A 55507-nucleotide genomic window follows, 5' to 3' on the forward strand; every position below is an offset into this window, starting at 1 on the left:
ATCATCCCGGAAGCCATCACCAAGAAGGCCAAGAAGGACGAAGCTGCCGAGGCTCCCGCCGACGCCGCCGAAGCAGAGACCACCGAGGCTGAGTAAATTGCTGGCAGAAGCGCTCGAACACCTGGTCCGCGGGATTGTTGACAGCCCCGAGGACGTCAAGGTCAGTGCGAAGAACAACCGCCGCGGGGAAACCCTCGAGGTGCGCGTTCATCAGGACGACCTCGGACGGGTGATCGGCCGGCAGGGCCGGACCGCACGCGCATTGCGCACTGTGGTTGCGGCGCTGGCGGACGGCGAGCCGGTCAGGGTCGACGTCGTCGATACCGACCGCCGCCGGTAACGCGTTCAGCACTACTTGTCTTGAGTCCGGCCCCTTCACCAGATAATGGTGGAGGGGCCGGACTGTTTTCCCGTAATTCCGCACCAGAGAATACAGAATCACCAACCCCGAACAGAGGAACAGATGCAGCTCCAGGTGGCACGAATCGGCAAGCCCCACGGCATCCGCGGCGAAGTGACCGTCCAGGTGCTCACGGACGCGCCCGGCGACCGTTTTGTCCCCGGCACGCAGTTCATCGTTGAACCCGCCTCGGCCGGGCCGCTGACGGTGTTCAGCGCCCGCTGGAACAAGGACATCCTGTTGCTGGCCTTCGATGAGATCGAGACCCGCAACGAGGCCGAGGGCCTGCGCGGCGCCAAGCTGTTCATCGAAACCGAAGACATCGGCGCCGAGGACGACGACGAGGGCTGGTACGAGCACGAGCTCGTGGGCCTGGAGGTCCGGGTGGGCAGCAACGTGGTCGGCAAAGTCTCAGGACTGCACACCCTGCCGGTCCAGGACCTGCTGGTGGTCACCACGGATGAGGGCAAGGAAGTCCTGATCCCGTTCGTCGAACAAATTGTGCCCGAGGTCAACGTGGGTGAAAAGTACGTCCTCGTCACCCCGCCGCCCGGACTGTTCGAGGTCAACACCGACGAGAATCCTGAAGCCCAGGGCACCGCCGCCGAGAACTCCGAAGAGCAGGGCATCGCGTAGATGAGAATCGACGTCGTCAGCATCTTTCCGGAGTACCTGGCCCCGCTGGAGCTGTCGCTGATCGGCAGGGCCCGCCAGGACGGCCTGCTGGACCTCAAGGTCCATGACCTGCGGGACTTCACCACCGACCGGCACCGCACGGTCGATGACACCCCCTACGGCGGCGGCGCCGGCATGGTCATGAAGCCCGAACCCTGGGCTCAGGCCCTCACCGCCGTGGCCGCCGGGCGGTCCGGGGACGCAGGGGACGCCGGCGCACCTGACGACGCCGGCACCCCCGGCACTCCAGAGTCTGCCGGCCCGGAAGATGCCGCCAAGCCTGTCCTGATCGTCCCGTCGCCGGCGGGGGAGCGCTTCACCCAGGCCACCGCCCACGAACTGGCCGAGGAGGACCAGCTGGTCTTCGCCTGCGGGCGCTATGAGGGCATCGATGAACGGGTCCTGGAATGGGCCGCGGAGCACTTCACGGTGCGCCCGATGAGCCTGGGGGACTACGTCCTCAACGGCGGCGAGGTCGCCGTGCTGGCCATGGTTGAGGCCATCGGCCGGCTGCTGCCCGGCGTCGTCGGCAACCCCGAGTCCCTCGTGGAGGAATCCCACTCCGACGGGCTGCTCGAGTACCCCGTCTATACCAAGCCCTCCAGCTGGCGGGACCGCGACGTCCCGGCTGTGCTGCTGAGCGGCAACCACGGAAAGATCGCCCAGTGGCGCCGGCACGAGCAGTACCGGCGTACCGCCGGACGCCGCCCCGACCTCCTCGCGGAGTTCGACGCCGGCAAGCTGCCGCGCGCGGACCGTACGGCCTTCTCCGACCTGGGGTACGACGTCGTCGACGGCCGCCTGCTGCGCCGCCCCGACGCCTAACCGCCGGGATTGGGCTAACCCGCACAAAATGTGGCAAAATTAGTCCTTGTGCCTGCTGGGTTGCGAACCTGCCACAGGGGGAGCGCTACCAACAGCCCGGCACCCCGGCCCCGTCTACTCCTGACAGGGCCGGATTGACAAACTTTCGGCGGAAATTTCCGGGCGGCGCATGCCACCGGCCCTGACCGCCGTAACCCAACGTGAGTGACCTGTGGCGTTCACCAGGAGTGGATCAATGCATATCCTCGATTCCGTAGATGCAGCCTCGCTGCGCACCGATGTTCCCGAGTTCCGCGCGGGTGACACCATCAAGGTTCACGTGAACATCATCGAAGGCAAGAACTCCCGCGTCCAGGTCTTCCAGGGCTTCGTCCTTGGCCGCCAGGGCGATGGCGTCCGCGAAACCTTCACCGTCCGCAAGGTCTCCTTCGGTGTCGGCGTAGAGCGTACCTTCCCGGTGCACTCCCCGATCATCGACAAGGTCGAGCTCGTCTCCAAGGGTGACGTGCGCCGCGCCAAGCTTTACTACATGCGCAACCTGCGTGGTAAGGCCGCGAAGATCAAGGAAAAGCGCGACTTCCAGACCGCCAAGTAAGCCTTTTTCGTCTTCCACGACAGGCTTCCACCGCGGATCCACGGACCGTATCCGGTGCGTCAGCTAGTGCGGCGCCGGAGCTATCCGCAACAGCGCACATTAGTTCACGACAGCGCCAGGGGATACGGAACATGGAACAGCCAAAACGCCAGCCCAGGAAACCGGGCTGGCGTTTTGCGTTGCTGGCCCTGGTGCTCGCCGTGGCCATCAGCGCCGTGGTCCGCTCCCTGTGGGTGGACATCTTCTTCATCCCGTCAGCCTCCATGGAGCCGCTCCTGCACACGGGGGACCGGATCGTGGTGGCGCGGACCGGCGTCCAAGCTGAGCCCTTGGGCCGGGGCGACGTCGTCGTCTTTGACGGCCGCGGTTCCTTTGCCCCGCTCAACAGTGGCAACGGCCCCGTGGTGGATGCCCTCGCCGAAGCCGGACGCTGGCTTGGCCTTGCGGGCAGCGACACCACGTATGTCAAGCGCGTCATCGGACTGCCCGGCGACCGTGTGGTCTGCTGCGACGCCGGCGGCCGGCTCACAGTCAACGGCCAGCAAGTTGCGGAACCGTATGTGTATCCGGGGGACACCCCGAGCGATGTGAAGTTCGCCGTCCAGGTTCCTGCCGGGCGGCTCTGGCTCATGGGGGACCACCGCTCGATGTCCGCCGACTCCCGGAGCCTCCTGGGCGCCCCTGGCGGGGGCATGGTGCCGCTGGAACGCGTCATTGGCAGGCCGGTACAGATCATCTGGCCGCTTGATAGATTTGCAGCAGTAGCGCGGCCCGAACCGGCTGCGACAACGACGACGACGAACGGACAGTAGATGCCCGAGACCGAACCGCGCACTCCTGATCCGCAGGGCCAGGACCGACCCCGGGTTACCGCCTCGGCGATTCCCGCGGATGAGCCGGCGGATCCACCGGCTGGTGCGCCGGCTCCTGCTCCGGCTCCTGCGTCGCAGGACGACAGCGCCGGTGCGCAGCGCGCTGATCGTATCCAGGCTGCCCGTATCGAGACTGCCCCGACCGCGGCTGGGCCGACCGCGGCTGGGCCGACCGCGGCTGGGCCGACCGGGCCTGAGCCGACCGGGAAGGAGCGGGCCGACGGCCCCGCCCACGCCGATCCGACCTCCCGCCGGGCCAGGAAGGCCAAGGCCCGCGAAGGGCGCAGCCCGCTCTTCCTGTGGCTCAAGGAGGTTGCCACGGTGGTCGTCGTGGCGATCGTGCTGTCCTTCCTGATCAAGACCTTCCTGTTCCGGGCCTTTTACATCCCGTCCGAATCCATGGTCAACACCCTCGATGTGAACGACCGCATCTTCGTGAACCTGCTCGTGCCCGAGCCCATGGCGCTCCAGCGCGGGGACGTGGTGGTGTTCCGGGACAGCCAGGGCTGGCTCGCCCCCGCAGCCGCGAAGACGAAGGGCCCGTTCACCTGGGTGCAGGACGGGCTGACGTTCGTCGGTCTGCTGCCGGACAACTCCGAACAGCACCTGGTCAAGCGCGTCATCGGGCTCCCCGGCGACCACGTGGTCTGCTGCGACGCCGGCGGACAGCTCACCGTCAATGGCGCGCCGCTGGACGAGAAATACATCAATGCCGCAGAGATTCCCCAGGTCCGCGACTTCGACGTCGTCGTGCCCGCGGGCAAGGTCTGGGTCATGGGCGACAACCGCAACCACTCCGCGGATTCCCGCGCCCATATGGACACCAACGGCGGCTTCGTCAACGAATCCGACATTGAAGGCAAGGCCGCCGTCATCGCTTGGCCGCTGAACAGGATGTCGGCCCTGGACAACTACCCGGACGTCTTCCGCAGCGTCCCCGCCCCGTCCGGAAAGTAAGCCGCCCGTCATGTCAGCAGCCCCCACCCTCGACTACGAACGCCGCTTCCGCAGCTCCGGCGCACGGCTCCTCGCGGGCATCGACGAGGTCGGCCGCGGCGCCCTGGCCGGTCCCGTCAGCGTGGGGATCGCCGTCGTGGACCTGCAGCAACAAAAGCTCCTGGCCGATGTCCGGGACAGCAAGCTGCTCAAGGTCGCGGACCGGGAGCGGCTGGTGCCGCTGGTCCGGGACTGGAGCGTCGCCTCCGCCGTCGGGCATGCGTCCGCGAACGAGATCGACGAACTCGGGATCATCGCGGCGCTCCGTCTTGCCGGGAACCGGGCCTGGTTTGCCGTGCTCGCCGCCGGCGTCAGGCCCGAGGTTGTCCTGCTGGACGGCAGCCACAACTGGCTCTCGCCGGATCTGCAGCCGTCCTTGTTTGACGATGCCCCCGCCGAACCCGGTTGCGATGCCCCGGTGCACACACTGGTCAAAGCCGACATGCAGTGCCTCAGCGTCGCCGCGGCCAGCATCATCGCCAAGGTCGAGCGCGATGCGATGATGTGCGGGCTGCACACCCAGTACCCGGCCTACGGCTGGGACGTGAACAAGGGCTACGGCACCGCAGCGCACAAGGAGGCGCTGCGGACCTCCGGTCCCACGCCGTACCACCGGGTCAGCTGGCAGCTGCTCTAGCTGTTCTGGCTTTTCTGGCTGTTCTGGCCGCTCGGGCGCGACGGCCGGTGGCGCGCGGCCGGCGCCGGATGGTGCAAGATGGAACCATGAGTGCCGAGGACCTTGAAAACTATGAGACCGACATGGAGCTACAGCTCTACCGCGAATACCGCGACGTCGTCGGGCTGTTCAGCTATGTGGTCGAGACCGAGCGGCGTTTCTATCTTGCCAACCACGTTGACCTGCAGGCCCGCAGCGCCGACGGCGAGGTCTACTTCGACCTGACCCTGCAGGACGCCTGGGTGTGGGATGTCTACCGCTCCGCCCGGTTCGTCAAGAGCGTCCGCGTCATCACGTTCAAGGACGTCAACGTCGAGGAACTGCCCCGCAGCGAGGAACTCGCCCTGCCCAAGGTCGAGGACCTGGGCAACTGACCTTCGATTCCTAGCCCCCGGGTGGCGCAGGGTTTCCGTTGCGGTCCAGGGCAATGCCCTGCTGCCGCAGCAGGTCCAGCACACTCTCCGGATACGAACCGCAGCCATCCGGGTTCGCGGATCCCCGCTCGGCCGCGTGGTCGGACGCCGTGTCGCCGATGCCGATGGTTGCGACGGCCGCCTTCCATCCGCCGAGCCCCTCGATCTGCTTGGGGACCCACACGTTGGCCGCACCGTTGACGTAGTCCCACACTTTGGGGTGGACCCCCGGGCCCAGATAGATGCCGCCTTCCGCCGCCCGGGTGACGAGTGTGGGCAGTGGCAGGACCCCCATCAATTGCGCGGCCTGATACTCGGACATGTTCCACGGGGGTTCGTCGAAGTAGTACCAGCTCGCCGCGCAGATGCCGTACAGCCTCGGGCCGAACTGCGCGTAGTTCAGATACAGCTCCATGATCCGTTGCGGGGTCAGGGTGAGGCTGAACTCGGTCGCAAGCCCGGCCTCCAGCCCCTTCCTCAGGGCATTCGCATCAGGCCACAGGAAGATGTTCTTGACCAGCTGCTGCGGGACCGTGGAACCGCTCGGGTCATCCTTGCCCTGCAGGTAGGCGACTGCCCTGTCCCGGAACTCATCGACGGAGAACGCGCCAACACGCGTTCCCAGCTGTTGGTCCTCGTGGGCGACGGCCGCGGCGATGACATAGCGGCTGATGTGGTTCAGGGATACGTACTGGTAGGCGATCGGGCCGCCGGTCTGCAGCATGTAGGCAGTGCGCGGGGGAGCGAACCAGATGAAGGAGACGGCGGCCAGCTCCGTGATGACCACCATGGCGAGGGCGAACTTGAAGATCCTGGCGAGCAGCCGCCGGATCCGGTGCGTGCGTCTTCCCGCCGGAGCCGCCGGCTCAGGCTCTGGCGCGGGGCCGGGCTCTGACCGCACTGGTGGCGGCCAGGTCTCGGGCTCAGGCCGCGCTGGTGCGGGCCCGGATCCTGGCGCAAGCCTCGGTGCGGTCTCGGTCTCAGGCCGCGCTGGTGGGGGCCAGCTGGGGCCCGCCTGCCCGCCGGGCGGACCTGGTTCCGTAAGCTGCTGCGTTCCCAGCGGCTGGGCCGCTCGATATTCCATACGCCGATCCTTCGGCCGATCCTCAGGAGAGACTACGGACGCCCCGCGGAATTCGAGGGGGTTGGGAAAAGCCTAGGTGGGCCGTGCGGGCATTGGCTACGTTTCGTTGCCTGACAATCGCATCAACACGTCCTGTCAATGCCGCCACGGATTTGATCGCCGGAAGTGGCCGCCCGGGATCCGCCCAGATCCGGGGCCGTCGGCAGGCGTTGCGGCGAAGTGTCCCAACGTTGGTAGACGTGCACTCATGGGTTATCTCCACTGTTGAGAAATTCGGTTACCTGCTGCGCGACCTCGTCGGAGATTCCCGTTTGCCAGCTCGTTTTGAACAAGGGCTGATCGGCATAGAAGTCAGTGTCATCGTCGACAATTGCATACCGCGCAACTTCCGGATGCCCTTCCAGCCACATCTTCACTTCCTCGCCACGAAAACCTGTGTCCGCTGTCGGAGTAACGTCAAAGGTCTTGCAAACGTGTCTGTCGACTTCTTCACGGCCGCCGGGGATATGCCGCCATGTGGACGTTAGAACAACGGCTGCGTCCGTGTCGAAGATGATCTTGCAGACCTTGGACGCCAGGAAAGGATCGATGCCCATGCAGCCGCGAAAGCTCTGTCTCGTACCAACGCGGTTGACGACACCGTCAATGTCGAGGAAAAGTACCTTCATTCCTTGTTCCTCCTGCAGTTCTTTCGTTCTGCCTTGATTATGCGATCAACAGTGCTGAGCGGGCTGCGGATACTCTTCTCATCAGGCTTGTGCTCTTGTAGCCCGGCGACGTTTTCCACATAGCCGAGGTGGGTCCTGTCGTCGTAAGTGGCGGCGCTGCACGCTGGAGGCATGAGAGCTAAGGATGTGCTGGGCCGGCGCGGGGAGGACCTCGCTGCGGATTTCCTGCGGGCCCACGGCATGAGGATCGTGGAGCGGAACTGGCGCTGCCCGGAGGGTGAGATCGACATTGTCGCGCTCGACGGCGACGCGCTGGTCATCGCTGAGGTGAAAACCCGGAAATCCCTGGCCTTCGGGCATCCGTTTGAGGCTGTCGGCGCGGACAAGGTGGCCAGGCTCCACCGGCTGGCAGCGGCGTGGTGCCGTGCCCAGGGGCTGTGGATGCCGCTGTGCCGCGTGGACGTGATCGCGGTGGTCGACGACGGCATCGGTGAGCCCGCCCTCGAGCACCTCAAAGGGGTGGGGTAGATGGCCCTGGGCCGGACCTATTCTGTCGCCCTCGTGGGCCTCAACGGCTACATCGTGGAGGTCGAAGCTGACATTGGCCAGACCCTGCCGGCGTTCGTGATCCTGGGCCTGCCGGACGCCTCACTGAACGAGGCCAAGGAACGGATCCGCTCGGCGGCGCAGAATTCGGGGATCCCGCTGAGCCGCCGGAAGATCACGGCCAACCTCATTCCGGCATCCCTGCCCAAACGCGGTTCGGGGTTCGACCTCGCCATCGCGATGGCCGTGCTGCTGGCGGCGAATGACATCAGGCCCACGGGCCGCACGGTCTTCATCGCCGAGCTCGGCCTGGACGGCCGGTTGCGGCCAGTGCGCGGTATCCTTCCGGCCGTGATGGCCGCGGTCCGGGCCGGCTACCCGGAGGTCGTCGTGGCCCGGGCCAACGTGGCGGAGGCCGAACTCGTCCCCGGCGCGCAGGTCCGGGGCTACGCCACACTGGCCCGGCTCGCGTTCGACTGCGGCGCGGACCCGCAGGACCTCGCTCTCGACTTCGAACCCGACACCGAGGACTCCGGCCACCCCCAACCCGGCACCGGTCCCGCCCTGGCGCCTGACATGTGCGATGTCTCCGGCCAGGCGGCGGCGCGGCGTGCATTGGAAGTGGCCGCTGCCGGTGCCCACCACCTGCTGCTGACGGGACCGCCGGGTGCCGGGAAGACCATGCTCGCCGAGCGGCTGCCCGGGCTGCTGCCGGATCTGGGCGACACCGAGGCCATGGAGGTAACCGCCATCCACTCGCTGTGTTCGCTGCCGTCGGGCTCCGTGCAGCTGCTGCGCCGCCCGCCCTACGAGAACCCGCACCACACTGCGACGGCGGTGGCCATCATCGGTGGCGGGTCCGGGCTGCCGCGGCCCGGGGCGGCGTCCCGGGCCCACCGCGGGGTGCTCTTCCTGGACGAGGCCCCGGAGTACGACCGCGGCGTCCTGGACGCCCTGCGGCAGCCGCTGGAAAGCGGAGAGCTGGTCATCCACCGCTCGGCCGGGTCCGCGGCCTATCCCGCGCGGTTCCAGCTGGTCCTTGCAGCCAACCCCTGTCCCTGCGGCAAGGCAACGGGCAAAGGAGTGGACTGCATCTGCACGCCCATCATGCGCCGCCGGTACCAGGCCCGGATGTCAGGGCCGCTGCTGGACAGGGTCGACATCCAGCTCGAAGTCGAGCGGGTCTCGCTCGCCGGCTTCGGCCAACCTGCGGCCGAGGAAGGAACGGCCAGCATCGCGGAAAGGGTCCGGGCGGCCCGGACCCGCCAGCTGGACCGGTTGCTGCCATTCGGGATGGAAACCAACGCGCAGGTGCCGGGGCGGCTGCTGCGCGGGTCCCTGCGGCTCGATGCCCCCACCACCCGCATCCTGGACTACGCACTGGAGCGCGGAGTGCTGACCGCCCGCGGCTACGACCGCGTACTGCGCCTCGCATGGACCCTTGCGGACCTGTCCCGGCACGACGTCCCGGACGCAGACGACGTCGGGCAGGCGCTGGGCCTCCGGCAGGCCGCCGCGGTCTCACCCTGAGCCTGCCGGCACGAAGCCCACCCCAGCCGTGCGAAAGGAACCACCATGATTGATGACGAACGAACAGCCCGCGCCGCCCTGGCCCGCCTGTTCGAGCCGCAGGACGCGGCGGCCCTGGCCCTGGTCCAGGCAGTGGGGGCGCAGGACGCCCTGCGGATTGCCAGCGGCGCGCTGGCCGCCGGTCCCGGGCTCGAACAGGAGATCACTGGAATCCTGGCGGACAACGGGTGCGGCAGCGGCTGGTCCGGGCTCAGCGAGGCGCTGAAGCGTTGGGCCCCGCGCGTGCCCGACCTCGCGCCGGAGCGGGACCTGGCCACCATGCACCGGCTCGGCGGACGCCTCATCATTCCCACGGATGACTTGTGGCCGCGGCAGCTGGCGGACCTCGGACTGCAGGAGCCCCTGTGCCTGTGGTGGCGCGGCGTGGAACAGGAGCTGCCCACGGCGGCCCGGTCCGTAGCCCTCGTGGGCTCCCGGGACAGCACCAGCTACGGGGCATCGGTAACGGGCGACCTCGCCTACTCGCTGGCCCAGCGCGGCTTCACGATCGTCTCCGGCGGGGCCTACGGGATTGATGCCCACGCCCACAGGGCGGCCCTGGCCGGAAGCGCGGGCGGCGTGCCCACCATTGCCGTCATGGCCGGGGGAGTGGACCGCTTTTACCCCGCCGGCAATGAGGACCTTCTGCGGACCGTGGCGAACCGCGGCGCGGTCCTGGCCGAGGTTCCGCCCGGGTCCGCTCCCACCCGCTACCGGTTCCTGCAGCGGAACCGGCTCATTGCGGCGTTGGCCTCCGTCACGGTCGTGGTCGAGGCCCGGTGGCGCTCCGGCGCCCTCAACACGGCCCACCATGCCGAAAGCCTGGGCAGGGCCGTAGGCGCCGTGCCCGGATCCATCCACAGCGCCAACTCCGCCGGCTGCCACCGGCTTCTCCGTGAAGGCGGCGCGGTATGCGTCACGGATGCCGGGGAGATCGCCGAGCTCGCCTCCCCGAGCGGCGAGGCGATGCCCCCGGACAAGGCAGGCCCGTCCGAGGCCCACGATGGCCTGACCCTGGAGGACCTGATCCTGCTCGATGCCCTGCCGCTGCGGACCACCACCTCGGTTGAGAAGCTGGCCGCGGTGGCCGGGCTCAGCCCGGACTCGGTCCGCGCGGGTCTTGGCCGGCTCGGGCTGCTGGGGCTGGCCGAATCCCGGCACGGCGGCTGGAAACGCTCAGGGAAGGCGGACTGAGATGGGTTGCTTCACCGGGAAGAAGCGGCTCGCCGAGCGGCTCCTTGAATGCCGGGGGAATACTGCCAGAGTAAGAGGGTGTCTACACAGGATCCCCCCGCTGCCTCGCCCGCCGCGCTCGACGGCGATATCCGGCTCGTCGCCGCACGCTTCGGCCGCTACCTGGAAGCGGAGCGGGGCCGGTCCGCCCATACCGTGCGGGCCTATCTCTCCGATGTCGAAAGCCTGCTCGCGCACGCCGCAACCGAGGGCGTCCACGACCTTGCCGGGCTGGAGCTCGGGACCCTGCGGCGCTGGCTTGGTGCCCAGAGCGAGTCCGGGAAGTCCCGCGCCACCCTGGCCCGCCGCGCCGCCACCGCCAGGGCCTTCACCGCCTGGGCTGTCCGTGAGGAGCTGATCGAAGCCGACCCCGCCCTGCGGCTCAAGGCGCCAAAGCGGGAGAAGTCCCTGCCCGGCGTCTTGCACCAGCAACAGGTTCGGCGGCTCGTGGACGACGCCGAATCCGCCTCGGCCGAGGGGGAACCGCTGGCCTTGCGCAACCGTGCCATGGTGGAGCTGCTCTACGCCACCGGTGTCCGGGTTGGCGAGCTCGCCGGCATGGACGTCGACGACCTCGACCCGGACCGCAGGACCCTCCGGGTGCTTGGCAAGGGCAACAAGGAACGCACGGTGCCCTACGGACTCCCGGCGGCGCTCGCCGTCGACGACTGGCTCCGCCGCGGCCGGCCTGCCCTCGCTACCGGGACCAGCGGCCCGGCGCTCTTCCTGGGCGCGCGGGGCGGAAGAGTGGACCAGCGCCAGATCCGCAGCGTGGTCAAGGAGATGCTGGAACGGCTGGGAGACACCGCCGCCACCGGGCCGCACGCCCTGCGGCACTCCGCAGCGACCCACCTGCTCGACGGCGGCGCGGATCTGCGCGCCGTGCAGGAAATCCTGGGGCACAGCAGCCTTGCCACCACCCAGATCTACACCCACGTGTCCGTTGAGAGGCTCCGGCAGAGCTACCAGCAGGCACACCCCCGGGCCTGAGGATTACCGGTCCGGCGCGTCCGGCCGGCCGGAAAAGGCACACAATTCGGCCCGGATTCCTGCCCCGGATTCGGCCCGCATACCTGCCCGGCGCCAAGCGGACCAGGGTCCACCTGCGGGACTGCCGAAGCATGTACGGCGCGCCGGAAAAGACGCGCCGAATCGCACTGGCGTAATTAGGAGGGGTAGGGCAGAATAAAACTCACGCCCGGGAAGTTTCAAGTTGAACTTGAAGCTGGAATGCACCACGTCCCAGCTTTGAACCCGGCTGTATATTAGTAGTCTGGCAGGGACCGCCGGCATAAATTCGGATCCGCGCAACAGACAGACATCCAGGCACAGGTCGTTGGGGAAGACGTACCTACAGCTATGGAGGATGGAATGTCTGTTGCACTGACCCGAGGTGTGTTGTTCGTTCACTCGGCCCCGACTGCCTTGTGCCCCCACGTCGAGTGGGCCATAGGGTCTGTCGTGGACAAGCGGACGGACCTGGAGTGGACCGCTCAGCCTGCCGCGCCCGGAATGTTCCGGGCCGAGCTGTCGTGGACCGGAACGCCGGGCACGGGGGCTCAATTGGCGTCCGCTCTGCGAGGCTGGGCGCACCTGCGCTATGAAGTCACTGAGGAGCCGAGCCAGGGAGTCGACGGCGGCCGCTGGTCGCACACCCCGGAGCTCGGGATCTTCCACGCCACCACTGACGTCCACGGCAACATCATGGTGTCCGAGGACCGCATCCGTTACGCCTACGAATCCGGCGCCGGCGACCCGTCGGCCGTCTACCACGAGCTCTCGCTCGCCCTGGGCGAGGCCTGGGACGAGGAACTCGAGCCGTTCCGGCACGCCGCCGAAGGCGCCCCCGTGCGCTGGCTCCACCAGGTCGGCTAGGGCCTCACCGGGCGCACCACCGCAGCAATTCCATAGCTAGGCGCCAAAAGGCAGATGGCGGCAATGTTCACGAAGAACATTGCCGCCATCTGCCGTCCCGGCGTGCTGCGGGCGTGCTGCTGGTCGTGCAGCTAGACGCTGCGTACCGCGATCACGGCGTTGTGGCCGCCGAAGCCGAACGAGTTGCTCAGCGCGGCGATGCTGCCGGCCGGCAGGTCGCGGGCGGTCGTGACGACGTCGAGCGGGATTTCCGGATCCTGGTTCTCGAGGTTGATGGTCACCGGCGCCTTGCGGTCGTAGATGGCCATGACGGTCAGCACGGCCTCCACGGCACCGGAGGCGCCGAGCAGGTGCCCCATCTGGGACTTGGTGGCCGAGACCGCTACCGAGTCCACGTGCTTGCCCAGGGCGGCCTTGAGGGCCGCGTACTCGGGCTTGTCGCCGACCGGGGTGGAGGTGGCGTGCGCGTTGACGTGGACGATGTCTTCGGGCTGGATGCGGCCATCGAACATCGCAGCCTTCAGCGCGCGGGTGGCGCCCAGGCCCTGGGGGTCCGGGGCGGTGATGTGGTAGGCGTCGGCGGTGACCGAGGTGCCCGCCAGTTCGGCGTAGATCCGGGCGCCGCGGGCCAGGGCGTGTTCCTCGGCCTCGAGCACCAGGGCGCCGGCACCCTCGCCCATGACGAAGCCGTCGCGGTCACGGTCGTAGGGGCGTGAGGCGTGCTCGGGATCGTCGTTGCGGCGTGAGAGGGCCTGCATGGAGGCAAAGGCGGCGATCGGCATCGGGTGGATGGCGGCTTCGGCGCCGCCGCACACGACGACGTCGGCCTTGCCGGCACGGATGAGGTCCAGGCCCACGTGGACGGCCTCGGTGCCGGACGCGCAGGCGGAAACGGGGGTGTGGGCGCCGGCGCGGGCACCCAGGTCCAGGCTTACCGCGGCGGCCGGGCCGTTGGGCATCAGCATGGGCACGGTCATGGGCAGGACGCGGCGGGGACCCTTTTCGCGCAGGGTGTCCCAGGCATCCAGGAGGGTCCATACGCCGCCGATGCCGGTCGCGAAGGCGACCGCCAGACGGTCGTGGTCGATTTCGGTGATGCCGGAGTCGGCCCACGCCTCACGGGATGCGACCACGGCGAACTGGGTGGACGGGTCCATGCGCTTGGCCTCGACCCGGGTCAGGACGTCCAGGGCAGGGGTGGAGGCGCGTGCAGCGAAGTGGACGGGCAGCTCATACTTGGCCACCCAGTCGTCCTCAAGCGTGTGCGCGCCGGAGACGCCCTTGAGCGCGTTCTTCCACATCGTGGGGACATCGCCGCCGATGGGTGTGGTGGCACCCAGACCGGTAATGACTACTTTGCGTGCCATGGGATCACTCTCTGTCGGTGCGCCTGCCGTATCCGGAACCGCGAACGGGATGGCCGGGGCCTGCGAGGGGAAAACTTTGGTGGGTGCATTTCGTGGTGGTGCTGGTGGTCCGGTCCGGGCGCTGCTGCAGCGCCCGGACCGGACACCGGGGTCCGCCGATACTGGCGGAAGCCAGACTAGGCCTGGGCGTTGGCGATGAAGCTGACGGCGTCGCCGACGGTCTTGAGGTTCTTGACCTCTTCGTCCGGGATGCGGACGCCGAACTTCTCTTCGGCGTTGACCACGATCGTCATCATCGAGATGGAGTCGATGTCCAGATCCTCGGTGAAGGACTTGTCCATTTCGACAGCCTCCGTGGCCAGGCCGGTCTCTTCGTTGACGATTTCAGCCAGGCCGGCCAGGATTTCTTCGTTGCTAGCCATTGATGGCTCCTTTTCTGGTTGTTGCCCTCGGCTGCCGGTGGAATGCCGGCAGCCTAAGGGCGGAAATGATTCAAACCGAGGGTTCGGCTTGGTGCGGGAATGCTTGCGAGCACAGCATGCGGGGCGGGCCCTGAAATTGAAGGACATGCGGTGCAAGGGTGAAACGGGTGGAACGTATTTAGTTCGGAAAAGCGGTGGCTGCCTAAGGAAGCACGACCACCTGGGCGCCGAAGACCAGACCGGCTCCGAAGCCGATCTGCAGCGCCAGCCCGCCGCTGAGCTCGGGGTTTTCCTCAAGCAGGCGGTGGGTGGCCAGGGGGATGGACGCCGCCGACGTATTTCCGGCGTCGGCGATGTCGCGGGCGATCTTGACGGTCTCGGGCAGCTGCAGCTTCTTGGCCATCTCGTCGATGATGCGCATGTTGGCCTGGTGCGGGATGAACGCTGCGAGGTCCTCGGACCGGATGCCGGCTGCGTCCAGGGCCTGCTGGGCCACCTTGGCCATCTCCCACACGGCCCAGCGGAAGACAGTCTGGCCGTCCTGGCGCAGGGTCGGCCACAGGGAAGCGTCGGTCACGGCCGCTTCCTCATCGCTGACGGCGGCGCCGTGCTTGCCGGTCAGGGCGAGCTCGCGGATGTCCAGCATGGAGTGGGTCATGCCGATGGCATCCCACTTGCTGCCGTCCGAACCCCACACCGAGGGGCCGATGCCGGGCGTGTCAGAGGGGCCGATCACGACTGCGCCCGCGCCGTCGCCAAGCAGGAAGGAGATGGTCCGTTCCGTGTTGTCGATGACGTCGGAGAGCTTCTCGGCACCGACCACCAGGACGTAGGATGCCGCGCCGGAACGCACCAGGGCGTCGCCCTGGGCGATGCCGTAGCAGTAGCCGGCGCATGCCGCGGAGATGTCGAAGGCCGGGGCCGGCGTCGCGCCGAGGCGGTCGGCGAGGCTCGCTGCGGCGGACGGGGTCGCATACGGGTGGGTGACCGTGGAAACAATCACGGCGCCGAGCTGGGAGGCCTCGATGCCGGCCTTCTGCAGTGCTTCACGTGCGGCGCCCTCGGCCATGTCAATCACGCTGACATCGGCGGGCGCGCGGTGCCGGGTGATGATGCCCGTGCGCTGGCGGATCCACTCATCCGAGGAGTCGATCCACTGGCACACGTCCTCGTTGGTCACGATCACGCTGGGCCGGTAAGCCCCGATACCCATGATGCGGGTGTTGGCCTGCACCGGTGCCTGCTTCAGAGTGGGAACGCTCATGCCCCTCCCTCCAGTTCTGCAAATAGGGCCAGGGCCGCGGAAAGATCGTCCGGGGTCTTGACGGTGACTGTCTTGACGCCGGGCATGCCGCGCTTGGCCAGGCCCGCCAGTGTTCCGGCGGGAGCCAGTTCGATCACGCCGGTCACCCCGCGCTGCACCATCGTCTCCATGCACTGGTCCCAGCGGACCGGCCGGGAGACCTGGGCGATCAGGCTGTCGACGGCGGCGGCGCCGTCGGTGACTTCCGCGCCGTCGAAGTTGGACAGCAACGGCACCTGCGGGTCCTTCGGGTGCAGCGACGGACGCAGGGCCTGCAGGGCCGCGCCCGCGGGGGCCATGTGCGAGGTGTGGAACGCGCCCGCGACCTTCAGCGGAATAACCCGGGCCTTGGCCGGCGGGTTCTCCGCCAGGGCCTTCAGCTGCTCCAGGGTGCCTGCGGCGACGGTCTGGCCGGCCCCGTTGACGTTGGCGGCCGTGGCCCCGGCGGCAGCAATGGCTGCCAGGACCTCCGCGGGGTCGCCGCCCACGACGGCACTCATGCCGGTCGGGGTGGCGGCGGCAGCGGCTGCCATGCTGTTGGCGCGTTCGCGGACAAACGTCATGGCTTCGGATTCCGACAGGACACCGGCGAGGGAAGCCGCGGTGATTTCGCCGACGGAGTGGCCGGCAAGGATGACGGGAAGCGTGCCGAGTTCGACGTCGAACAGCGACTTCGCCGTCACCAGGCCCGCAGCAACGATCAGCGGCTGCGCGACTGCGGTGTCCTTGATGGTCTCCTCATCGGAGGTGGTGCCGTGGGCGGTGAGGTCGATGCCTGCTATTTCGCTGAGGGAGGCCAGGAGGCCTGCGACGGGTGGCAGTTCCAGCCAAGGGGCCAGAAAACCAGGGGTCTGGGAGCCCTGTCCAGGGCAAACGATTGCAAGCACGTAACCAGCTTTCCAAATTACCGCGTGAACATTCGTGTTTTCATGCACCAAGCTCACTGGGTCAGTTTGTAGGAAGTCTACAACGGTTCAGGAGCCGTTGCGGGGAGGTTGCCGCTCCGTGGGGGCCTTCGGCGGGGCAGAAAGCCGGCCCACGACGAGGGCGGTCTGGAGCACGAACGCCTCCCGCGGCAGCAGCGGATCCCAGCCGGTGACGTCGCAGACGCGCTTGAGCCGGTAGCGCACTGTGTTGGCATGGACGAAGAGTTCCCGGGCCGTGGCCTCGAGTGAATGGCCCAGTTCGAGGTACGTGCCGAGGGTCTCCACCAGCCCGTTGGAGGCGGCCAGAAGCGGGCGGTAGATGTTTTTGACCAGCGAGCGGCGGGCGGCGTCGTCGCCGGAGATCACCCGCTCCGGGAGCAGGTCATCGGCCGCCACCGGGCGCGGCGCGGAAGGCCACGCGCGGGCCGCGGTGAGGCCGGCAAAGGCGGACTGGGCGGAGCCGCTGGCCTCGAGGAGGGACCCGGCCTCCGGGCCGTAGACCACCGGGCCGGGGGCAAAGAGTTCGCTGAGTTTCAGGTATGCGGTCTCCCGGTCGTGGACCCCGCCCAGGATCAGGATGAGGCGGTCGCCCTGGATCCCCACAAGGGCGTCCTCGGCGAAGCGCCCCGCCGTGCGCCGCAGCTCGCTGACGTAGCTGGCGCTTGGCTCGGACGGGGAATTTCCGACCATGACCGTGAAGCGCTCCTGTGCTTTCCAGCCCAGGGCCGCGATCCTGGACCGCAGCGCGTCGGTATTTTCGCCACGGAGGATGGCATCGACAATCAGGGCTTCCAGCCGGGTATCCCAGGAGCCGCGGGATTCCGCGGCGCGGGCATAGACGTCGGCGGCCGCGAACGCGACCTCCCGCGAGTAGCGCAGCACGGCCTCCCGGAGGGCCCCCTGGTCCGCTTCCGGGGCGATCACCGGGACCTGGTCCTCGACGACTTCCACCACGATCCGGATCAGCTGGAGCGCCTTCTGCAGGCTGATGGAGCGGGTCAGTTCGGTGGGCGCGGTGCCGAAGACGTCGGAGAGGATCCACGACGGCGAACTTGGCCGTTCGTACCAGGTGACGAAAGCCGCGATGCCGTTCTGGGCCACCATGCCCAGGGCGGAACGTTCATCCGAGTTCAGCCGGCCGTACCACGGCAGGGACTTCTCCAACTGGCGCAGCGTCGTCGTCGACAGCTGGCCCACGCTGGCCCGGAGCTTCTTGAGGGTTTCGGCTTTCTCCGGAGTCATCGCCCTCGAGCTCGGCTTGCGTTTTTCGGGAGTGGTGATCGGCTCTGCCATGCATTGAGCATACGGGGCGGGCCGCCCAAGCTCCATTTGTGCGAAGGCTACAACTGTCCTTGTCCTGCATCACAGCGGCCCGCGGGAGTCCAGAGCGCCCCCGGAGGGAGGCCGGAGGGAGGCCGGAGGGAGGCGGGAGGGAGGCGGGGCGGTTAAACGCCCGACGGCGGCCCCCACCTTTCGGTGGGAGCCGCCGTCGAACGTTCGCTCTTGCGCTGAGGCGCGGTTAGGAGTCGCCGCCCGCGTTGCCGGTGGTGCCGGCGTTCACGTTGTGCAGGCGGTACTTCTCGATGGCCTGGGCAGGTGCCTGGGCATCCACTTCGCCCCGGCGGGCCAGCATCTGAAGGGAACGGACCACAATCGAGTGGATGTCGTTCTTGAAGAAGCGGCGTGCCGCGGCGCGGGTGTCCGAGAAGCCGAAGCCGTCCGCGCCGAGCGAGGCAAACTCGTTCGGCAGGAACTGGCGGATCTGGTCCGGCACGGCCTTCATGTAGTCAGTGACCGCCACGATCGGACCGGTGGCGCCGGCGAGCTGCTGGGTCACGAACGGGACGCGGGCGGGCTGGCCGGGGTTGAGGAAGGAGTCTTCCTCGGCGGCCATGGCGTCGCGGCGCAGTTCGGTCCAGGAGGTCACGGACCAGACATCCGCCGAGACGCCCCAGTCCTCGGCGAGGACCCGCTGGGCTTCGAGGGCCCAGGGAACCGACACACCCGAGGCAAGGATCTGCGTGCGCGGGCCGTCAATCTTGGCCGGCGCCAGCAGGTAGATGCCCTTGATGATGCCCTCGACATCGAGTTCCGCCGGTGCGGGCGGCTGCACGATCGGCTCGTTGTAGACAGTGATGTAGTACATCACGTTCCGCGACGGATCGTTGTCGGCAATTTCTTTCCCGGCTTCGCCGGGGCCGTACATCCGGTTGAGGCCGTCACGCATGATGACGCCCATCTCGTAGCCGTATGCCGGGTCGTAGGTGATGACGGCCGGGTTGGTTGCCGCCAGCATGGGGGAGTGCCCGTCGGCGTGCTGCAGGCCTTCGCCGGTCAGCGTGGTCCGGCCTGCCGTGGCGCCGATGATGAACCCGCGGGTCATCTGGTCGGCGGCCGCCCAGAAGGAATCGCCTGTGCGCTGGAAGCCGAACATCGAGTAGAAGACGTAGACCGGGATGAGCGGTTCGCCGTGGGTGGCGTAGGACGTTCCGGCGGCGGTGAAGGCTGCCACGGACCCGGCCTCGTTGATGCCGGCGTGCACGATCTGGCCGGAGATGGACTCCTTGTACGCCAGGACGAGCTCGCGGTCCACGGAGAGGTAGTTCTGGCCGTTCGGGTTGTAGATCTTCGCCGTCGGGAAGAACGCGTCCATGCCGAAGGTGCGTGCCTCATCGGGGATGATCGGCACAATCCGCTTGCCGAACTCCTTGTCCCGCATGAGGTCCTTGAGCAGGCGGACGAACGCCATGGTGGTGGCGGCGTGCTGCTTGCCGGAGCCGCGGTTGGCGACTTCGTAGACCTTCTCGTCCGGGAGGGTGACGTCGGCGTGCTTGGAGCGCCGCTCGGGGACGAAGCCGCCGAGTTGCTTGCGGCGGTCCATCAGGTACTGGATCTCCGGGGAGTCCATGCCGGGGTGGTAGTACGGCGGCCGGTAGAGGTCCGCTTCGAGCTGGTCGTCCGTGATCGGGATGCGCAGGTGGTCGCGGAAGGCCTTGAGGTCCGCGAGGGTGAGCTTCTTCATCTGGTGGGTCGCGTTGCGGCCCTCGAAGTGGGTACCCAGGCCGTAGCCCTTGACCGTGTGCGCCAGGATGACCGTGGGCTTGCCCTTGAACTCGGTGGCGGCCTTGTAGGCGGCGTAGACCTTGTTGTAGTCGTGGCCGCCGCGCTTGAGGTTCCAGATCTGGTCGTCGGTCAGGTCCTGGACCATTTCCTTGGTCTGCGGGGTCTTGCCGAAGAAGTGCTCGCGGACGAACGCGCCGGATTCGGCCTTGTACGTCTGGTAGTCGCCGTCGACGGTCTCGTTCATGATCTTCACGAGCGAGCCGTCCTCGTCCTTGGCCAGCAGGTCATCCCACTCCCGGCCCCAGACGACCTTGATGACGTTCCAGCCGGCACCGCGGAAGAACGCTTCGAGTTCCTGCATGATCTTGCCGTTGCCGCGGACGGGACCGTCGAGGCGCTGGAGGTTGCAGTTGATCACGAAGTTGAGGTTGTCGAGCTTGTCGTTGGCCGCCAGCTGCAGCAGGCCGCGGGACTCGGGCTCGTCCATTTCGCCGTCGCCCAGGAACGCCCAGACCTGCTGGTCCGAGGTGTCCTTGATGCCCCGGTTGTGCAGGTACCGGTTGGACTGGGCCTGGTAGATGGCGTTCATCGGGCCGATGCCCATCGAGACGGTGGGGAACTCCCAGAACTCCGGCATCAGGCGCGGGTGCGGATAGGAGGACAGGGCGTGCCCTTCCTTGGACTTCTCCTGGCGGAACCCGTCCAGGTCCTCCTCGGAGAGCCGGCCTTCCATGAAGGCGCGGGCGTACATGCCGGGAGAGGCGTGGCCCTGGAAGAAAACCTGGTCGCCGCCGCCGGGGTGGTCCTTGCCGCGGAAGAAGTGGTTGAAGCCGACCTCGTACAGGGTCGCGGCGCCGGCGTAAGTGGAGATGTGGCCGCCGACGCCGATGTCCGCCCGCTGTGCCCGGTGCACCATCACGGCGGCATTCCAGCGCAGCCAGGCACGGTATTTGCGTTCGATCTCTTCATCGCCAGGGAATGCCGCTTCCTGGTCAACCGGGATGGTGTTGACGTAGTCCGTGGTGGTGACCATCGGAACACCCACGCTCTGCGCGCCGGCCCGCTGGAGCAGGCTTCGCATAATGTACTGGGCACGTTCGGTGCCTTGTTCCTGAATCAGGGTATCCAGGGACTCCAGCCATTCGGCGGTCTCTTCCGGATCACGATCAGGCAGCTGGTTTGTCAACCCGCTGAGGATATGGGAGGTATCTTCTCCTGCAGCCACGTCCAACCTCTCTTTGAGCGCATCTATCGGCACCCTCAGCTCCGGGCAGGGTGACTGCCTGGCGTGAACGCGACGTGTGCGACATATCGGTTACATCAGCCCGGTCGTATGCGCCGGGCAAGGTCCAATCACGGTACGCCTGCCTGTATTAGCCGGGCGGTTGCCCGCGCAGGCGTAGTCGTCATCAGCCACTCTAGCCGTGCGGGCTGATGGATGCGTAGCCGCCCTATGGACCCGTCCCCGTATTTCACGGGCATACTGGTTGTGTGACGAAGCGCTGCCCCGCAGCCTCCGGATCGGCCTGTGTGACGCAGAATATGGCGGATCGCGGTACCAACAGCTTGAAGCGAGAGCCCAAAGGGTGTTGGCTTGGAGTAATGGAAATCACTAGTGCCATTGAAAACATGAAGCAATTCAAAAAGCATAGGAGCAACACGTGAGCGAGGCCGACGCCGCCACTTCGGTAAATGTGGCGGAGAAACTGGGTTTCAAAGACGGGGACCTGATTCAGGAATTCGGTTATGACGACGATGTCGACTTCGACTTGCGGGACGATATCGAAGATCTCACGGGCTCTGAGCTTCTCGATGAGGACGATCACGAGGTGGTCGATGCCGCCATTCTCTGGTGGCGGGCAGGTGACGGAGACCTTGTGGACACGCTGGTCGATTCGCTGACCACTCTCACCGAGGGCGGCGTTGTCTGGGTCCTGACTCCCAAGTCCGGCCGGGACGGCTACGTCTCGCCCGCGGACATCCAGGATGCCGCGCCCACCGCAGGGCTCCACTACACCACCTCCGCCGGCGTCTCGAAGGACTGGAGCGCCACCCGGTTGGTCACGCGGAAGAACAAGTGACCCAAGCGGTCCAGCACGAGGCCTCCGGGCCGGGCTCCGCCGTGAGCCCCGTTCCCGGTGCCGTTCCCGGCGTCGGCGATGCCGCGCCGGATTTCGAGCTCGCCAATCAATTCGGCGAACCGGTGCGCCTCTCAGACTTCCGCGGCCGCAACGTCGCCATAGTCTTCTACCCGTTTGCCTTCTCCGGGATCTGCACCGGGGAACTGTGCGAAATCCGGGACAACCTGGCACTGTTCGAGGATGCCGACGCCGCCGTGCTGGCAGTCTCGGTGGACAGCAAATTCGCCCAGCGTGCCTATGCCGAAAAGGAAGGCTACGGCTTCGATCTGCTGGCCGACTTCTGGCCGCACGGGGCCGTGGCCTCGGCTTACGGCGTGTTCGACCCTGACAGCGGCATGGCGCTGCGCGGCACCTTCATCATCGACGCGGCGGGAATCGTCCGCTACGTCGTGGTGAATCCGCGCGGCCAGGCCCGGGACTTCGCCGAATACCGGGCGGCCCTCGCGGGACTCGGCGGGAGCTGATCCGGTGAGGCAGCGGCGGCCAGGAATCGGCATGACCGGGTTTGCCAGCCTCCCGCCGGTCACGGCCGCCGGGAGCGCCGCGGAACTCCAGCGCACCGAGTTGGAGGCCCTGCAGGACATCCATGGCCTCCTGTCCGGGGAGCAGTTCGCCGTGCTGACGGGTGCCGGCCTGAGTACGGATTCAGGCATCCCGGACTACCGCGGGCCCGGCGCCGCACCGCGGACCCCCATGACCTACCAGGAATTCATCGGCGAGCCGGGAAACCGGCAGCGCTACTGGGCACGCAACCACATCGGCTGGTCACATCTGCGCAGGGCGGATCCGAACGATGGCCATGCCGCCGTAGCCCGGCTGGAGCAGCGGGGGCTTCTCACCGGCCTCATCACCCAAAACGTGGACCGGCTCCACGAGGACGCCGGCAGCGTCAACGTCGTGGACCTGCACGGCCGGTTCGACCAGGTGGTGTGCCTGGACTGCCACCGGCGGTTCAGCCGCCGGATGCTGGCCGGTGTCCTGGAAGAACTCAACCCCGGGTTCCTGGAACGGGCGCAGGCGGCCGGGGTGGTTGAAATGGCACCGGACGCCGATGCCGCCGTCGAGGACGCCGAACTAATTGGATCGTTCATCGTCGCCCGCTGTCCGGCCTGCGGCGGCACCCTGAAACCGGACTTCGTATACTTCGGGGAAAACGTGCCCAAGGACCGCGTGGAGCGCTCCTACGCCATGGTCGACGCCGCCCGGGCGCTCCTGGTGGCCGGCTCGTCGCTGACCGTGATGAGCGGCCTGCGTTTTGTCCGCCACGCGGCGAAGCAGGGCAAAGCCGTGGTCATCATCAACAGGGGACCGACCCGTGGGGACGGCCTCGCCACCATCAAGCTGGAGGCAGGCGTCAGCGGGGCCTTGACCTGGCTCGCCGCCGAGCTGCCGCCCCTGTAGCGACCGCCGGGCCGATTGGCGCTTGGCCGGTGACATCCGGTACAGTAGCTGTTCGTTGGTTGAAGCGCTGAGGCGCGGAAACCGCGGTTTGGGTCTTTAGCTCAGCTGGTAGAGCGCCACGTTTACACCGTGGATGTCATCGGTTCGATCCCGGTAGGACCCACCACAGAAAACCCCGTCTTTCCGGACCACACGGTCCGGAAAGACGGGGTTTTCTGCGTCCCGGCGGGGGATGCTGCACGCCCCGAAAATGTCAGGGCTCCGCCCTACTGTGACGGGCGTGGAACACGTGATGGTGAAAACAGGCCCGGACGGGCGGCCCCTGGCGGTAGTGCGCGGGGGCAGGGAATGGTTGATCGGCGCCGAGCCTGTGCGTTGGTTCGAGCGGGTCAGCTGGTGGGAGGCCGAGCGCCGGATGCCCAAGGGCCTGAGCCGCGTGGATGTCGAGGTCTGGCAGGTCCAGGCGAGGCTCGGCCGCAACCGCGGATCTGCCCTGACCACCATGGAACTGATCCGGGATGGCCTCGGTGGGGGCTGGCGGCTGCGGGGGGCCGTTGCGGACGCCGCGTAGGATGCCTGCGCGGGCAACAATCGCCCGGCCCGGCCCGCTCAAAAGGGGACCCCGGACCCTGGAATCACCCGGGCATTGGAAAAGCCTTCCACCGCGACTATTGGGGGATGCCGCGGTGGAAGGCTTGTAATGAATATACCGTGAACGCTTGGAAATGTGAAACACCGGCGGTGTTTCTGCGCGCCAGAATTACGCCAGTCGATGGCCTAATCGCGGCCCCCGGGAGTCCGCCGCCTAGGATGTTTTCATGACCGCCACGAGTGCCCGCCGAATCGCCAGAGTCCGCCCGCTTTCCCCGGCTGCCGGGGACGAAAACTTCTTCGTCGCCAACGACGCAGCGGACTTTGGCAGTGCGGCCGGCAACGTGTGGACGGTGACCACCTCCCCCTTCCCCGGTTCTGCCGCCAATGCCGGCAGCCTGCCCCGCAGCGGTTGGGAGGTCGGCGCGGCGGTGGAGGAATCGTCCTTCACGTTCCTCGCGCCCTGTGTCCCGGCCAACGTCCTGGGCATGGCGCACAATACGGGTGCCGCGGGCCGCGGACTTCCGCCGCAGGCCTTCCACAAGGCGGCCACCAGTGTGGTTGGCCCGGGGGACGCGGTTGAACTCCGGCCGGGTGTGGGCCGCGTCGAGCCGGAGGCCGAACTGACAATCGTCATCGGCAGCAGGGCCCGCGCACTGACGCCCGGCAACGCCATGGGCGCAGTCCTGGGCTACACGATCGGAAACGACGTCTCCGCCAGGAACCTGCAGGAATCCGACGAGCTGTGGATCAGCGCCAAGAGCCAGGACACGTTCACGCCCGTGGGGCCCTGGATCGTCACGGACCTGAACGGTGACGACCTGGCGATCGGCATCAAACACAACGGTCAGGAACTCCGGGCAGCCAGCTCCGCCGACCTTGGCTGGAAGGTCGAGGAAATCCTCACCTATCTCACATCCTTCATGACCCTTCACCCGGGTGACCTGGTGCTGACGGGATTCCCCGCCGAGTGTGCGCCGATCGTCCCCGGCGACACCGTCACGTGCCACATTGCCGGCATCGGCGAGCTGACGAACCACGTGGTGTCTGCCGCCTAAGGGGCCGGCGGTCCCCGACGAGGCCCGCCGACGAGGAGCGATGGATGCACGGGCCCTGCCGGTCCCGGTTCAGGGCGCCAGACATTATGATGGTTAGTGTTCAGCTGACTGGACGGCATTCGAACGAGTGGCGCGGCGACTTGCGCGCGATACCTGAAGGAGAATCATGGCCGATTCCCGAGTTTCCCGACCCTCCGACGGATTGGGGAGCGCGTCACCCGCGCCGGCTGTCACCCGTGCCGCCGCCGTGCTGGAAGCCCTGGCGGCATCCGCGACCGGACGCCTCACGCTCAGTGATCTGTCCCGGGAACTGGGAATCCCGAAGTCCTCCACCTCCAACCTCCTGCTCGCGCTCGAGGAGGCGAGGCTGATCAGCCGCCAGGGCGCGGAGTTCACCCTCGGCCGGAAGTTGGTTGAGCTCGGTGCTGCCTACCTCAGCCGCCTCGACGAGGTCCAGGAGTTCTACCGCTTCTGTGAACAGGCCCCGACGCTCTCGGGAGAGACGGTCCGGATCGCCATGCTGGACGGAACAAATGTCATCTACCTGGCCCGCTACGAAGGGCACCCGGCGGTGCGCCTGACGTCCAATATTGGCGACAAGATGCCCGTGTCCCTCTGTGCCGTGGGCAAGGCCCTGATCGCGCGGCTGCATGACCACGACGTCGACGAGATGTTTCCCGACGACGCCACTCTTCCGGTCCTGACGCCGAAGTCGCTGCGCACGGGTGCCGACCTGAAGGCGCAGCTCACGCTCATCCGGGAGCAGGGGTATGCGTTCGAGGACGAGGAATCCACCACGGGGGTCGTGTGCCTGGCCGTCGCCGTCCCGACCCGGGGCGCACACGGGCCCAGCCTCGGCCTGTCGGTCACCGCGCTGAAGGCCACTTACTCGCAGGAGCAGGGCGCCCTGATGGTGAAGGAACTCCAGGACCTCGCCCGGTCCCTCGGCAATCCCATGGGCTAGGGGCCCGCGCCGCTGGGCGTTTCGGGACGCCCCGGAATAAATCGGATTATTCATTGGCTAGTCGATCACTATGCTGTACTCTGTTCAGCATAGTGATCGACTCCTTGGGGTTGCTCACACCCACCAGACCAACGGGGGTCTGGAGTGTTCTTGAGGGAGTGCTTGTGACAACTAGTACTAATACACCGCTCGCTGAAGCGGACGGCGCCGTCGTCGATCCGGAACAGCTGCGACGGGCAACGCTTGCCAGCTCTGTGGGCTCCGCGCTGGAGTACTACGACTTCTACATCTACGGGCTGGCCTCCGCCCTGATCTTCGGCCCGCTGTTCTTCAAGCCGCTCGGCGAGGACGGGGCCCTGATTGCATCCTTCGCCACGTACGGTGTGGGCTTCGCGGCCCGGCCCTTCGGCGGGATGGTCTTCGGCTACATCGGCGACCGGTTCGGCCGCAAGATGGTCCTGATCCTCACCATCGGCCTGATGGGGACCGCCAGCTTCGCCATCGGCCTGCTGCCGACGTACGAACAGGCCGGCATGCTCGGCGCCGTTCTTCTGGTGACGCTGCGCATCCTGCAGGGACTGGGTGCCGGCGCTGAACAGGCGGGCGCCACCACGCTCATTTCCGAAGTCGCGCCGCGCCGCCGTCGTGGCTTCTTCGCGTCGCTCCCGTTCGTCGGCATCCAGCTGGGGACCCTGCTCGGCGCCGGAACGTTCGCGCTCATTGCCATGGCAGACAAGGCCGTCCTGGAGGGCTGGCTGTGGCGGGTGCCCTTCCTGGCCAGCGTGCTCCTGGTTGTGGTGGCCATCTTCATTCGGCTCCGGCTGAAGGAAACGCCCGTCTTCCAGGAACTGGAAAAGCACAAGAGCGTGGTCAAGAACCCCATCGGCCAGCTGTGGAAGCACTCGAAGAAGAACGTGCTGATCGGCATCGGCCTGCGGATGGGCGAAAACGGCAATTCCTCGATCTACTCCGCGCTGCTCATCGCGTTCCTGGCGGCCAAGGACGGCGTTTTTCCCGGCGACAAGTTCATCGGTCCGGTCGGCCTGCTCATCGCCGCGGGCTTCGCGGCCGTCATGGTGATCACCTTCGGTGCGCTGTCCGACAGGTTCGGCCGGGTGCCCGTCTACCGCTACGGCGCGCTGTTCCAGGCGCTCATCGCGCTGCCGGCGTTCTACCTGGTGACGCTGGGCAATGTCACGCTGGTCTGGATTGTCATGGTGGTGGGCATCGCCCTCGGCGTTCAGTCCATGCTCGGCCCGCAGTGCCCGCTGCTGCCTGAACTCTTCGGCTCGCAGTACCGCTTCACCGGCGTGGCCATGAGCCGGGAGCTCTCCGCCGTCCTGGCCGGCGGCCTGGTCCCGCTGGTCGGCGCCGCGCTGCTGGCCGCCACGGACCATTCCTGGCTGGTGCTCGCCATCTACTCGCTGGTCCTGGCGCTGATCTCGTTTGTCACCACCTTCTTCACGCCCGAGACGGTGGGACGCGACCTTCTCCTGACGGAGGATGCGCGCTAGGCGGTATCCGGGCTGCAGACCCTCCGTCCGCGCCGCACAGGCCGTGGCCCCTTCCACCCAGGAAGGGGCCACGGCCGTTTCTGCGCCACGGAATACCCGCGTCGACGGGCAAAATACCCGGCGCGCCCGAATGCCGGCCTCGCAGGCACGGTCCCGCGTTGCTGGGCGGAACCTTCCTCGCCCAACGCTAAGGGCGGCCCAACCGTTTCCGGTGGGCCGCCCTGTGTGCGCTGCGGCGCTGGTGCAGTGCGAAAGGGTGGACTCAGTAGAAGTGCACCGTGTCCACCAGGTGGGGGAGTTCGCCACCGTCGAGGTAGGTCCGCAGGTTGCTGCAGAAGCGTTCGGTGATCAGCCGGTTTTCGGCGGCGCTGAGCGCCGAGGTGTGCGGGGACACCATCACCCTGGGGTGGTTCCACAGCGGGCTGTCCTGCGGCAGTGGCTCCACGGCGAAGACATCGAGGCAGGCATAGGAGACCTGGCCGTTGCCCAGAGCCTCCAGAAGCGCCTCTTCATCCACCACGGTGCCGCGGCCCACGTTGACGAAGACTGTTCCGGGCTTCATGGCGGCGAAGACGTCGCGGCTGAAAAGCTTCTCGGTGTACGGCGTGCCGGGCAGGGTATTGACGACGGCGTCTGCGGTGCCCAGCAGGCCGGCGAGTCCGTCGTTGTCCGTGACCGTCTCGATCCCGTCGATGGCCTCCACGGTCCGCTTGGTCCCGCTGACGCTCATGCCCAGGGCGCGGGCGATCCGTGCGGTCTCGAGCCCGATCTCGCCGAGCCCGGTGACCACCAGGCGGGAGCCGTTGACCAGGCGGGTGGGGGTGCGGAGCTCGGGCCAGAGCTTGGCCGCCTGGTCCTGGGCCAGCTCGGCGCTGCGCTTGAAGCCGTTGAGGATGCCCAGGGCGGCGAACTCGGCGAGCGGCAGGGCGTGCACCCCGGCCGAGGTGGTGACCCTGAACTTCTGCAGCGTCGCGGGGTCCAGCCCCGATGCCTTCACGGCACCGCCGGCGCCGGCCGCCATGGCATGGATCCACTCAAGCCGGGGATTGCTGCCGGCGATCCGGGCGAGGCCTGCCGGGCTTTCGTTGGGAAGCCCGTACAGGACCTGGGCCTTGTTGAGCATGTCCCAGTAGCGCTCTTCCTGCTCCGGCGTCCGGCGGAAGTCCGGGTCACCCGCATGGTCGGCGGGAAAGCGTTCCGGCGGCAAGAGCTCGGGGTCGTAAAGGACGGTCACGGACGGATCTACGGCGCGGATGCGGTCCACCAGCTCTGCTTCGAGCGGGACGGCGATCGCGACGGTGGTTTTGGTCGTCATAGTGTTCATCATACTGAATGGAGGCTAGGATGCTGAACGGAATTCCAAGATTAACCACGACGAAGTGAGGCAACGCATGGAGATGGACCGCAGGGAGGCCGGGTTTGTCGGCCTCGGCCTGATGGGCGCGCCGATGGCCGCCAACCTCCTCGCGGCGGGATGGACCGTCACCGCCTGGAACCGTTCGCCGGCGGCGCTGGACGCCTTCGAGACCCTGGGCGGCTCGCGTGTGGCCAGGGTCGAGGCGCTTCGAGACCAGCCAGTCATTGTCTTCATGCTGCCGGATCTGTCCGACATTGAGGAGGCGAGTGCCGCGCTCCTGGCCGGCTGGACCGCCAGCCCGCCCGCGCCCGGAACCGCCGTCGTGGTGATGAGCAGCGTGTCGCCGTCCGGCGTGCGGGACTTCGGGGCACGGGTCGCGGAGGCGAGCGGGGGCACCGCCGTCGTCGTCGATGCGCCGGTCAGCGGCGGCACCAAGGGCGCGGCGGACGGCACCCTCGCCATCATGGCGGGCGCCAGCGACAGCGACTTCCGCCGGCTCCTGCCGCTCTTTGGCGCGATGGGCAGCACCGTGCGGCGGCTGGGACCGCTGGGATCGGGGTCGCTCGCCAAGGCGTGCAACCAGCTGATCGTGGGAACCACGACGGCGGCGCTCGCCGAGGCCGCGGAACTCGCCGAACGCTCCGGCATGGAGGTGCCCGCCCTTTACGAGGTGCTCGCTGGCGGACTGGCGGGCAGCCGGGTCCTGGACATCGTGGGGCCACGGCTCGCCGCCAGGGACTACGAGCCCACCGGGCCCGCCAAGTTCATGCACAAGGACCTCTCCTTCGTGCTCGAGAGCGCCGCGGCCGCGGGTGCCGCAGTGCCGATGGCGGCCGCCGGCGCCGAGCTCTACGCTGCCCTGCTGCGCCAGGGGCTGGGGGACCGGGACCTCGCCGTCGTGCGGCAAACCATCGCCAATCTCAGCGGCAACGCACGTGACAACGCCAGCGATAAGCCAACAGCCAACACAGCAGCAAAGACCAATGAGGATCAGTGAACCATGAGTGGACTTTTTGACCTGACCGGGCGTATGGCCCTGGTGACCGGGTCGAGCCGGGGGATCGGCAACGCCCTGGCCCGGGCCTTGGCCGACGCCGGCGCCACCGTGGTGCTCAACGGCATCAACCCCGAGCGGCTCAAGGCCGCCGAGGCCGCGATGGCCGCGGACTACGCGCCGGGCCGGGTGCACAGCTGCGCCTTCGACGTCACCAGCGACACCGGGGCCGCCCGGGGCATCGCCTGGGTGGAGGAGAACGTCGGCCCGCTGGACATCCTGGTCAACAACGCCGGCATCCAGCACCGGGTCCCGATGCTCGAGCTCGACGTGGCCGACTGGGAACGGGTGATCTCCACGGACCTGACCAGCGCGTTCCTGGTGGGGCGGGAAGCGGCCCGGCACATGATCCCTCGGGGCCGGGGCAAGATCATCAACATCTGCTCGGTCCAGACCGACCTCGCCCGGCCCACCATCGCGCCCTACATCGCGGCGAAGGGCGGCCTGCGGAACCTGACCCGGGCCATGACCGCGGAATGGGCCGCCTCGGGCCTGCAGATCAACGGGATCGCGCCGGGCTACATCCACACCGAGATGACCCAAAACCTCGTCGACGATGAGCAGTTCAACGCCTGGATCCTGGGCCGGACCCCCGCGCACCGCTGGGGGACCGTGCAGGACCTGGCCGGACCCGCAGTGTGGCTGGCCTCCGACGGGTCCGACTTCGTCAACGGCCAGACCATCTTCATCGACGGCGGAATGACGGTGGTGGTCTGATGGGCGGCGTGGCAGCACTTCCGGCCACGGCCGCGGCGGTGGTGGCCCACGCCGCGGGCGACCTGCGGATCGAGGACATCCCCGTGTCCGCGCCGGCCCCCGGTGAAGCCGTCATCGACGTGGCCTTCGGCGGCATCTGCGGCTCCGACCTGCACTACTGGCTGCACGGCGCCGCGGGCGAATCCGTCCTCAAGGCTCCCATGGTCCTGGGCCACGAGATCGTAGGGACCGTGATCCGCGCCGCCGCTGACGGCTCCGGGCCGGGGCCCGGCACGGCCGTCGCGGTGCATCCCGCAACGCCGGGCCCGGGCGGCGCCCGGTACCCGGCGGAGCGTCCGAATCTGTCGCCGGGCTGCACGTATCTGGGCAGCGCCGCACGGTTTCCGCACGCGGACGGAGCGTTCAGCCGGTATGTGAACCTGCCGGCCCGGATGCTCCGGCCGCTGCCGGCGGGGCTGGACCTGCGGACCGCGGCACTGGCGGAACCGGCCAGCGTCGCCTGGCACGCCGTGTCGCGCGCCGGCGACGTGGCGGGAAAGACGGCGCTGGTGATCGGCAGCGGTCCCATCGGGGCCCTGGCCGTGGCCGTGCTCAAACGTGCCGGCGCCGGCCGGATCGTGGCCGTGGACATGCACAAGCTGCCGCTGGAGATAGCCCGTGCCGTGGGGGCCGACGCGGTCCTCAAGGGGGACGACGCCGGGGCGATCGCCGCGGTTGAGGCGGACGTCGTCATCGAGTCCTCGGGCAGCCACCAGGGCCTGGCCTCGGCGATCACCGGCGCGGTCCGTGGCGGCAGGGTGGTGATGGTGGGGCTGCTGCCTTCGGGCCCGCAGCCGGTCCTGATCTCCCTGGCCATTACGCGCGAGCTGGAGCTGGTGGGCTCCTTCCGCTTCAATGACGAAATCGATGAGGTCATAGCGGCGCTCGCCGACGGCTCTCTGCGGGTGGACCCCGTGGTGACCCACACCTTTGGCCTGGACCGCGGACTGGAAGCGTTCGAGGTCGCCAGGAACGCGGCTGTTTCGGGGAAGGTGCTGCTGGACTTCAGGCGGGCCCCTGCGTGAGGAGCTCCGCCGTCGGGCCCGGGACGCCCAGTGGCGGGTTAGTGGCGCTCGACCGGGACAAACACCCGCGGCTGGTTCTTCCAGCTCGGCTCCATCTCCGAGATGGTCTCGCGCATGATCCGGTTCGAGGCCTCGCGGGCGGCGGCGGCATCCCCGGCGGCGATGGCCTCGGCGACCTCCACGTGCCAGCGCAGCGCCGTCTCGCGCGGGTGGTCCGGCATCAGGCCGTGGATGGTGCGGCCGGTCAGCGTCTCGGTCACCTGGCCCACCATGTTGGCGAACATCTCGTTGCCCGAGCCGGTCAGCAGCAGGGAATGAAACAGGATGTCCAGCTCGAGGAACCGGGGCACGTCCCCGGCCTGCCCGGCGTCGCGCATGGCGTGCGAGATCTCCACGAGTTCGCGGCGGAGCTCCTCGGGGGCGTTGGCCGCGGCCAGCTCGGCGGCCACGGGCTCGACGGCGGTGCGGAGTTCGGCCAGGGAGCGCAGCTGGGCGCCGCGGCCTTCGCCGGCCAGCCGCCAGCGGATCACGAGCGGGTCGAAGGGGTTCCACCGGTTCGAGGGCAGCACCCGGATGCCGACGCGTTTGATGGTCTCCACCAGGCCCAGGGACTGGAGGACCCGGACCGCCTCCCGGACCACCGAGCGGGAGACCTTGAGTTCGTCCTCGAGGTGCTCGGCAAGCATGACGTGCCCGGCCGGAAGCTCGCCGGCCACGATCCGGGTCCCGAGGTGCTCAATGGCACGGTGGTGGAGGCTGGTTGACATAGTCGTAAGCATAATGCGGTGGGCCCGGTCCGGGCCGACCGGAGTGGCGGACGCCGGTGATCATAGACTGTTTATGACGCGCAGCATTCCGCTCCGTGGGCGCGGCTTTCCCGCGGCCCGCGGAAATACATATGGTTTAAGGACAGCCACAATCCTCAAGAGTGGGTTCCGCCCTCCGCGGCGCAACCTGCCGAGTCCTAGATGAACGTCTGAGACGAATCGCCGTACACGTGGTCTACAGAAATCATCGTGTACAAAAATGAATTGGAGTTTTTGATGTCAGCACACATCGGTGTTACCGGCCTCGCGGTGATGGGGGCCAACCTCGCACGCAACCTGGCCCGGAACGGCTTCACCGTTGCCCTGCACAACCGGTCCGTGGAAAAGACAGACACCCTGCTAGCCAAGTATGGCGATGAGGGCGACTTCGTCCGCACCGAGACCCTCCAGGAACTCGTTGATTCGCTGGAGAAGCCGCGCCGCGTGCTGATCATGGTCAAGGCCGGCAAGCCGGTCGACTCCGTGATCGAGCAGCTCGAGCCGCTGCTGGAAGCGGGCGACATCATCATCGACGCCGGCAACTCGCACTACGAGGACACCCGCCGCCGCGAGGCTGCGCTCGCCAAGAAGGACCTGCACTTCGTCGGCATCGGTGTCTCCGGTGGCGAGGAGGGTGCCCTCAACGGCCCCTCAATCATGCCGGGCGGTTCCAAGGAGTCCTACGACGCCCTCGGCCCGCTGCTGGAAAAGATCGCCGCGCACGTGGACGGCCAGCCCTGCTGCGCCTGGATCGGCACCGACGGCGCCGGCCACTTCGTCAAGATGGTCCACAACGGCATCGAATACGCCGACATGCAGGTCATCGGCGAGGCCTTCGACCTCCTGCGCTCCGGCGCCGGGATCGAACCGGCCGAGCAGGCCAAGATCTTCGAAGAGTGGAACAAGGGCGACCTCGCCTCGTTCCTGATCGAAATCTCCGCCGAGGTCCTCGGCCACGTCGATGCGAAGACCGGCAAGCCGTTCGTCGACGTCGTGGTGGATGCCGCCGGCCAGAAGGGCACCGGCCGCTGGACGGTCATCTCCGCCCTTGAGCTCGGCTCCCCGACGTCGGGCATCGCCGAGTCTGTCTTCGCCCGGGCACTGTCCTCCCAGGCCGAGCAGCGCGTGCTGGCACAGGAGCTGCTGGCCGGCGGCGAGGCCGCCGTCGAGGTCCCCGAGAGCTTCGTCGAGGACGTCCGCCAGGCGCTCTACGCCTCCAAGCTGGTCTCCTACGCCCAGGGACTGGACATGCTCACCTCCGCGGCCAAGGAATACGGCTGGGACCTGAAGCTGGATGAAATCGCCTCGCTGTGGCGCGGCGGCTGCATCATCCGCGCGGAACTGCTCAAGGAGATCACCAAGGCCTACGCCGCCGCGGAGAAGCCGGCCAACCTGCTCTTCGCCCCGGCGTTCACCAAGGCGATCGCCGAAGTCCTCCCGGCCTGGCGCCGGGTGGTGTCCACCGCGGTGCAGCTCGGCATCCCGGTGCCGGTGTTCTCCTCCTCGCTGGCCTACTACGACGGCCTGCGCCGCAAGCGCCTGCCGGCCGCCGTCATCCAGGGCCAGCGCGACCTCTTCGGGGCGCACACCTACGGCCGCGTCGACGCCGAGGGCACGTTCCACACCCTCTGGGGCGAGGACAAGTCCGAGATCGAGGCAGTCGACACCCACTGACCCACCCCGTTCCGACGCGACGGCCGGCACTTTCCAGATACGCTGGGAGGCGCCGGCCGTCCGTGTTTCCGCACCGCTCCGACCCCAGGAGTTCAGCGCCCAAGGAGTTCAACTCATGCCCCAGCCCGTCGCGTTTGTCACCGGTGCCTCCACCGGCATCGGCTTCGAAACCGCGAAAAAGCTTGCCTCGGCCGGCTTCACCGTCTATGCCGGGGCCCGCCGGGTGGAGCTGATGGAGCCGCTGAAGGCATCCGGGGTCAAGGTGGTTGCACTGGACGTGACCGATGAGGCCTCGATGAGCGCCGCCGTCGGGGACGTGCTGGCCGCGCACGGCCGGATCGACGTCCTGGTCAACAACGCCGGCTACGGGACGTACGGTTCGCTCGAGGAGGTCGAACTGGCTGAGGGCCGGCGGCAGTTCGACGTGAACGTCTTCGGCCTGGCGCGCATGACGCAGCTCGTGATCCCCGCCATGCGGGCCGCCCGTGCGGGCAGGATCATCAACATCTCATCGATCGGCGGCAAGATGTACGAGCCGTTGGGCGCCTGGTACCACGCGACCAAGTTCGCCGTGGAGGGCCTGAGCGATTCGCTGCGGCTCGAGCTCAAGCCGCACGGTATTGATGTGGCCGTCATCGAGCCGGCCGGGACGCAGTCCGAGTGGGGCGCCATTGCGGCGCAGGGGCTGCTGGCCAGCTCCGGAAACGGCCCTTATGCGGCCCAGGCCAAGGTGGTGGCGGCGGCGCTGGGCACCACGGACAACCCCGCAACGTCGTCGCGGCCCGAGCTCGTGGCCGAGGCGATCCTGCACGCAGCGACCGCCCGGCGGCCCAGGACCCGCTACCCGGTGGGTGCCAGCGCCCGCGGGATCCTGCTGCTGCGCCACCTGCTGCCGGACCGGGCGTTCGACGCCGTCCTGTGGAACATCTACAAGAGGTTCCCGGGTAGGGCTGCCTAGATACCGGTTCCGCCCGGTTCCGCCGGGAGCCGGTCCAGAGCCCGGTCTAGATCCGGTATTCGATCAGGTACTCGGCCGGGTCGACGGCGGGCTTCGTCTCGCGCTGCGCGTCGCGGTGCCGCCAGGTGGCCGGCACGCCGGTGACGATTGATTCGGCCGGAGCGTCCTTGACCACCACGGCGTTGGCGCCGACGGCGCTGTCCCGGCCGATGGTGATGGGGCCCAGGATCTTGGCGCCCGCGCCGATCACCACACGGTCCTCGATGGTGGGGTGGCGTTTGATCTTGGCGAGCGAGCGGCCGCCGAGGGTCACGCCGTGGTAGATCATGACGTCCTCGCCGATCTCGGCCGTCTCGCCGATGACCACACCCATGCCGTGGTCGATGAAGAAGCGCCGGCCGATCGTCGCGCCGGGGTGGATCTCGATGCCGGTCAGGAACCGGGCGAGCTGGGAGATCAGCCGCGCCGGGAACCGCAGCGCCGGGTTTTGCCACAGCCGGTGCGTCAGGCGGTGGAACCAGATCGCGTGCAGGCCGGAATAGGCGAAGAAGTTCTCAAAAGAACCTCGAGCCGCCGGGTCGTGGGACCGGGCGGCGTCGAGGTCTTCCTTCAGTCTTGCGAAGAAGCTCACAAAGACCTTTCTGGGCAATCGTGGGTCAGCGGACTTAGCCGCGGATGTCGTCGTACAGCACGGTGGAGATGTAGCGCTCACCAAAGTCGCAAACCACAGCAACAATGAGTTTACCGGCGTTCTCCGGACGCTTGGCGAGCTCCAGGGCCGCCCAGACGATGGCGCCGGAGGAGATGCCGCCCAGGATGCCTTCCTTGATGCCGAGTTCGCGCGCCACCCGGACGGAATCTTCCAGCGTGGCGTCGATGACCTCGTCATAGACGTTGGTGTCCAGGATGTCGGGGACGAAGTTCGCGCCGAGGCCCTGGATCTTGTGCGGGCCCGGGGCGCCGCCGTTGAGGATGGCGGAGTCCTTCGGCTCGACGGCCACGATCTGGACCTCCGGCTTGCGTTCCTTCAGGACCTGTCCGACGCCGGTGACGGTGCCGCCGGTGCCGACGCCGGCGACGAAGATGTCCACCTTGCCGTTGGTGTCGGCCCAGACTTCCTCGGCCGTCGTGCGGCGGTGGATCTCCGGGTTGGCCTCATTGGCGAACTGCTGGGCCCAGATGGAGTTCTCCGTGTTGGCCACGATCTCCTGGGCTTTCTCCACGGCGCCGCGCATGCCCTCGGAACCGGGGGTCAGGACAATCTCGGCGCCGTACGCGCGCAGCATGACCCGGCGCTCGGTGGACATGGTTTCCGGCATGGTCAGGATGACCTTGTAGCCGCGGGCCGCGCCCACCATGGCCAGCGCGATTCCGGTGTTGCCGGACGTGCCTTCGACGATGGTGCCGCCGGGCTTGAGTGCACCGGACTTCTCGGCAGCGTCAACGATCGCGACGCCGATCCGGTCCTTGACGCTGTTGGCCGGGTTGTAGAACTCCAGCTTGACGGCCACGGTGGCGTCAAGGCCTTCGGTCAGCCGGTTCAGACGGACCAGCGGAGTTCCGCCTACCAGCTGGGTTACATCGTCATAGATCGGTGCCATGTATGTATGCCTGTCTTTGAAGAGGGTTGACTGAGGTCAGCCTAACGAGCGCCTACAGGCCCTAGCTAAGCATTAAGCCATGCAGAGTAATATTTCCTCGCCTTGGCCAGCTTGGGGTTAATGATGACCTGGCAGTAGCCCTGCTCCGGGTATTTGGCGAAGTAGTCCTGGTGGATTTCCTCGGCCACATGGAACTGGGGCAGCCGGCTGACCTCGGTGACGATCGGGTGCCGCCACAGGGCCTGGTTCCGCTCGATCGCCTCCTCGAACAGGATCTTTTCCTCGGTGGTCTCGTAGAACATCGAGGAACGGTACTGGGTTCCGACGTCGTAGCCCTGGCGGTTCAGCGTCGTGGGGTCGTGGAGGGCGAAGAACATGTCCAGGATGACCTCGGCGGGAATGACGTCCTCGTCGAACGTCACTGCCACCACCTCGGCGTGGCCTGTGGTCCCGGAACACACAGAGTAGTAGTCGGGGCTGCGGTCATGGCCTCCGGTGTAGCCCGACACGACCGAGCTGACGCCCTTGGTTTTCTGGTAGACGGCGTCGAGGCACCAGAAGCAGCCTCCGCCGAGGACAAAAGTTCTCATGATCTCTTCAATGGTTCGAGGGCCCCGATGATTCCCCACCCACCTTACGAGAGTGTTACGAGTGACCGGGCCGCCCGCGGATAGGGTAAAAATGGGGGTATGGAACCTGTGAACACCGATGTTTCAGCGGAATCCGACCGCCCTGCTGCCGCCGTCGACGCCGGTACCGGCACCGGGGAGGACACCGGCGCCGCGACGCTGGGCCTGATCCAGCTGGCGGTGGAGGAGCTCTGGCCCGAATCCCTGGCCGAGGACTGGGACGAGGTGGGTCTGGTGGCCGGCCACCCGAACGCCGAGGTGCGCCGGGTCATGTTCGCGGTCGATCCGACAATTGACGTGATCGAGGAAGCGATCGACTTCGGTGCCGAGCTGCTCATCACGCACCATCCGCTGCTGCTCAAGGGCGTGACGTCCGTGGCCGCGAATACGGCCAAGGGCAAGGCCGTGCACCGCCTCATCGAGTCCGGGACCGCGCTGCTGACCGTGCACACCAACGGTGACTCCGCCGTCGGGGGCGTTTCCGACGTCCTGGCCGACGCGCTGGGCCTGCAGAACGTGGCCCCGCTGACGCCGGCCGCGAACGGGCTCCCCGAGGAAGGCATCGGCCGCGTCGGTGACCTCGACGAGGTCCTGACGCTGGGTGATTTCGCGGCCCGCGTGTACGGCATCCTGCCCTCGGTGGCCGGCGGCGTGCGTGTCTCGGGGGACCGGGACGGGCTGATCCGGCGGGTGGCTGTCTGCGGCGGCGCCGGCGATTCCCTCTTCGGCGAGGTGCGGGCGAGCAACGCGGACGTCTACGTCACGGCGGACCTGCGGCACCACCCGGCATCGGAGGCCCGGGAGGCGGCGGTCAACGACCGGCCGTACCTGATCGACGTTTCCCACTTCGCCAGCGAATGGCTGTGGCTGCCTGCGGCCGCCGAAGCGCTGGGCAATGTGCTCACCGACCAGGGCCACGACGTCGAGATCCGGGTCAGCACCACTAACAGCGACCCGTGGGACTTCATTCTGACTCCGGGCTAAGCCTGGCGTGCGAGGGGCCCCGGGTGAGCGTAGCGAGGCCGGGGAGTACGCTAGGCGCTAGAGTCTAAGGAGCGCCGGGACGGTGCCCGGCTTCGGCCGGATTGGATTTAGCGGAGGTAAATAGTGGCCAAGGCAGCACCGGCGGAACAGTTGAAGTTGCTCGAATTGCAGGGACTCGATGCCAAGCTCAAGTCCTTGTCCAACCGCCGGCGAAGCCTTGAAAGCGATTCCCGCATCACGGACCTGGAAGCCGCCCTCAGCGTGGCCAACGGTGAGCTCGGTGCCGCGAAGGTGGCCGTCCACGATGCTGAACTGGAGCTCAAACGCTCAGAGGCCGACGTCGAGCAGGTCGCCTCCCGGATCGAACGCGACGAGGCCAGGCTCAACAGCGGCACGGGGCTGTCCAAGGACCTCGTCGCCCTGCAGCGGGACCTCGTCTCCCTGAACAAGCGCCGCTCGGACCTCGAGGACGTGGAGCTCGAAGTCCTCGAACGGCTCGACTCGCTCCGCGCCCGCCAGGCGGCCCAGCAGCAGATTGTCGACGACATCCAGGGCTCCTTCGGCTCCATCCGTGCCGAGCTGGACGAGCAGCTGGCCGAGATCGCCGCCGAAGCCACGGTGGTGCGCGGGCAGCGTGCCGAGTTCGCCGCCGGACTCGACGCCGGAATGCTCGCCGTCTACGAGAAGACCCTGGCCAAGCGTGGCGTCGGCGCTGCCCGGCTCTTCCACGGCACCTCGGAAGGCTCCGGCATGCACCTGAGCCCGGGCGACCTGGCCGAGATCAAGGCCGCGGCCGAGGACGACATCGTGTTCTGCCCGGACTCCGGCTGCATCCTGGTGCGCTCGTCCGAGTGGGCCTAAGCACCCGCCTGCGCGTCAGTTCGGCAGGATGATGTTCAGGGTGTGCGGCTTCCGGGCCGTGCCCTCAACGAGTTCGGCAACCCACTTCTCCGCCGCCGCCTTCTGCAGCTGTGCGGGGGTTTGGGGCGCCTTGCCCCGGCGGCTGAGCAAATGCCGTGCCAGTTCGCCCCGGGTGTGCTTGGCAAAGTGACTGACCACCTTGCGCACGCCGGCGGTCTCGGTGAAGACGTTCACGGCCACCGTCTGTTCCGGCGGGGGAGTCCAGGCCGCGGCGTAGGTGCTGGACCGGCAATCCACTAACAGCTCACCCGTAGTGGCCGCCGCCAGGGCGTCGTTCAGTTGAGGCTTCCAGAATGAGGCGAGCCGTCCGACGTCGGGCAGCGAAGTCCCCATCGACAGCCGGTAGGCGGGCACGCGGTCGGCGAAGCGGATGGCGCCCCACAGGGCAGAGACCACCAGCACCGATTCGTCGGCCTTCCTCCGCTGCGCCGGGGTCAGCGTGTTGTAGCCGAGGGCGTCAAAGAGCACCCCGGAATACACCTGGTGGGCCGGGGCGGCAGGTTCCGCGTGCAGCCGTGTATTGCGTTCGACGTCGGCGCTCAGTGAAGCGCCGACGCCCAGCAGCGCCAGCGCGTCCTCGTGGGCGCTGACGGTGCCGAGCGCCTCCAGGACCTTGGCGCGGGAGCTGTTGAGGGCGGGAAAGCTCAAGGCATCCCAGTCGGCGGCGTCCCCGCGCACAGCGGGAGTCTTGCCCTCGGAGGGCGGCAACAGAATTAGCACCGTACGATCCTACCGGCGGCGCGTGCCGTGGGTTCCGCGGGCGCCACGGTACGCGGCCCGGCGGTGGCGGGTTCAGGCGAGGTTGTGGCCCAGGAATGAGAACACCTCGGGCAGCACGGTCCGCCAGTAGCTGTAGTCGTGGCCGCCGGGCCGGAAACCACCCTCCACGTCGCCCTTCAGCCCTGCACGGTAGGCACGAACCGTGGCGGCAAGCGCGTCCCCTGTGCCGCAATCGATCCGCTTGGGCACCGCCGCGAGCCGGGACCGGAGCGCGAACACGTCATGGGCCGCGAAGTCAGCCGGGCTGTCGAATGCTGTGTCCATGCGTGCGTCGTAGTTGTCCCAGACCGCCGGACTCATGGCGGCGACGGCGCGTATTCCGGGCAGCCGGCCCTGGGAGGCCAGCAGGAGGGAACCGAAGCCTCCCATGGAGAGACCGAAGAGGCCGATCCGGCCAAGGTCGTAGCCCCGCCTGCCCAGGAACGGGACAAACTCCTTCACCAGCATCGACTGGGTGTCGCTGCCGTCGGCGCGGGGGTGCCACCAGGTGTTTCCGCCGTCCACCGCGGCGATCGCGAAGGGCGCGCCGCCGGCGTCGAGGTGCCGTTGGAGGGCCTTATGCGCCGACAAGCCCTCGAACAGTGCCTTGTGGCTGCCGTGGAGTCCGTGAAGAAAGACAGCCACGGGCAATTCGGGCCGCGCGCCGCCGGGCGGCAATTCGGGTGCGGCCAGCGACCAATGGCTGGCGATGCCGGGGCGGAAAGCCGAGACGAACGAACCCGTGCTGGTCCGGACCGTCAGCGCGCCGGCGCGGGCCCGCTGCCCTGACGCCGTCGGGCTGGCTGGGCTGGCTGGCACGGGCGGAGACGTCTCGGGAGGCGCGACGCCCTCTGTACAGGCAGAGAGCGCGGACGCGCCAAGGCCGATTCCTGCCAGCTCAAGCAGCCGGCGCCGGGTCAGGGCAGATTTGTCCATCCCTCGATAATAGGCCCGGGCGGACGCTACGCCGCTTTGATCGGTGGCGTCGTTGTCGGTGCCTCTGGCGTCGCCGTCGCCGTCATCGCCGTCTTGGCCACATGGTCCTCGCGTGCCAGGAAAGCGGCCAGTTCGGCGATGGTGCTCATCAGGGGCGCCGGGAAGACGACGGTTGAGTTCTTGTCCACCCCGATCTCCACAAGGGACTGAAGATTCCGCAACTGCAGGGCGACCGGGTGGGCCATCATCGTGTCAGATGCCGCGCCGAGCGCCACGGCGGCGATCGCCTCTCCTTCGGCCGAAATGATCTTGGCCCGCTTCTCCCGCTCTGCCTCCGCCTGCCGGGCCATCGCCCGCTTCATGCTCTCCGGCAGCTGGATGTCCTTGAGTTCGACGAGCGTCACTTCGACACCCCATTCCAGGGTCATCGCGTCCAGGATTATCCGAATGTCGCTGTTGATGCGCTCAGTCTCCGACAGCGTCTGGTCCAGGCTGTGGCGGCCGACCACTTTCCGCAGGGTGGTCTGGGCGATCTGGTTGATGGCCGCGGCCACGTCTTCGATCGCCACGACGGACTTCACGGAGTCGATCACCCGGTAGTACGCCACTGCCGAGATATCGACGCTGACGTTGTCCTGGGTGATGATGCCCTGTGACTGGATCGGCATTGTCACGATCCGCAGGCTCACCAGCTGAAGCCGGTCCACCACCGGGATGATGAACCGCAGGCCGGGCATCCGTACCGCGACCACCCTGCCCAGGCGGAACAGGACGCCCTGTTCGTACTGGCGCACAATCTTGATCGACATCTTGGCGAGAATAGCCACCAGGACGATGGCCAACAGCCAGATGATGATGGCGGTCCAGTTCATCGGGATCACTCTTTCTTGACTAGCAGGAAACCTGCTTAAATTCTCCCACCGGCAGCCCCGAAAGGCCGTGGTGCGGCTGCGCCGGCCGGGAGAACGTAGAATGAACAGCGGATGGGTTGACCAGGCGGCCGCGCGTCACGCAATTGGCTCGAGGAACGTCCGGGCTCCGCAGAGCAGGGTGGTGGGTAACGCCCACTCGGGGTAACCCGCAGGCCAGTGCCACAGAGAACAGACCGCCTGCGTGCGGCGTGTGCTTGCACACGCCGCAGGGCAGGTAAGGGTGAAACGGTGGTGTAAGAGACCACCAGCTTCCCGGGTGACCGGGAAGGCTAGGTAAACCCCACCCGGAGCAAGGCCAGACAGGACACGTTTGAGGGCTGCTCGCCCGAGTGTTCGGGTAGGCCGCTGGAGGGCGTCGGCAACGGCGTCCGTAGATGGATGGCCGCTACTCCCGCGCCGGCAACAGCGCGGGAACACAGAACCCGGCGTATCGGTCAACCCATCCACCCAACGCCGACAATCTTCGATGAGGTTTGCCGGATCCAGCCGACGTCATTGACCTGGCGGGTCCGCCGGCTGCATCTTGCCCCGCACACCGTCGGTGCGGTTGTGCTGGAGTACCAGGACTCGCCCGTCTGTGGCCACTGACGGGTTGTTGTTCACGACCTGTACCGAGACGAGTTTGCCTTCGTGGTTGAATGCGCCCTCTGCCTCGTAGGTGTAGTTCGCGTCCGTGAGATATCCGGGCTTGAGTTTGTTGACCAAATCCATGAAGTCGGCGCGTGTGTATTTGCTGGAGATCGACAATTTGCCGTTGGAGTCCCAGGCCTGGAAGGTCGGGCTCTCCGACTGACTGCCCTGGATCAGGTAGAAATAGTTGCCGACCCATGCCAGGCCCTGGTTCTTACCGGCGGTCCGCGCGCCGGCCTGGGCGGGGATGGTTGCTATCAGAGCGGGATTGCCGGCCTGCACGCTGGCCCAGTCGTAGACGTAAAAGCTGCTCACCGAAGTGGTGCCGGCGTCAGTTGTTGCCATGTATCTGCCGGACACGTCCGCGCGCCATATACCGTTTATTGGAATGTTGGCACCCTTGGCGCCGGTGGTGTAGTTGTAGACAGCATAGGTGGACGCATTCGCCCGCGCCCCACCGGTTGCCCTGATGATGAAGCAAAGCTGCCCTCTTTCGTTGTAGAACCAGGGCAATGCTTCCGTCCAGCACAGATCTTCGGTTGTGACGATTCTCGACGACTTCCTGATCCCTGCGGGGAGGGTTCGGACGTCAATTCGCAATTCGGTACCGTTCTGGTTTGACACGTAGATTTCCTGTGCGCCCTCGTTGATGGACACGCCTTGCGGCCATGTTGTTTCACCGTTTTCCCGGACGGGGAACTCGCAGAGGAGCGCCACGCTGTCGAGGAGGGCGAGGGGGTCCTGGGTCATCTGGAGCGTGCCACGGTCGGCCGCCCCGGGGACGGTGGGGTCGGCGGCTGCGCCGATTTGTGCCGCCGCGGCGGAGTTGTTCAAGGCTGCGGCCACTGCTGCCAGCGCGGCTGCCAACCAGGCCCGCCGTGTCAAGATCAGCCACTGCGCTGCGCTGAATGGAGTTCCTTGGGGCGATGGCCTCATTTCAGAGCCCGTCATAAGACGTAAGGTACTCTTGAGGTCCCCAGCCGTCTATGGTCTCCGGAAGTCTGACTGGCCGCACGGCTGCATGAGTCGCGCACAAATTTGATCAGGCCACTTATCGGCCTCATTTCCGCAAGGGTGCGCCAGCCGCCCCGTCCGTTCCGCCGTGTGCCGCCTACCGGCGGCTGTGCACGCCAGCCCCGGATGCTTGACATCATGGCCGCGGAACTAACACACTTCAATCAACGCTTCAAGGAGCGGTAGCTTCGGCGATGGTTGAGGAGTCATAGTGCCGGACGATGCTGAGTACGACTATGTGATCGCCGGGGGTGGTACCGGCGGCAGCGTGCTGGCTGGCAGATTGAGTGAAGACCCCTCAGTCCGTGTGCTTCTGCTCGAGGCGGGCAGGTCCGACCGCCATCCCTTCATCCATATGCCCGCGGGCTTCCCGAGATTGAAGGGAGGACCGTACCAGTGGGCGTATAGCAGTGTTCCGCAAAAACACAGCAACGGCCGCAGCATCCCGCTCCCACAAGGCCGCGGGCTTGGCGGCGGCGGGTCCATCAACTCCCAGGTCTTCACCCGGGGCGTGGCTGGGGACTACGACGGGTGGGCCGGGGACTACGGATGTGAAGGCTGGTCCGCCGCCGAGGTGTCCAAGTATTTCATTCGCTCGGAGTCAAACACCAGGCTCTCAGGACCCCACCACGGAACCACAGGGCCGCTCGGCGTCTCTGACCTCCGGCGTCCGCACACGCTCTCGGCGGCATTCGTGCAGGCGGGCCAGGAGTTCGGGCTGCCCTACAACAGCGATTTTAATGGGGCGAAGCAGCTCGGCGTTGGCTTCTACCAGACCACCACCAGGAATGGGCGCCGGTGCAGCGCAGCCGTCGCCTATCTGAAACCCGCGCGCAGGCGGCCCAATCTCACTGTCCGCGTAAACGTGACCGTCTCCAAGGTGGTCATCAAGAATGGCCGCGCCGTCGGCATCCAGGCGATTGAAGGCGGAGTCGCGCGAACCTACGGTGCCCGGCGCGAGGTGCTGATCGCCAGCGGCGCGTTTGGCTCGCCCAAGTTGCTGCAGCTTTCAGGCATCGGCGACCCGGCAGACCTTGCTGCCGCCGGCATCGACGTGATCCACGCCCTGCCCGGGGTCGGGAAGAACCTGCAGGACCACCTTGACCTGGACATCATTTACGAACTCACCGATGACCACAGCCTGGACCGGTTCAATCGGGTGCGCCCGGCGACAGTCCTGGCGGGCCTCGAGTATCTGGCCTTCCGCTCGGGACCGTTCGCGTCCAACCTCGTCGAGGCCGGTGGCTTCAGCTACGCCAACACAGATGAGAAGACCCCGGACCTGCAGTTCCACTTCCTGCCCGCGGCGAGGTCGGAGCCGGGCATTGCGTCGCTGCGGCCCGGATTCGGGGCAACGCTCAACTCGTACTTCCTGCGCCCCCGCAGCCGGGGGACAGTTCGCGTCGCGTCCTCGGATCCCACAATGACACCGCTCATCGATCCGGATTTCCTGGCGGATGACTACGATCTGGAGATGACGATCGCCGGGGTGCAGCAGAGCCGGCAGATCATGGAGCAGTCATCGATGGCGGCGTTCATCCAGAAGGAGCACATCGGCGACGGCTCCCGGGTGGCAACCCGCGACGAGTACGTGAATTTCGTGCGCTCCTACGGGCGGACCTCGTACCACCCGGTCGGCACTTGCGCCATGGGTACCACCGACGATTCCGTTGTCTCCCCGCGGCTGAAGGTCCACGGGCTGGAGGGATTGCGGGTCGTTGACTCCTCGATCATGCCCCGGCTGGTCAGTGCCAACACCCAGGCACCCACCATCATGATCGCGGAAAAGGCCGTCGACATGATCCTTGAGGACGCGGCGGGGCTGACGCCCGGCGCGGATGGTTTTGCCGACTTCGACGTGGCCCCGGACAGTGTGTGAGTCAATTCACGCGCAACAGGCACCCCACCCTGGCTGGCCGCCCTTAGAATTGATGGTGAACGTAGAAGTTCTGCCGCCGGGTCTGCGTTCGCAGCCGGCGGTTTTTCTTTGCGCTCGATGAGGCGCCCGGGGTGGACCGAATCCCCGCCGGTGCCCGGTACCGGACACCCTCCGGCGGCCGACTTCCCCCTACGAGGACGTAGGGGGTGGATTCTAGGAAGGTAGTTCTGTGAGCCAGACGTCAGATTCTTGTCTTGATACGTGGATGGGCCGTGAGGCACTCGCCGAGGCGATGATCCCCGTGATCGGCCGGCTGTACCGCGAGAACAATGTGGTGACCTCCATCCACGGACGCAGCCTGATCAACAAGTCCACCATGAATATCCTCAAGGCCCACCGCTTCGCCCGCCGGATGAGCAAGGAAGAACTGCGCCTTGAGGAGACGGCCCCGCTGCTGGAGGCCCTGACCAAGCTGGACCTCGGCGCCGCGGCGATCGACATTGCCCGCCTCACCGAGAAATACCGCGCCGAGGGCGACGGCGCCAGCCTGGATGAGTTCCTCCGCGCCGAACTCGCCGAGGTTGTCGGCAAGCGCGGCGGCGACGACCGCACCAGCACCGACGTCGTCCTCTATGGCTTCGGCCGCATCGGCCGGCTCCTGGCCCGGCTCCTGATCGAAAAGGCAGGCGGCGGCCACGGCCTGCGCCTGCGTGCCATCGTGGTCCGCCGCGGTTCCGACAACGACCTTGCCAAGCGCGCGAGCCTGCTGCGCCGCGACTCCGTCCACGGCTCCTTCGAAGGCACCATCAAGGTTGACCTCGAAAACGACACCATCACGGCCAACGGGGTCCAGATCCAGGTCATCTACTCGGACAACCCCTCCACAGTGGACTACACCGCCTACGGCATCCACGATGCGCTCGTCGTGGACAACACGGGCCGCTGGCGCGACGCCGAGGGCCTGTCCCAGCACCTGTTGAGCAAGGGTGTTGCCCGCGTTCTCCTCACCGCACCGGGCAAGGGCGAGTTGAAGAACATCGTGCACGGCATCAACCACGGCACCATCGACGACTCGGACACGATCGTCTCGGCGGCGTCCTGCACCACGAACGCCATCACCCCTGTGCTTAAGGCGATCAACGACCGCTACGGCGTGGTGCACGGCCACGTGGAGACGGTCCACTCCTTCACGAACGACCAGAACCTGATCGACAACTTCCACAAGGGCGACCGCCGTGGACGCTCTGCCGCGCTGAACATGGTGATCACCGAGACCGGTGCCGCCAAGGCCGTGGCCAAGGCCCTGCCGGAACTGCTCGGCAAGCTCACGGGCAGCTCCATCCGCGTCCCCACCCCGGACGTCTCGCTGGCCATCCTGAACCTGAACCTGGAGAACGGCACCACCAAGGACGAGGTCAACGACTACCTGCGGGAAATGTCGCTGCACTCCGAGCTGCGCAAGCAGATCGATTACATCGATTCGCCCGAGGTTGTCTCCACGGACTTCGTCGGCTCACGCCGGGCAGGCATCGTCGACGGCCTGGCCACCATCTCCAACGAGAAGAACCTCGTCCTGTACGTCTGGTACGACAACGAGTTCGGCTACAGCTGCCAGGTGGTCCGCGTCATGGAGGAAATGGCCGGGGTCAACCCGCCGTCCTTCCCCGCCAAGGACGCTGCGTCCATCCTCGAGGCCGCAGGGCTGCCCGTCGAGGTCTAGTCAGGGCGAATGTCCCTGACCGGGACATGTTCCTCCTTTCCCGGCCGATGCACTGGAATCGGCCGGGAAAGGGAACCACAATGGAGCCATGGAACCGAACCCGGCTGTTGAACACGAGACCACCCTGGAACACGCGCTGGACGTCGCGCGGAGCAACGCGAAAGAAGCGAAGCGGCTGCTGGACGACGCCCTCGTCAAACGCCAGTCCGGTGAAGTCAACGACGACCGGGTGACCCAGCTCCAGGGCCTGCTGGATCTGGCCAACGAAGACCTGAAACGGGTCACACGGGAGCAATAGGCCCCCGCGTTCCGCCACCGGTCCCCAACACTGTGGACAACCGCCCGAGTGGCATGGCGTCCGCATAGGCTCAGGGCGTGCAGCCAAAACGCCGCGAGCGGCCGCCCACATGACCGTCACCTGGATGGATTTCCGCCGCGCCCGCCGCCACTCCCGCCAGGCCTGGATTCTCCTGGCCGCGGCCTGCCTGGCCGTCCTGGGCGGTCTGGTCTGGTTCTTCACGGCTGGCCAGTTTGCCGCCGCGGAGCCGCAAATCGCCGGCCCCCGCGAGGCCCCCGTCATTGCCCGAGGGTGGATGAACGCGGTGGACGCCGTCCGGGCCGTGCCGCAGGGAAGCGCTGCCGGCGTGCTCGACACCCTCGCGGTCAAGGGACGGTCGGCGAAGAACAACTATGACCGGGGCGCCTTCGGCCAGGCGTGGCTCGACGTCGACCGCAACGGCTGCGATACGCGCAACGACATCCTCCGCCGCGACCTGGCGGCCGCCGAATTCGTCAGTGGCTCCCGCTGCCAGGTGGCCGGCGGCACGTTCCAGGAACCGTACACCGGCCGCATGATCGTGTTCCGGCGCGGCGCCGAAACCAGTGCTGCGGTGCAGATCGACCACGTCGTGGCGCTGGGGGACGCGTGGCAAAAGGGCGCCCAGCAGCTCACCTCGCAGCAGCGTGAACATCTGGCCAACGATCCGCTCAACCTGATCGCCGTCGACGGTCCCGCCAACCAGGACAAGAGTGCCTCCGACGCCGCCACCTGGCTGCCGCCAAACAAGGCTTTCCGCTGCCACTACGTCGCCCGCCAAATTTCGGTCAAGGCGGCCTACCGGCTGTGGGTTACTGCGGCAGAGAAGGAGGCGATGAAACGGATCCTGGCCTCGTGCCCAGCGCAACAGACGATCGTGCCGCGCTGACGCGCCCGTCCCGGCCTCGGGCTGGAGGACCCTTGCAGCCGTCCTGATGCACGGCGAGAATGGGCGCGGCGGGACAAACCGCGCGCCCCAAATGCTGGAACGGAAACCATGGCACATCGCAGGGACAAATCAGGCAAGGGGCACGCCGGCCACAAGAAGGGCTCCGCACGGCGGCCGGCCCGGCTCGATGCCGGAATCTACGAGGCCGAACTTCTGCGGCTCCAGGCGGAACTGGTTGCCCTCCAGGAGTGGGTCCGGAGCACCGGGGCGCGGGTCCTCATCATCTTCGAGGGGCGGGATGCAGCCGGCAAGGGGAGTGCGATCAAGCGGGTCACCGAGTACCTGAATCCGCGGTTTGCCCGGATAGTGGCATTGCCGGCGCCGACTGAGCGCGAACGCGGTGAATGGTACTTCCAGCGCTATGTGGCGCATCTGCCGGCCGCCGGGGAAATCGTCCTGATGGACCGCTCCTGGTACAACCGCGCCGGCGTCGAACACGTGATGGGCTTTTGCACCCCGGCGGAGCACAAACGCTTCATGGCCCAGTGCCCGGTTTTTGAACGGCTCCTCATCCAGGACGGCATCCTGTTCTTCAAGTACTGGTTCTCGATCAGCCATGGGGAACAGGAGCGGCGGTTCAAATCCCGGATGGATGATCCGATGCGGCAATGGAAGCTCTCGCCGATGGACCGGGAGGCAATCCTGCGCTGGGAAGACTACTCAAGGGCCAAAGACGACATGTTCGTGCAGACAGACACCGCGGAATCTCCCTGGTACGTGGTGGAAGCCGAAGACAAACGCCGGGCAAGGATCAACCTCATCGCCCACCTGCTCTCCAGCATCGACTACACCGAAGTACGGACAGAACAGGTGACCTTGCCGGAGCGGCCGAAGGCCGTCAACTACACGCGCCCCCCGCGGGAACTGTTCCGCTACGTCCCGGACTTCGCGGCGAGCCTCGAAAAGCCGGCCAAGGACTGAGCAGGATCGATTGGCTCAGTAGACTGCAGCATGGACATTGTGAAATACGTGACACCGTTCCTTGGCGCCTGGCAGGGACAAAACCGCTTGCGGCTCATGCCCACGGACGACTACAAGGCTTCGGCGGCCACCGCCACGGTGACGGTGACCGCCGCACACTTCGCGAGTGTCGCCTACACCTGGTCAGACGGTGAGAGCCCGCAGGAAGGCCTCCTGATCCTGGCCGGCGGCGCGTCCGGCGCGGATCCCGCCACCGCTGTGTGGCTGGACTCCTGGCACACGGGCAAGGCGCTGATGCAGTTCTCCGGCACTGTGGGCGGCGACGGTGTCCTCCGGCTCAACGGCTCCTATGCGGCGCCGACCGGCCCGGACTGGGGCTGGCAGATCCACCTGCACCCGGCGGACGGCTCGGGCGGACGCATCACCATGCACAACCTGGTCCCGGGCGAGGACCCCTATCAGGTGGTGGAGCTGGTACTCGACCGGTAGGGTACCGGCATGGACATCATCCTCGTACCCGGATTCTGGTTGGACGCCTCGTCGTGGGCGGACGTCACCCCGCCGCTGACCGCGGCCGGGCACAAGGTCCATCCGTTGACCCTGCCGGGCCTGGAGTCGGCGGATGCGCCGCGTGCCGGGATCGGCCTGCGCACCCACATCGACGCCGTCGTGGCGAAGATCGATTCCTTCGACGCGCCGGTGGTCCTGGTGGGCCACTCCGGCGGCGGGGCCATCATCCACGGCGCCGTCGACGCCCGCCCGGACCGGGTGGCCCGGGCTGTCTACGTGGACAGCGGACCGCTGGGGGAGGGCGGGGTCATCAATGACGAGCTCCCGGCCGACGGCGACGAGGTGCCGCTGCCGCCGTGGGAGCTCTTCGAGGACCAGGACCTCACCGACCTGACCGACGAGCTGCGCGCCATGTTCCGTGCCCGTGCCATCCCGCAGCCCCGCGGCGTGGCCCAGGACCGGCAGCAGCTCTCGGATGAACGCCGCTTCGAGGTTCCGGTCACCATCATCGCCTGCGAATTCCCGTCCTCGATGCTGACGGAAATGGTTGCCGGCGGCCACCCGTTCGTGGCGGAGCTCGGACGGATCCGCCAGGTCGACTATGTGGACCTGCCTACCGGACACTGGCCGCAGTTCACCAGGCCGGCCGAGCTCGGCGCCGCCATTCTGGCCGCCGTCGACCGCACCTAAAGGAACCGGCTGGCCGGGTCACTGCTGAACTGGGGAAATCCCGCCGAAATTCCCCACCTTTGGGACCCGCCGCCGGCGCGTGCCCCCAAACCGCCGGCGATTTCCTGCGCATCGGCGTCAAACGTGGGGAAAGCCGCGTGCAGCAGCGCCCAGCCGCGGCCGTCAGTGGCCGAACGGGTCCGGGTCCACTCCCGGCATCCAGGTCAGGCCGGGAACGCCCCAGCCGCTGCGCTTGGCCTGCTTCATGGCCCGGCGGGCATAGCGGTCAATGAGCCGGTTGACGTAGAGCTTGCCATCGAGGTGGTCGTACTCGTGCTGGATGACCCGGGCGAACCAGCCGGTCGCCTCGAATTCCACCGGCTTCCCGTCACCGTCGAAGCCCTGGACCCTCGCCCATTCGGCCCGCTTGAGCGGATACTGGCCGCCCGGGAAGGACAGGCAGCCTTCCTCTTCCTCGTCGGGGTCCGGCAGGGCGCCGGAGATCTTGGAAAGTGTCAGGACAGGGTTGACCACGACGCCGGTGGGCGCGGCGCCGTCGTCGTTGTCGTACTTGTACACGAAGAGCCGCTTGCCGACCCCCACTTGGGGGGCCGCCAGCCCGACGCCGTTGGCGGCGTCGTTGGTCTCGAACATGTCGGCTATCAGGCTGCGGAGCTCGTCGTCGAAGACTTCGACTTCCGCGGCCCGGCGGTGCAGCACGGGCTCGCCCCAGATCGTGATGGGCAGGACGGTCATATCAGGAAAGTTCCTCGGGTGCAGGTGGAGTCGCGGCGTCTCAGCCGGCGATGGTGCGGCCGACGACGTCGCGCATGATTTCGTTGGTGCCGCCGAAGATCGTCAGCAGCCGGGCGGCGAGGTAGGCCTGGGCCACCGGGTATTCCATGATGTAGCCGTACCCGCCGTGCAGCTGCAGGCAGCGGTCCGTGACGGACTTGGCGCGCTCGGACGCCCACAGTTTGGCACGGGCGGCGCCTGCGGCGTCGAGCTCTCCGGCGTTGAACGCCAGGATGGCCTGGTCCACATACGCTTCGGTGACCTCGACCTCCGTGAGGATGTCGGCGAGTTCGAAGCGGCTGTTCTGGAAATCGATGATCCGCTCGCCGAACGCGTTGCGGTCCTTCGTGTAGCGGACAGTCGCCTCGTAGGTGGCGCGCACGACGGCGGAGCTGGCCACGGCGATCGCCAGCCGGCCCTGGGGGAGCTGTTCGGCCGCGTACTGCAGGCCCTTGCCTTCCTCGCCGACGAGGTCCGCGTGCGGGACGCGGACGTTATCGAAGAACAGCTCGGCCGTGTCGGAAGCCTTGAGGCCCATCTTGTCCAGCTGCTTGCCGGTGTTGTAGCCCTCGCCCTTCTGGACCATGAAAAGCGAGAACGAGTCGCGGTTTCCGCGTCCGGTGCCGCCGTCGGTGCGGGCAAGGACCAGGGAGGCGTCGCCGGAGATGCCGTTGCCGATAAACGTTTTCTGGCCAGTGATCAGCCAGTCGTCGCCGTCGCGGACCGCCTTGGTGCGGATGCCGCGCAGGTCGGAGCCGGCCCCCGGTTCGGTCCAGGCGACCGAGGTGACCTTTTCGCCCGAGACCATGCCCGGGAGCCAGCGGGCCTTGAGGTCATCGGAGCCGTAGGCCAGCAGGTGGGGGAGGACCATGTCATCGTGCAGGTGGAACGCCAGGCCGACCGCGAGGTGGTTGCTCTTGGCGAATTCTTCATCGAGCACTGTCCGGAAGCGGTAGTCGGACATCCCCATGCCGCCGAACTCTTCCGGCACGGCCAGGCCCAGCAGGCCCTGCTCGCCGGCAGCGGACCACAGTTCCCGGGGCATCATGTGGTCCTCGTCCCACTGGGTGTAGTGGGGAGCGACCGCGCGCGCGTTGAACTCGGCGGCCATCTCACGGAACATCTCGTGGTCTTCTTCAAACAGCTTGCGCTTCACTGCGATTCCTTCCCATACAGACAACAAAGGCCGCACCGGATAACCGGTGCGGCCTTTGGAAAAGGTCGGACAATCACTGCCGTCCTTCATGAGGGTGAGCGACGGGGGTTGAACCCGCGACCTCCTGGACCACAACCAGGCGCTCTGCCAACTGAGCTACGCCCACCATGTGCCATATCAGGCCCTCCGGCGAACCGGCTGGCTGGAAAGGCAACGACAAATAGCTTACCTGCTGTTTGGGGGTGGTTTTGCCACTTTTGCGATTTTCGCCGAAATTTCCGCGAAACGTGGCGCAGATTACTTTTCCGCGCCACGTCCCCGGCGACGTTTCACCGGCCCCGCTGCGCGGAGGGTAGGTGTGCGGCCGCTACTCCGCCGGGGTGGGCTCGGCTGGTTCGCCGCCCATGACGCGTTTGGCGATCCGCTGCGCCGTGGCACTGTCCGGGCCCGGCGCGGGGACAAACACGGCCTCGCGGTAATACCGGAGTTCGTCGATGGAGTCCTTGATGTCGCCGAGCGCCCGGTGGCCGCCCAGCTTGGCCGGGGACTGGAAGTAGGCCCGGGCAAACCAGCGGCGGGAGAGTTCCTTGATGGTGCTCACATCGATGACCCGGTAGTGCAGGTGCTCCACCACGTCGGGCATATCGCGGACAAGGAACACGCGGTCGGTGCCCACCGAGTTGCCGCCGAGCGGCGCCTTCCGGGGATCCGGCACCCATTTCTTGATGTAGGCGAGCACCGCTGCCTGCGCTTCGGCCATCGTCTTGCCGTGCGGAAGCTCCGCCAGCAGGCCGGAGCGTGTGTGCATGTCGCGGACAAAGTCGTTCATCTGGGCCAGCGCGGCGTCGTCGGGCTTGATCACGACGTCGACGCCGTCCCCCAGGATGTTGAGCTCCGAATCGGTCACCAGCGCGGCCACCTCGATAAGGGCGTCATTCTTGGTGTCCAGGCCGGTCATTTCGCAGTCGATCCAGACGATGCGTTCGTTAGTAATAGGCACCCGCCCAGCCTACCGTTCCGACGCCACAGAGCCGTCCGGTGCTAGGATTTCGAATACGCGGCCGCCGAATTATTTCGGCACGTATTTCTTCGACGCGGCGCCCCGGGCCGGACACTGCGGCCGGCTGTGGGCGGAATTGTGGCCCACAACAGATTGGACGATCCTGACATGACGGCGCCTGTGCCTGCGGCGGGGGAAACGGCTGCCGGTACGTCCCGCCCGTCCACGTCCCGCCCCTCCGCGTCCGGCCGGACCGCGCTCACCCCGGCTGCGGCCTCCACTGAGGGGGAAGGGGCCGTCGGCGACGTCGACAACCCGCGGTCCCCGATCCTTGCCGGGTTCCTGGGCTCGCTGTTCATGACGATCGGTTCGATCGGCGTCGGCTGGCTTGCCCCCGCGTCCGAACTCCGCCGCGTCCCGCTGTTCATCTTTATGCGCACCGAGGCCCTGGGCGTCGCCCTCTGCATTGTCCTGCTGGCCTTCGGCGGCATGCTGCTGGTCCGCGCCTGGCTCCGGCTCGGCCAGCGCGTCCGGGTCTGGGGGGCCGGCGCCCGCAAGGCCACGCTCCAGGCGACGGCGGCGTGGGGGCTGCCGCTGATGTTCTCTGTGCCGCTGTTCAGCCGCGACGTCTACGCGTACATCGGCCAGGGCCGGCTCATGGTGGAGGGCTTCAACCCCTACGAAAACGGCATTTCGGCGCTGTCCAACTACTTCCAGCTGGGCGCCGACAGAATGTGGACCGAAGCCCCCGTCCCCTACGGGCAACTGTTCCTGTGGATCGAACAGTTCGTGGTCTGGGCCACCAACGTGCACCCTGAAGGCAGCATCATGCTGTTCCGGATCGCGGCCCTGGTGGGCGTGGTCCTCTGCGTGATCTACGTGCCCAAACTGGCCGAACTGCACGGAGTGAACCCGAACCGGGCCCTGTGGCTGACGGCGGCCAACCCGCTGTTCCTCACCAACTTCATCGCCAGCGTCCACAACGATGCCCTCATGATCGGCCTGGCCCTGGCCGGCCTTTATTACTGCGCCACGCGCCGGGTCATCCTCGGCATCGTGCTGGTCACGCTCTCCATCTCGGTCAAGCCCATCACGGTGGTCTTCCTGCCGTTCATCGGCCTGCTCTGGGCGGGCAAGGGCGCCAGCTGGCCGCGCAAGTTCGTCTTCTGGGCCCTCACGGCCGGCATCAGCCTGGCCTTGCTTTATCTCATGAGCCGGGTCAATGGCTTCGGCTTCGGCTGGATCAACGGGCTGTCCGCCCCGGGCAGCATCTGGATCTGGTACGCGCCTGTTGGCCTGGTGGGCCTGATCGTGGCCTCCATCTCCAACGCCTTCGGGCTCGACGGCTGGGGACTGGCCAAGTGGGCGTTCGACGCCGGCAAGCTGCTCGCCGTCGGCATCGTCGCCTGGCAGATCTTCCGCGGCGACTACGACCGCCTGATGCGCCGGCTCACCCTGGCGTTCGCCGCCGTCGTGCTGCTGTCCCCGATGATCCAGTCCTGGTACATCGTCTGGCTCATCCCGCTCTTCGCCGTCACGGGCATCCGCGACGACTGGCAGGTCAAGGCGCTCTACTTCATCGTGTCCTTCTTCATGGTGTACGCGATCTCGGACCAGCTCGACGTCTTCCCTTACCTGCAGACCGCGGATCTGGGCCTGGCCCTGGCGCTGGCCCGCAACGCCGCGGCGATCATTGCGTTGCTGTTCGCGCTGTACCTGATCTTCCTTGACCCGAAGACCAAGCTGCTGTTCACCAAGTCGGACGAGCCGGTCACGACGCGGCCGATCATCTAGCGCTGATTCTGGCTAAGCCGCCAGATTTCTGAGCGCTTCCTTGCGCGAGAGCGGACTGAGCTGGTCCGCATGCCGCCGCACGAACGCTTTCACCCAGGCCGGATCCGTCCTGGCGTACTGGCGCAGCGCCCACCCGATCGCCTTGCGGATGAAGAACTCCCGGTCCTCGAGGTTGGCCTCGATCACAGCGGCCAGGAGCTCCGTGTCCGTGGCGCCCTTCGCCCCCAGCTGTGCGGTGATCGCGGCCCGCCGGACCCAGAAGTCCTCGTCCCGGCTCCAGCGTTCGAGCACCGGCGTCAGTTCTGCCCGGTGGGCCTGCAACAGGGCGCCCAGCCGGTGGGCCACCCCGTCCACCAGGTCCCACCAGGCTCCGGTGCGGATGATTTCCTCATAGAGGGCCAGCATGCTCAGTTCCCCGGCTGCGGGCTTGAGCCCCGTGAGCTCGATCGCGGCATAGCGTTCCTCACGGTGGCCGGCGTTGCGCCACAGCACAAGAACCGCGGACTGCAGTTCCGCCAGGCTGCCCGGCGGGTGGTCCGAGGCTGCGGCCCTGACAATGCTGCGAATCTCGGGAACCCGCACGCC

Annotated in this window: 57 protein-coding genes, 2 tRNA genes and 1 other RNA gene (2 of these 60 cut by a window edge); 38 read left to right on the forward strand and 22 right to left on the reverse strand. The window is 67.2% G+C overall.

From position 1 onward, the window contains the following. The 9 genes from rpsP to AC1DN2_RS01740 all read left to right on the forward strand — a co-directional run. On the forward strand, window positions 1-96 hold the end of the coding sequence (gene rpsP, locus AC1DN2_RS01700; protein ID WP_026266438.1) for a 30S ribosomal protein S16. 330 nt of this gene lie to the left of the window's left edge; the window shows 96 of its 426 coding nt (coding positions 331-426); its start codon lies beyond the left edge, outside the window; its stop codon occupies window positions 94-96. A gap of 1 nt (window position 97) precedes the next feature. Next, window positions 98-340, forward strand: a complete 243-nt coding sequence (locus AC1DN2_RS01705; protein ID WP_018773450.1) for an RNA-binding protein — start codon at window positions 98-100, stop codon at window positions 338-340. Between the two features lie 123 nt (window positions 341-463). Then, a complete protein-coding gene (rimM, locus tag AC1DN2_RS01710; RefSeq protein WP_476848965.1) occupies window positions 464-1036 on the forward strand; it encodes a ribosome maturation factor RimM in 573 nt (190 codons plus the stop codon). Then, window positions 1037-1900: a tRNA (guanosine(37)-N1)-methyltransferase TrmD gene (gene trmD, locus AC1DN2_RS01715; protein ID WP_476848966.1), complete on the forward strand. Its 864-nt coding sequence runs from the start codon at window positions 1037-1039 to the stop codon at window positions 1898-1900. Between the two features lie 235 nt (window positions 1901-2135). Next, window positions 2136-2495: a 50S ribosomal protein L19 gene (rplS, locus tag AC1DN2_RS01720; RefSeq protein ID WP_018773447.1), complete on the forward strand. Its 360-nt coding sequence runs from the start codon at window positions 2136-2138 to the stop codon at window positions 2493-2495. A 131-nt stretch (window positions 2496-2626) separates the two neighbouring features. Further along, on the forward strand, window positions 2627-3307 hold the full coding sequence (lepB, locus tag AC1DN2_RS01725; protein WP_476848967.1) for a signal peptidase I: 681 nt from the start codon (window positions 2627-2629) through the stop codon (window positions 3305-3307). Then, on the forward strand, window positions 3308-4324 hold the full coding sequence (gene lepB / locus AC1DN2_RS01730) for a signal peptidase I (protein ID WP_476848968.1): 1017 nt from the start codon (window positions 3308-3310) through the stop codon (window positions 4322-4324). A gap of 10 nt (window positions 4325-4334) precedes the next feature. Continuing rightward, entirely contained in the window at window positions 4335-5000 is a 666-nt protein-coding gene (locus AC1DN2_RS01735) for a ribonuclease HII (protein WP_223916524.1), read from the forward strand. 86 nt (window positions 5001-5086) lie between these two features. Further along, entirely contained in the window at window positions 5087-5413 is a 327-nt protein-coding gene (locus AC1DN2_RS01740; protein ID WP_018773443.1) for a DUF2469 domain-containing protein, read from the forward strand. Between the two features lie 10 nt (window positions 5414-5423). On the opposite strand, the gene AC1DN2_RS01745 is transcribed toward AC1DN2_RS01740, so the two are convergent. Together AC1DN2_RS01745 and AC1DN2_RS01750 are read right to left on the reverse strand one after the other, a co-directional pair. Continuing rightward, window positions 5424-6353, reverse strand: coding sequence for a transglycosylase domain-containing protein (locus AC1DN2_RS01745; protein WP_476848969.1), 930 nt, complete (start codon window positions 6351-6353; stop codon window positions 5424-5426). A gap of 428 nt (window positions 6354-6781) precedes the next feature. After that, entirely contained in the window at window positions 6782-7204 is a 423-nt protein-coding gene (locus tag AC1DN2_RS01750) for an HAD domain-containing protein (protein ID WP_476848970.1), read from the reverse strand. Between the two features lie 171 nt (window positions 7205-7375). On the opposite strand from AC1DN2_RS01750, the gene AC1DN2_RS01755 reads away from it, so the two are divergent. The 5 genes from AC1DN2_RS01755 (at window position 7376) to AC1DN2_RS01775 (ending at window position 12427) form a co-directional block, all read left to right on the forward strand. Then, complete coding sequence (locus AC1DN2_RS01755) at window positions 7376-7732, forward strand: YraN family protein (RefSeq protein ID WP_476848971.1); 357 nt, start codon at window positions 7376-7378, stop codon at window positions 7730-7732. Next, entirely contained in the window at window positions 7733-9280 is a 1548-nt protein-coding gene (locus tag AC1DN2_RS01760) for a YifB family Mg chelatase-like AAA ATPase (RefSeq protein WP_476848972.1), read from the forward strand. Window positions 9281-9325: 45 nt separating this feature from the next. Next, window positions 9326-10513, forward strand: a complete 1188-nt coding sequence (gene dprA / locus AC1DN2_RS01765) for a DNA-processing protein DprA (RefSeq protein ID WP_476848973.1) — start codon at window positions 9326-9328, stop codon at window positions 10511-10513. Between the two features lie 48 nt (window positions 10514-10561). Next, a complete protein-coding gene (locus AC1DN2_RS01770) occupies window positions 10562-11542 on the forward strand; it encodes a tyrosine recombinase XerC (protein ID WP_476848974.1) in 981 nt (326 codons plus the stop codon). 381 nt (window positions 11543-11923) lie between these two features. Continuing rightward, on the forward strand, window positions 11924-12427 hold the full coding sequence (locus AC1DN2_RS01775; RefSeq protein WP_026266435.1) for a DUF3145 domain-containing protein: 504 nt from the start codon (window positions 11924-11926) through the stop codon (window positions 12425-12427). Between the two features lie 131 nt (window positions 12428-12558). On the opposite strand, the gene fabF is transcribed toward AC1DN2_RS01775, so the two are convergent. From fabF to aceE, 6 genes are all read right to left on the reverse strand, one after another. Beyond that, the gene (fabF, locus tag AC1DN2_RS01780) at window positions 12559-13794 is read right to left on the reverse strand and encodes a beta-ketoacyl-ACP synthase II (protein WP_028275211.1); all 1236 of its coding nucleotides are present in this window, start codon (window positions 13792-13794) and stop codon (window positions 12559-12561) included. A gap of 176 nt (window positions 13795-13970) precedes the next feature. Then, a complete protein-coding gene (locus AC1DN2_RS01785) occupies window positions 13971-14216 on the reverse strand; it encodes an acyl carrier protein (RefSeq protein WP_018773434.1) in 246 nt (81 codons plus the stop codon). Between the two features lie 202 nt (window positions 14217-14418). After that, the gene (locus tag AC1DN2_RS01790; protein ID WP_026537071.1) at window positions 14419-15480 is read right to left on the reverse strand and encodes a beta-ketoacyl-ACP synthase III; all 1062 of its coding nucleotides are present in this window, start codon (window positions 15478-15480) and stop codon (window positions 14419-14421) included. After that, window positions 15477-16406: an ACP S-malonyltransferase gene (locus tag AC1DN2_RS01795; protein ID WP_028275209.1), complete on the reverse strand. Its 930-nt coding sequence runs from the start codon at window positions 16404-16406 to the stop codon at window positions 15477-15479. Before AC1DN2_RS01795 ends, AC1DN2_RS01790 begins: the two co-directional genes overlap by 4 nt. Before the next feature lie 87 nt (window positions 16407-16493). Then, window positions 16494-17738 carry a PucR family transcriptional regulator gene (locus AC1DN2_RS01800; RefSeq protein ID WP_018773431.1) on the reverse strand — a complete coding sequence of 415 codons (1245 nt, stop codon included), beginning with the start codon at window positions 17736-17738 and terminating at the stop codon, window positions 16494-16496. A gap of 226 nt (window positions 17739-17964) precedes the next feature. Then, window positions 17965-20733, reverse strand: coding sequence for a pyruvate dehydrogenase (acetyl-transferring), homodimeric type (gene aceE, locus AC1DN2_RS01805; RefSeq protein ID WP_476848975.1), 2769 nt, complete (start codon window positions 20731-20733; stop codon window positions 17965-17967). A 436-nt stretch (window positions 20734-21169) separates the two neighbouring features. Here aceE and AC1DN2_RS01810 point away from each other — a divergent pair, with 436 nt between their 5' ends. From AC1DN2_RS01810 to AC1DN2_RS01845, 8 genes are all read left to right on the forward strand, one after another. Further along, the gene (locus tag AC1DN2_RS01810) at window positions 21170-21589 is read left to right on the forward strand and encodes a DUF3052 domain-containing protein (RefSeq protein ID WP_018773429.1); all 420 of its coding nucleotides are present in this window, start codon (window positions 21170-21172) and stop codon (window positions 21587-21589) included. Window positions 21590-21630: 41 nt separating this feature from the next. Then, the gene (locus AC1DN2_RS01815) at window positions 21631-22113 is read left to right on the forward strand and encodes a peroxiredoxin (protein WP_476849018.1); all 483 of its coding nucleotides are present in this window, start codon (window positions 21631-21633) and stop codon (window positions 22111-22113) included. A gap of 4 nt (window positions 22114-22117) precedes the next feature. Continuing rightward, on the forward strand, window positions 22118-23050 hold the full coding sequence (locus tag AC1DN2_RS01820) for an NAD-dependent protein deacetylase (protein WP_476848976.1): 933 nt from the start codon (window positions 22118-22120) through the stop codon (window positions 23048-23050). Between the two features lie 90 nt (window positions 23051-23140). Further along, a tRNA-Val gene (locus tag AC1DN2_RS01825) sits at window positions 23141-23216 on the forward strand. 126 nt (window positions 23217-23342) lie between these two features. Next, window positions 23343-23621, forward strand: a complete 279-nt coding sequence (locus tag AC1DN2_RS01830; RefSeq protein WP_018773424.1) for a hypothetical protein — start codon at window positions 23343-23345, stop codon at window positions 23619-23621. A 247-nt stretch (window positions 23622-23868) separates the two neighbouring features. After that, window positions 23869-24699 carry a fumarylacetoacetate hydrolase family protein gene (locus tag AC1DN2_RS01835; RefSeq protein WP_476848977.1) on the forward strand — a complete coding sequence of 277 codons (831 nt, stop codon included), beginning with the start codon at window positions 23869-23871 and terminating at the stop codon, window positions 24697-24699. Between the two features lie 166 nt (window positions 24700-24865). After that, the gene (locus AC1DN2_RS01840) at window positions 24866-25663 is read left to right on the forward strand and encodes an IclR family transcriptional regulator (RefSeq protein ID WP_476848978.1); all 798 of its coding nucleotides are present in this window, start codon (window positions 24866-24868) and stop codon (window positions 25661-25663) included. Between the two features lie 164 nt (window positions 25664-25827). Next, window positions 25828-27177, forward strand: coding sequence for an MFS transporter (locus tag AC1DN2_RS01845; protein ID WP_476848979.1), 1350 nt, complete (start codon window positions 25828-25830; stop codon window positions 27175-27177). Window positions 27178-27439: 262 nt separating this feature from the next. On the opposite strand, the gene AC1DN2_RS01850 is transcribed toward AC1DN2_RS01845, so the two are convergent. After that, window positions 27440-28504, reverse strand: coding sequence for a D-2-hydroxyacid dehydrogenase (locus AC1DN2_RS01850; RefSeq protein ID WP_476848980.1), 1065 nt, complete (start codon window positions 28502-28504; stop codon window positions 27440-27442). 64 nt (window positions 28505-28568) lie between these two features. Between AC1DN2_RS01850 and AC1DN2_RS01855 the strand changes: the two genes are divergently transcribed. Genes AC1DN2_RS01855 through AC1DN2_RS01865 form a run of 3 tightly spaced genes read left to right on the forward strand, consistent with a single transcriptional unit; the run spans window position 28569 to window position 31369 of the window. Then, window positions 28569-29531 (forward strand): NAD(P)-dependent oxidoreductase, encoded by a 963-nt coding sequence (locus AC1DN2_RS01855; protein ID WP_476849019.1) that lies wholly within the window; start codon window positions 28569-28571, stop codon window positions 29529-29531. Between the two features lie 3 nt (window positions 29532-29534). Beyond that, complete coding sequence (locus AC1DN2_RS01860; RefSeq protein WP_476848981.1) at window positions 29535-30305, forward strand: SDR family oxidoreductase; 771 nt, start codon at window positions 29535-29537, stop codon at window positions 30303-30305. Continuing rightward, window positions 30305-31369 carry an L-idonate 5-dehydrogenase gene (locus AC1DN2_RS01865; RefSeq protein ID WP_476848982.1) on the forward strand — a complete coding sequence of 355 codons (1065 nt, stop codon included), beginning with the start codon at window positions 30305-30307 and terminating at the stop codon, window positions 31367-31369. The genes AC1DN2_RS01860 and AC1DN2_RS01865 overlap by 1 nt, the downstream gene beginning before the upstream one ends. Window positions 31370-31407: 38 nt before the next feature. On the opposite strand, the gene AC1DN2_RS01870 is transcribed toward AC1DN2_RS01865, so the two are convergent. Continuing rightward, window positions 31408-32136 (reverse strand): FadR/GntR family transcriptional regulator, encoded by a 729-nt coding sequence (locus tag AC1DN2_RS01870; RefSeq protein ID WP_028277812.1) that lies wholly within the window; start codon window positions 32134-32136, stop codon window positions 31408-31410. A gap of 276 nt (window positions 32137-32412) precedes the next feature. Here AC1DN2_RS01870 and gndA point away from each other — a divergent pair, with 276 nt between their 5' ends. Together gndA and AC1DN2_RS01880 are read left to right on the forward strand one after the other, a co-directional pair. After that, entirely contained in the window at window positions 32413-33849 is a 1437-nt protein-coding gene (gndA, locus tag AC1DN2_RS01875) for an NADP-dependent phosphogluconate dehydrogenase (RefSeq protein WP_018773415.1), read from the forward strand. Window positions 33850-33964: 115 nt separating this feature from the next. Continuing rightward, complete coding sequence (locus AC1DN2_RS01880; protein WP_476848983.1) at window positions 33965-34807, forward strand: oxidoreductase; 843 nt, start codon at window positions 33965-33967, stop codon at window positions 34805-34807. 46 nt (window positions 34808-34853) lie between these two features. Here AC1DN2_RS01880 and epsC read toward each other — a convergent pair whose 3' ends face one another. From epsC to msrA, 3 genes are all read right to left on the reverse strand, one after another. Further along, the gene (gene epsC, locus AC1DN2_RS01885; RefSeq protein ID WP_018773413.1) at window positions 34854-35438 is read right to left on the reverse strand and encodes a serine O-acetyltransferase EpsC; all 585 of its coding nucleotides are present in this window, start codon (window positions 35436-35438) and stop codon (window positions 34854-34856) included. A 34-nt stretch (window positions 35439-35472) separates the two neighbouring features. Then, the gene (gene cysK / locus AC1DN2_RS01890) at window positions 35473-36408 is read right to left on the reverse strand and encodes a cysteine synthase A (protein ID WP_459385078.1); all 936 of its coding nucleotides are present in this window, start codon (window positions 36406-36408) and stop codon (window positions 35473-35475) included. A gap of 65 nt (window positions 36409-36473) precedes the next feature. After that, window positions 36474-36998, reverse strand: coding sequence for a peptide-methionine (S)-S-oxide reductase MsrA (gene msrA / locus AC1DN2_RS01895; protein WP_476848984.1), 525 nt, complete (start codon window positions 36996-36998; stop codon window positions 36474-36476). 99 nt (window positions 36999-37097) lie between these two features. Here msrA and AC1DN2_RS01900 point away from each other — a divergent pair, with 99 nt between their 5' ends. Beyond that, window positions 37098-38021: a Nif3-like dinuclear metal center hexameric protein gene (locus AC1DN2_RS01900; RefSeq protein ID WP_476848985.1), complete on the forward strand. Its 924-nt coding sequence runs from the start codon at window positions 37098-37100 to the stop codon at window positions 38019-38021. A gap of 123 nt (window positions 38022-38144) precedes the next feature. Next, the gene (locus AC1DN2_RS01905) at window positions 38145-38882 is read left to right on the forward strand and encodes a zinc ribbon domain-containing protein (RefSeq protein WP_243177190.1); all 738 of its coding nucleotides are present in this window, start codon (window positions 38145-38147) and stop codon (window positions 38880-38882) included. A gap of 15 nt (window positions 38883-38897) precedes the next feature. On the opposite strand, the gene AC1DN2_RS01910 is transcribed toward AC1DN2_RS01905, so the two are convergent. The 3 genes from AC1DN2_RS01910 to AC1DN2_RS01920 all read right to left on the reverse strand — a co-directional run bounded on the left by AC1DN2_RS01910 (window position 38898) and on the right by AC1DN2_RS01920 (window position 41509). Further along, window positions 38898-39662, reverse strand: a complete 765-nt coding sequence (locus tag AC1DN2_RS01910; protein ID WP_476848986.1) for a YaaA family protein — start codon at window positions 39660-39662, stop codon at window positions 38898-38900. A gap of 72 nt (window positions 39663-39734) precedes the next feature. Next, window positions 39735-40637 carry an alpha/beta hydrolase gene (locus AC1DN2_RS01915; protein WP_476848987.1) on the reverse strand — a complete coding sequence of 301 codons (903 nt, stop codon included), beginning with the start codon at window positions 40635-40637 and terminating at the stop codon, window positions 39735-39737. A 26-nt stretch (window positions 40638-40663) separates the two neighbouring features. Next, a complete protein-coding gene (locus AC1DN2_RS01920) occupies window positions 40664-41509 on the reverse strand; it encodes a slipin family protein (protein ID WP_476848988.1) in 846 nt (281 codons plus the stop codon). 112 nt (window positions 41510-41621) lie between these two features. Between AC1DN2_RS01920 and rnpB the strand changes: the two genes are divergently transcribed. Continuing rightward, window positions 41622-42015: RNase P RNA component class A (rnpB, locus tag AC1DN2_RS01925), an RNA gene on the forward strand. Between the two features lie 46 nt (window positions 42016-42061). On the opposite strand, the gene AC1DN2_RS01930 is transcribed toward rnpB, so the two are convergent. Further along, window positions 42062-43150, reverse strand: coding sequence for a hypothetical protein (locus tag AC1DN2_RS01930; protein WP_476848989.1), 1089 nt, complete (start codon window positions 43148-43150; stop codon window positions 42062-42064). Window positions 43151-43424: 274 nt separating this feature from the next. Here AC1DN2_RS01930 and AC1DN2_RS01935 point away from each other — a divergent pair, with 274 nt between their 5' ends. The 7 genes from AC1DN2_RS01935 to AC1DN2_RS01965 all read left to right on the forward strand — a co-directional run bounded on the left by AC1DN2_RS01935 (window position 43425) and on the right by AC1DN2_RS01965 (window position 50198). Further along, complete coding sequence (locus AC1DN2_RS01935) at window positions 43425-45092, forward strand: GMC family oxidoreductase (RefSeq protein WP_476848990.1); 1668 nt, start codon at window positions 43425-43427, stop codon at window positions 45090-45092. Window positions 45093-45321: 229 nt separating this feature from the next. Continuing rightward, a complete protein-coding gene (locus AC1DN2_RS01940) occupies window positions 45322-46812 on the forward strand; it encodes a glyceraldehyde-3-phosphate dehydrogenase (protein WP_476848991.1) in 1491 nt (496 codons plus the stop codon). An 88-nt stretch (window positions 46813-46900) separates the two neighbouring features. Further along, window positions 46901-47110, forward strand: a complete 210-nt coding sequence (locus AC1DN2_RS01945) for a hypothetical protein (RefSeq protein ID WP_018773403.1) — start codon at window positions 46901-46903, stop codon at window positions 47108-47110. 109 nt (window positions 47111-47219) lie between these two features. Continuing rightward, entirely contained in the window at window positions 47220-48017 is a 798-nt protein-coding gene (locus tag AC1DN2_RS01950) for an HNH endonuclease family protein (RefSeq protein ID WP_476848992.1), read from the forward strand. 108 nt (window positions 48018-48125) lie between these two features. Beyond that, entirely contained in the window at window positions 48126-48998 is an 873-nt protein-coding gene (ppk2, locus tag AC1DN2_RS01955; RefSeq protein ID WP_476848993.1) for a polyphosphate kinase 2, read from the forward strand. Window positions 48999-49028: 30 nt separating this feature from the next. Next, window positions 49029-49487, forward strand: a complete 459-nt coding sequence (locus tag AC1DN2_RS01960) for a DUF1579 family protein (RefSeq protein WP_230011585.1) — start codon at window positions 49029-49031, stop codon at window positions 49485-49487. Window positions 49488-49496: 9 nt separating this feature from the next. Further along, window positions 49497-50198, forward strand: coding sequence for an alpha/beta fold hydrolase (locus AC1DN2_RS01965; protein WP_476848994.1), 702 nt, complete (start codon window positions 49497-49499; stop codon window positions 50196-50198). A 162-nt stretch (window positions 50199-50360) separates the two neighbouring features. Here AC1DN2_RS01965 and def read toward each other — a convergent pair whose 3' ends face one another. The 4 genes from def to orn form a co-directional block, all read right to left on the reverse strand. Then, window positions 50361-50933: a peptide deformylase gene (gene def, locus AC1DN2_RS01970; protein ID WP_476848995.1), complete on the reverse strand. Its 573-nt coding sequence runs from the start codon at window positions 50931-50933 to the stop codon at window positions 50361-50363. 40 nt (window positions 50934-50973) lie between these two features. Then, window positions 50974-52128, reverse strand: a complete 1155-nt coding sequence (locus AC1DN2_RS01975; protein WP_476848996.1) for an acyl-CoA dehydrogenase family protein — start codon at window positions 52126-52128, stop codon at window positions 50974-50976. A 93-nt stretch (window positions 52129-52221) separates the two neighbouring features. Further along, a tRNA-His gene (locus tag AC1DN2_RS01980) sits at window positions 52222-52294 on the reverse strand. Window positions 52295-52495: 201 nt separating this feature from the next. Beyond that, window positions 52496-53128 (reverse strand): oligoribonuclease, encoded by a 633-nt coding sequence (orn, locus tag AC1DN2_RS01985; protein WP_476848997.1) that lies wholly within the window; start codon window positions 53126-53128, stop codon window positions 52496-52498. Window positions 53129-53296: 168 nt separating this feature from the next. Here orn and mptB point away from each other — a divergent pair, with 168 nt between their 5' ends. After that, the gene (gene mptB / locus AC1DN2_RS01990; RefSeq protein ID WP_476848998.1) at window positions 53297-54922 is read left to right on the forward strand and encodes a polyprenol phosphomannose-dependent alpha 1,6 mannosyltransferase MptB; all 1626 of its coding nucleotides are present in this window, start codon (window positions 53297-53299) and stop codon (window positions 54920-54922) included. A gap of 12 nt (window positions 54923-54934) precedes the next feature. Here the strand turns inward: mptB and AC1DN2_RS01995 are convergent, their stop codons facing one another. Beyond that, window positions 54935-55507, reverse strand: the 3' portion of a protein-coding gene (locus AC1DN2_RS01995) for a DNA alkylation repair protein (protein WP_476848999.1). 111 nt of this gene lie beyond the right edge of the window; the window shows 573 of its 684 coding nt (coding positions 112-684); the start codon falls outside the window, past its right edge; the stop codon is at window positions 54935-54937.

This window comes from Arthrobacter sp. 01L42 (assembly GCF_056400005.1).

Coding starts and splice junctions, on each gene's coding strand:
- AC1DN2_RS01775 (WP_026266435.1), top strand. CDS start 11,924: ATGTCTGTTGCACTGACCCGAGGTGTGTTGTTCGTTCACTCGGCCCCG.
- AC1DN2_RS01865 (WP_476848982.1), top strand. CDS start 30,305: ATGGGCGGCGTGGCAGCACTTCCGGCCACGGCCGCGGCGGTGGTGGCC.
- AC1DN2_RS01920 (WP_476848988.1), bottom strand. CDS start 41,509: ATGAACTGGACCGCCATCATCATCTGGCTGTTGGCCATCGTCCTGGTG.
- gndA (WP_018773415.1), top strand. CDS start 32,413: ATGTCAGCACACATCGGTGTTACCGGCCTCGCGGTGATGGGGGCCAAC.
- AC1DN2_RS01830 (WP_018773424.1), top strand. CDS start 23,343: ATGGTGAAAACAGGCCCGGACGGGCGGCCCCTGGCGGTAGTGCGCGGG.
- AC1DN2_RS01735 (WP_223916524.1), top strand. CDS start 4,335: ATGTCAGCAGCCCCCACCCTCGACTACGAACGCCGCTTCCGCAGCTCC.
- AC1DN2_RS01965 (WP_476848994.1), top strand. CDS start 49,497: ATGGACATCATCCTCGTACCCGGATTCTGGTTGGACGCCTCGTCGTGG.
- AC1DN2_RS01870 (WP_028277812.1), bottom strand. CDS start 32,136: ATGTCAACCAGCCTCCACCACCGTGCCATTGAGCACCTCGGGACCCGG.
- AC1DN2_RS01750 (WP_476848970.1), bottom strand. CDS start 7,204: ATGAAGGTACTTTTCCTCGACATTGACGGTGTCGTCAACCGCGTTGGT.
- AC1DN2_RS01950 (WP_476848992.1), top strand. CDS start 47,220: ATGACCGTCACCTGGATGGATTTCCGCCGCGCCCGCCGCCACTCCCGC.
- AC1DN2_RS01835 (WP_476848977.1), top strand. CDS start 23,869: ATGACCGCCACGAGTGCCCGCCGAATCGCCAGAGTCCGCCCGCTTTCC.
- trmD (WP_476848966.1), top strand. CDS start 1,037: ATGAGAATCGACGTCGTCAGCATCTTTCCGGAGTACCTGGCCCCGCTG.
- ppk2 (WP_476848993.1), top strand. CDS start 48,126: ATGGCACATCGCAGGGACAAATCAGGCAAGGGGCACGCCGGCCACAAG.
- rimM (WP_476848965.1), top strand. CDS start 464: ATGCAGCTCCAGGTGGCACGAATCGGCAAGCCCCACGGCATCCGCGGC.
- def (WP_476848995.1), bottom strand. CDS start 50,933: ATGACCGTCCTGCCCATCACGATCTGGGGCGAGCCCGTGCTGCACCGC.
- dprA (WP_476848973.1), top strand. CDS start 9,326: ATGATTGATGACGAACGAACAGCCCGCGCCGCCCTGGCCCGCCTGTTC.
- AC1DN2_RS01760 (WP_476848972.1), top strand. CDS start 7,733: ATGGCCCTGGGCCGGACCTATTCTGTCGCCCTCGTGGGCCTCAACGGC.
- AC1DN2_RS01800 (WP_018773431.1), bottom strand. CDS start 17,738: ATGGCAGAGCCGATCACCACTCCCGAAAAACGCAAGCCGAGCTCGAGG.
- AC1DN2_RS01915 (WP_476848987.1), bottom strand. CDS start 40,637: ATGGACAAATCTGCCCTGACCCGGCGCCGGCTGCTTGAGCTGGCAGGA.
- AC1DN2_RS01860 (WP_476848981.1), top strand. CDS start 29,535: ATGAGTGGACTTTTTGACCTGACCGGGCGTATGGCCCTGGTGACCGGG.
- AC1DN2_RS01855 (WP_476849019.1), top strand. CDS start 28,569: ATGGAGATGGACCGCAGGGAGGCCGGGTTTGTCGGCCTCGGCCTGATG.
- lepB (WP_476848968.1), top strand. CDS start 3,308: ATGCCCGAGACCGAACCGCGCACTCCTGATCCGCAGGGCCAGGACCGA.
- AC1DN2_RS01790 (WP_026537071.1), bottom strand. CDS start 15,480: ATGAGCGTTCCCACTCTGAAGCAGGCACCGGTGCAGGCCAACACCCGC.
- cysK (WP_459385078.1), bottom strand. CDS start 36,408: ATGGCACCGATCTATGACGATGTAACCCAGCTGGTAGGCGGAACTCCG.
- AC1DN2_RS01740 (WP_018773443.1), top strand. CDS start 5,087: ATGAGTGCCGAGGACCTTGAAAACTATGAGACCGACATGGAGCTACAG.
- rplS (WP_018773447.1), top strand. CDS start 2,136: ATGCATATCCTCGATTCCGTAGATGCAGCCTCGCTGCGCACCGATGTT.
- msrA (WP_476848984.1), bottom strand. CDS start 36,998: ATGAGAACTTTTGTCCTCGGCGGAGGCTGCTTCTGGTGCCTCGACGCC.
- AC1DN2_RS01755 (WP_476848971.1), top strand. CDS start 7,376: ATGAGAGCTAAGGATGTGCTGGGCCGGCGCGGGGAGGACCTCGCTGCG.
- AC1DN2_RS01850 (WP_476848980.1), bottom strand. CDS start 28,504: ATGATGAACACTATGACGACCAAAACCACCGTCGCGATCGCCGTCCCG.
- AC1DN2_RS01840 (WP_476848978.1), top strand. CDS start 24,866: ATGGCCGATTCCCGAGTTTCCCGACCCTCCGACGGATTGGGGAGCGCG.
- AC1DN2_RS01770 (WP_476848974.1), top strand. CDS start 10,562: ATGCCGGGGGAATACTGCCAGAGTAAGAGGGTGTCTACACAGGATCCC.
- AC1DN2_RS01785 (WP_018773434.1), bottom strand. CDS start 14,216: ATGGCTAGCAACGAAGAAATCCTGGCCGGCCTGGCTGAAATCGTCAAC.
- fabF (WP_028275211.1), bottom strand. CDS start 13,794: ATGGCACGCAAAGTAGTCATTACCGGTCTGGGTGCCACCACACCCATC.
- mptB (WP_476848998.1), top strand. CDS start 53,297: ATGACGGCGCCTGTGCCTGCGGCGGGGGAAACGGCTGCCGGTACGTCC.
- AC1DN2_RS01900 (WP_476848985.1), top strand. CDS start 37,098: ATGGAACCTGTGAACACCGATGTTTCAGCGGAATCCGACCGCCCTGCT.
- AC1DN2_RS01945 (WP_018773403.1), top strand. CDS start 46,901: ATGGAACCGAACCCGGCTGTTGAACACGAGACCACCCTGGAACACGCG.
- AC1DN2_RS01930 (WP_476848989.1), bottom strand. CDS start 43,150: ATGACGGGCTCTGAAATGAGGCCATCGCCCCAAGGAACTCCATTCAGC.
- AC1DN2_RS01880 (WP_476848983.1), top strand. CDS start 33,965: ATGCCCCAGCCCGTCGCGTTTGTCACCGGTGCCTCCACCGGCATCGGC.
- lepB (WP_476848967.1), top strand. CDS start 2,627: ATGGAACAGCCAAAACGCCAGCCCAGGAAACCGGGCTGGCGTTTTGCG.
- AC1DN2_RS01960 (WP_230011585.1), top strand. CDS start 49,029: ATGGACATTGTGAAATACGTGACACCGTTCCTTGGCGCCTGGCAGGGA.